We start from the raw sequence: 55,926 nt of genomic DNA, 5'->3' as shown, positions 1-55,926 counted from the left end.
CCGTCCGGCCGGTCCGGCGGCCCTGACCGGGCACGTGTCGCCGCGCCTGCTGTCGTAGGGTGGGCGCAGCGTCGCGGTGCACCCGGCAAGCAGACCGCCGAGGGCATGGAGGCGCGGGACAGCATGGGACACACATGCCCCCCATCACGCCGCACGAGCGCCTGCGGGCCCTCGGCAACCACCTGGTCGAGATCCACCTCTGGCTCCGCGAGGAGTTGGCCCGCCTGCGCGAGGGGGTGGGTGACCCCGGCGTACGGCCGAGGGACCTGCGAGCCCACTGCCTGGCCTTCTGCGCGGCACTGACCCGGCACCACACCGGCGAGGACGCCGGGGCGTTCCGGGTGCTGGGCGAGCGGATGCCTGAGCTGGCCCCGGTGCTGCGCGAGCTGGAGGCCGACCACCACATCGTGGCCGAGGCCCTGCGCCGGGTCGAGGAACTGGTCGGTGGGGCCGCGCCGCCCGACGAGATGCGGGCCGAACTGGACACTCTCGCCGCCCTGCTCGAGACGCACTTCGTCTATGAGGAGAAGAAGCTCGTGCGCGCGCTCAACGGGCTGACCGAGGGCAGCCCCGAGGGCCTCCTCGGGGTTCCGCTCCCGCCGCTCGACCGTGACCCTGGACCGGTCCGCTGACCCGCACCCGGGCGAGAGCGCCGGCGGCACCACGGGGGTCGACTCGGCGTTCGACCCGGCCCGGGGTCTGCCGGTAGCAGAATCGCGGTCGTCGGGCTTGGCCGGTAGGCAGCGCCCGGGCAGGGTGGGCGCATGGCGATCTTCTCCCTCCAGGCGGTCCCGTCCGACGGCCCGGGCTGGCTGGACCTGGCCCGGCGGGCCGAGGCGGCCGGCTTCGACACCCTGTTCACCGCCGACCATCCGGGTTCGGCGGCGTCCCCCTTCGTCTCGCTGGCCGCCGCCGCGGCGGTGACCGAGCGGATCGGCCTCGGCTCGTACGTCTCCAACGCCGGGGTCCGCGAACCGATGCTGCTCGCCTCGGACGTGGCCTCCCTCGACCTGCTCTCCGGCGGGCGGGCCAGGTTCGGCCTCGGCGCCGGCCACACCCCGGCCGAGTGGCGCGCGATCGGGCGGGAGCGCCCCGACGTCGCCGGGCGGGTGCGTCGCTGCCTGGCCGTCGCCGAGGCCGTCCGCGCCCTGCTCGACGGCGAGGAGGTCACCGTCGACTCCCCCGACCTGGTCATGCGGGCCGCACGGCTGGAGACCCCCCGACCGGTGCAGCGGCGGATCCCGTTCACCCTCGGCACGGCGAACTCCACCATGCTGCGCTGGGCCGGCGCGCACGCCGACGTCGTCGGGCTGTCCGGGCTCGGCCGTACTCTGCCCGACGGCCACGCGCACACGGTGCGCTGGCGCGAGGCCGACATCGAGCAGCAGCTCGACTGCGTCGCGGCCGGGGCGGCCGGGCGGGCCGAGCCGCCGGTGCTGGAGGCGCTCGTGCAGCACGTCGCCGTCACCGACGACGCCGAGGCCGCCGCCGCGTCCACGGCGGCCGACGTCGGGCTGACCGTGCCGGAGCTGCTCGCGACACCGTTCGTGCTCGTCGGCACCGAGGACGAGATCGTCGCGGCGGTCGCCGCGCACCGGCGCCGCTGGGGCGTCACCCACTTCGTCGTACGCAAGGACGCGCTCGACCCGCTCACGCCGGTACTGGCCCGCCTCGCCGCCTGAGCAGCGCACGGAACGACGACCAGTACGGCGCGTTCCGGCTCTCCCTGCGAACCCCGCGCGAGGCCCCCTCGACGCCGCACACGGCAATCGCTCTGCCTGCCTACCCATGATCGTTGACAGCTCAGCAACGGCCACCCCGGCGGGTCGAGTCGTTCAGCTGCCAACGATCAGGAACTGCCCCTGATGCGGCGTCTCGATGTTCGGCATGGACAGCAGCGCTGAGCAGCAGGGCAGCGGAGCATGGAACTCCGGTTCCCAGCCAGTGACCCCTATGAATCAGTTCCGACCTTCCGGTCATCGAAACCTTCTGACATCATCCGACGAAAGATCGAAGGTTATGACCGTGGAGGTTAGGATGCTTTCCCGCCTGACGAGTTCCCTCAGCATCGCCGTGCTGGCGACCGCCGCGTTCCTGGTTCCGGCGTCGCCCGCCGCCGCCGCACCGTCGTTCCGGGTGCCGTTCCCGTGCAACCAGACGTGGTCCGGTCAGACCCGCAGCGACCACAGCCCGCAGTACGCGATCGACTTCAACCGGGCCAACGACCACGGCGACCCGGTCAAGGCCAGCGCCCCGGGCACGGTGGACCGGGTCACCAACCTCGGTGACACCAGCTACGGCCGGTACGTGCGGATCAACCACGGCAACGGGTACACCACCTACTACGCCCACCTCAGCGGGTTCAACGTCTCGGTCGGCCAAACCGTCGGCTACGGCACGACCATCGGGTACGTGGGCACCAGCGGCGGCTCCACCGGCTCGCACCTGCACTACGAGCAGCGCCTTAACGGCGCCGACATCAAGGTGCGCTTCAGCGGCAACCTGGCCCTCTACTACGGGACGAAGAACTACGTGCGGCTCGCCGGCTGCTGATCCAGCTGTCGACCGCCCCGGGGTTCCGGGCGTGGCGGCGACGGCGATCCGGCCGTCGCCGCCACGCGGCCGGGGAGTGCAGGTGACCGGATCCGACCGTCGCCGCCCCCGACCGCAGGAGCGCAGGTGACCGGCCGCAGGACGGGTGGCCGCCCGTACCTGATGATGTGGGTATGCGGATCCTCATGGCCGGCGCGTCCGGCTTCCTCGGCACCCGGCTGATCGACCGGCTCACGGCGGACGGACACCAGGTCACCCGGCTGGTGCGCCGGCCGCCGCGTACCCCCGACGAGCGGCAGTGGAACCCGGCCGCCGCGCAGCTCGACCCGGCCGTGGTGGCCGAGGCGGACGCGGTGGTCAACCTGGCCGGCGCGGGCGTGGGCGACAAGCGGTGGAACGACGGGTACCGGCAGCTGATCCGCTCCAGCCGGGTCGACACCACCACCACGCTGGCGATCACCATCGCCGGCCTGACGCAGGGCGACCGGCCCCGGACCCTGCTGAATTCCTCGGCGGTCGGCTGGTACGGCAACACCGGCGACCGGACCGTCGAGGAGGACGCCCCGGCGGGCGAGGGCTTCCTGGCCGACGTGTGCCGGGTCTGGGAGGCCGCGACCCGACCGGCCGAGGACGCGGGCGTACGCGTCGTGCGGATGCGCACCGGGCTGCCGCTGCACCGCGACGGCGGCCTGCTGAAGCCGCAGCTCCTGCCGTTCAAGCTGGGGATCGCCGGCCGGCTCGGCAGCGGCCGGCAGTGGCTGCCGTGGATCTCGATGGCGGACTGGCTGGACGCCGTCCGGTTCCTGCTGGACCGCGACGACGTCGCGGGGCCGGTCAACCTGGTGGGACCGGCCCCGGTGACCAACGCCGAGTTCACCCGCGAGCTGGCCCGGCAGCTGCACCGGCCGGCGATCATCCCGATCCCGGCGCTGGCGCTGAAGGTGGCGCTCGGCGGCTTCGCCCACGAGGCGCTGACCAGCACCCGCGTCCTCCCCGCGGTGCTCACCAAGGCCGGATTCACCTACCGCCACCCCACCCTGTCCACGGCCCTGCAAGCCGCCCTGACCACCCCCTGACCCCCCACCCCGCCTGCCCGACCCCGGTTGATCATGAAGTTGTTGTCATGACACGCCACGCGGGACGACAACAACTTCATGATCAACGCGTCGGGAGAGGGACCGGGCGGAGCGGGAGCGGGGTGGTCAGCAGCCGATCACCCAGTGGTTGGGGGCGGTCTGCTTGAGGGTGCTGGTGTAGAAGGTGTTGTAGAGGCCCATCCGCTCGTTCGAGCCGTTGGCGTAGGCGTAGCCGCCGGAGTGGTACGCACGGCCCGCGACGACGTGGGCGTAGTTGCTGGCCGTCACGCAGGTAGGGGCCGTGGTCGGGCTGGCCGTCGGGGAGGCGGTCGGGCTGGCGGTGGGGCTCGCCGTGGGGCTCACGGTCGGGCTCGCCGTCGGGGTGGGGCTGGGGGGCGTCGCGCCGTTCAGGCCGAAGAAGACCGCGTCGTGGTACGCCGAGCAGATGGTGTCCAGCAGGTAGGCGCCGGCGGTGCCGCACTGCTCCGCCCCCGAGCCCGGGTCGACCGGGGTGCCGTGGCCCATGCCGGAGACCCGGTAGACGCGTACGTCGTCGTTGCCGTACACCTCGAGGGCCGTGTTGGCGGGCAGCGACGCGGTGCTGGTGGGGGTCTGCGACACGCCCCGGACGTTGGTCCACTGGTCGCGCAGCTCGGTGGCGTTGGCCGGCACGACGGTGGTGTCCGACGTGCCGTGCCAGACGGCGACCCGGGGACGCGGGCCGGTGTGTCCCGGGTACGCGGCCCGGACCAGGTTGCCCCACTCCTGCGGGGTCTTGTTCACCCCGCTGTACTGGCAGGTGCTGGTGGAGGCGGGCGGCGAGCAGCGGTACGGCAGGCCGGCGATGACCGAGCCGGCGGCGAAGACGTCCGGGTAGGTGGCGAGCATGACCGCGCTCATCCCGCCACCGGCGGAGAGGCCGCTGACGAAGACCCGGGAGGCGTCGGTGCCGAAGTTGTTCCGGGCGTGGTCGACCATCTGCTTGATCGACAGCGCCTCGCCCGAGCCTCGGGTGATGTCCTGCTCGACGAACCAGTTGAAGCAGCTCAGCGCCTGGTTGGCGCTGGACTGCTGCGGCACGATGAGGGTGAACTTCCACTGGTCGGCGAACTTCTGCCAGCCGGAGTTGGCGAAGTAGCCGGCCGCGTTCTGGGTGCAGCCGTGCAGCAGCACGACGGCCGGGGCGCCCGCCGGCAGGTTGTCCGGCCGGTACGCGTACATGGCGAGGTTGCCGGGGTTGGAGCCGAAGTTGGTGACCTGGGTCAGGGTGGCAGCCTGGGCTGGGGCGGCGACGGTGGTCACCGCGGCGGCGGCGAGGACCACCCCGGCGACCACGCCGGTCAGCCGGGCGAGCAGGGACGGGGAGCGGCGCACGGGGCCTCCTGGGGACGGGGTGTGAACTGGGTCACCCGCGAATTGCCGCGAGGTTACGTCGATACGTCGATGCTGTGACATGGGGCACGGTCACACATTCACGGCCGGAAGGATGTGCGTCCTGACCGGCCTGCCCCGGTGCGGTTGGTAACGTCCGCTGCGTGCCGTCCTCCCCGTCCCTGGCGCCTTCGCCGGCCTCGCCGCCCCGCGTCGTCCGCCATCGGCGGGCCGACCTGATCGTGGCGCTGGTCGCGCTGGCGCTCGCCGTCTGGGTGACCAGCGGGCTGTGGCGGGACCCGAACACCCGCGCCATCACGGTCAACTCCAGCGACCAGGCGCTCTTCGAGTGGCTGCTGGCCTTCGGCGGTCACGCGGTGACCCACGGGGACAACCCGCTCTTCACCTACCTGGTCAACGTCCCGGACGGGGTGAACCTCGCGGTCAACACCTCGATCACCGTGTACGCGGTCGTCTTCGCGCCGCTGACGTACCTGATCGGGCCACCCGCCACGTTCCTGGTGATCCTCACCCTCAACCTGGCCGCCACCGCGCTCGCCTGGTACTGGCTGCTCTCCCGGCACCTGGTCCGCAGCCCGCTCGCCGCCGCCGTCGGCGGACTGTTCATTGGCTTCTCCCCCGGCATGGTCTCGCACGCCAACGCCCACCTGAACTGGACCGCGGGCTGGCTGGTGCCGCTGCTGATCTGGCGGACCTTCGCGCTGCGCCGCTCCCGGCACGCGCTGCGCGACGGCGCGATCCTCGGCCTGCTCGTGGCGGTCGCCTTCTCCATCGCCGCCGAGGGGCTCTTCTTCACCGCGCTGGCGCTCGGCGTCTTCGTCGCCGTCTGGGCGCTGCACCCGGCCCACCGCGCCGAGGCCCGCGCGGCGCTGCCGACCTTCCTACGCGGCCTCGGGGTGACCGCCGTCGTGGCGGGGGTCCTGCTGGCGTACCCGCTGTGGCTGCACTTCGCCGGCCCGCAGCGCTTCCACGGCACCGGCTTCGACGCCGTCATCCACTCCGAGGACGTCGTCGCGTACGGGGCGTACCCGCGCCGGTCGCTCGCCGGGGAGGCGGGACTGGGCACCCAGCTGGCGCCCAACCCGACCGAGGAGAACTCGTTCTTCGGCATCGGGCTGCCACTGCTCGCCGTCGCCTGCTTCGTGACGCTGTGGCGCCACGCCGACGCGGGCCGCCGGGCGACGCTCTGGGCGCTGGGCGTGACCGCCGCCGTCTTCACCGTGCTGTCGTTCGGTCCCGTGGCCAAGATCGACGGGCGGCGCGTCGACCTGCCGATGCCGTTCGACCTGCTCGGGAACCTGCCGGTGGTGAACGCCGCCCTGCCCGCCCGGCTGGCGCTGATCGTGGCGCCGGTGATCGGGGTGCTGCTCGCGTACACCGTCGACCAGCTGCGCGCCGACCCGCCGCGGCAGCGCCGGACGCGCCTGGCGTGGTGGGCGGGATTCGTGCTGGCGCTGCTGCCGCTGGTGCCGACCCCGCTGCTGACCATCGAGCGCGAGCCGATCCCACGCTTCATCACCGCCGGGACGTGGCGGGAACATGTCTCTCCCGGCGGGGTGCTCACCCCGGTGCCGCTGACCCTCGACGTCTACCCCGACGGTCAGCGCTGGCAGGCGTACGCGTTGGCGCACCGGCAGGGCGAGTTCGCCATCCCCTCCGGCTTCTTCCTCGGCCCCGGCGGCCCGGACGGGCGGGGGCGGATCGGCCCGCCGCCGCGCCTGTTCAGCGCACTGGTGGACCAGGCCGGCCGGACCGGGACCGTACCGATCGTCACCGAGGGCAGCATCGAGGAGGTCCGCGCCGACCTGCGGCACTGGCGGATCGAGACGATCGTGCTGGCCGACGAGGTGCACGGGGCGAAGTGGCCGGTCGACGAGGAGGCGATCCGGCGTACGGTGACCGCGCTGCTCGGCCCGCCCGAGCGGGTGGACGACGTGTGGCTGTGGCGGGTCGCGCAGGGCTGAACCGCCCCGGCCGATCCGTCCCCTCGTGAGCCGCGTCACCGCAGGTGACCCGCCGGTACGGGGCTAGGCTTGGCGGCGTGACCACGACGACCCCCGGCCTCACGGCCGTCCGCGCCGGTGTCCTCGACTACCTGGCCGCCTGGGACGAGCAGCGCCGGCTGCACGAGTCGGTGGTCGCCGGGGAGCGCGGCGACACCGTGCTGCTGCTGGAGCACCCGAGCGTCTACACCGCCGGCAAGCGCACGGAGCCGTGGGACCGCCCCATGGACGGCACCCCGGTCGTCGACGTGGACCGGGGCGGCAAGATCACCTGGCACGGCCCTGGGCAGCTGGTCGGCTACCCCATCGTGCGGCTGCCCGACCCGGTCGACGTGGTCGCCTACGTACGCCGCACCGAGCAGTTGCTGATCGACGTCTGCGCCGAGTTCGGGCTGACCGCCGGCCGGGTCGAGGGACGTAGCGGGGTCTGGGTGCCCGAGGACGACCGGGGGCCGGCCCGCAAGGTGGCGGCCATCGGCATCCGGGTCGCCCGCGGGGTGACCCTGCACGGCTTCTCCATCAACTGCGACTGCGACCTGGGGTACTTCGACCGGATCGTGCCCTGCGGCATCCGCGACGCCGGGGTCACCTCGCTCACCGCCGAGCTGGGCCGCCCGGTCGCCGTGGCCGACGTGCTGCCGGTCGTCGAGCGCCACCTGCCGACGCTGTTGGCGTGACCGTCGGCGGGCCGCGTCCGCTCCACCGCCGGCCCGTCGGACGAGGAGCCCCGTGGAATCCCACGCCGGTTCCGGCGCCGCGTCGGGCCCCGGCCCGCCCCTATCCTCACGGGCATGCAGATCGATCTGGTCACCGTCGTCGTGGCCGAGTACGACCCGGCCATCGACTTCTTCACCGACGTGCTCGGCTTCGAGCTGGTCGAGGACTCCCCCTCGCTGACCAACGACGGCCGCCCGAAGCGCTGGGTCGTCGTCCGCCCGCCCGGCGCGCGGACCGGACTGCTGCTGGCCCGCGCCGACGGTGACCGGCAGGCGCAGGCTGTGGGTGACCAGGTCGCCGGCCGGGTCGGCTTCTTCCTCCGGGTCGACGACTTCGACGCCGCCCACCGGCGGATGGTCGAGGCGGGTGTCGAGTTCGTGAAGCCCCCGCGCACCGAGCCGCACGGCCGGGTCGCCGTCTTCCGCGACATCGCCGGCAACCTCTGGGACCTCCTCGGTTCCGCCTGACCACCCGCCCGACGGGGAGTCCTCGACTTCGAAACCGGCCCATTGAGCGATCGCTCAAAGCGCGGTACGCTCCGTCTTGAGCAACTGCTCAAAACGGAGGATGCCGATGCGGGCCGTCTACGTCGAGACGCTCATCGCCGCGCCGATGGAACGGGTCTGGCGGGTGACGCAGGACCCCGGCACACACCCGCGCTGGGACGTCCGGTTCAGCGCCATCGACCCCGTGCCGGGCACGACGCCCGCCCGGTTCCGCTACGTCACCCGGGTGCTGCCGGCCGTCCGGATCGGCGGGTACGGCGTGCACGCCGGCGAGCGGACCCGGCCGGACGGCACGCGTACCTCGGCGCTGCGCTTCGGCTCCGACGATCCGCGCTCCCTGATCGCGTCGGGCTCGGGCTACTGGCGTTACGTGCCCGGCCCCGCCGGGGTGCGGTTCCTGACGGGTTACACGTACGCCCCCCGCTGGGGAGCCTGGGGGCGGCTCGCCGACCTCGCGTTCCGCCCGGTGTTCGGCTGGGCCACGGCGTGGTCGTTCGACCGGCTGCGGCTGTGGCTGGAGCAGGACGTACCGCCGGAGCGGGCCCTGGGGAACGCGGCGCGCGAGGTGGCCCTCCGGGCGCTCGCGGTCGCGGGCGTCGGTGCCCTGGTCGCGTGGCTCGACGGCGCCCCCGCCGGGGCGCTCGCGGCGCTCGCCGCCTCGGTGGTCGCGGTGGCGCTGCCACCCCACCCGCACACCCCCGCCGCCCGCCGCTGCCGACGTCGGCCGCCCGACCGTCTCGCCGCCCGGGCCCCGTCGCTGTTGGAGAAGCTGTGACCTCCGTCTTCCAGCGCGCCCTGGGCGCCGACTTCGACCGACTGCATCCGCGACTGCGGCGCCGCTTCGGCGTCGACGGCGGCACCGACCTGGGCTGCGTCGGCACCGGCGTCATGGAGCGCGTCTGGCGGGGCCCCGCCTTCACGACGCCGTTCCTGCACCTGGGCACCCTGCGGCACATCCTGTTCCCGGAGACCGGCGTCGACGTCCCGTTCACCATCGAGAACTACGCCTACGCCGACTCGTACCGCCGGCCCACGCTGACGTTCGTGCGGACCTTCCAGGTGGCGACGCACCGCCGGCGCCGCTTCGACGCCACCATGGTCTACAGCCCGCGGCGCGGTGTCCTGGTCGACTACCTGGGCACCCACCAGCATCTCGCCGTCGACCTGCACCTGGGCGTCGATCCCACCGGCGCGCTGACCGTCCGCAGCGGCGCCCAGCGCTTCCGCGGCGGGCTGCCCTGCCCGGCGGCGCTCACCGGCCAGGCGCACCTGCGGGAGTGGTACGACGAGCGCAGCGGGCGCTTCCGCATCCAGGTACGGGTGACCAACCCGCTCGTCGGGCCGCTGTTCGGATACACGGGCAGCTTCACCGTCGAGTACGTCCGGCCCGGCCGGGCACCGGTGCCGGCGGCGGTGCGCCCCCTGCGGGAGAATCCCGGGGACTGACGGAAAGGACCCCCATGGCCGCCACCCGCCAGAAGCTGATCGACGGCGCGCTCGCGGCAATCCGCAGCCACGGCATCGCCGGCACCTCGGCCCGCACCATCGCCGCCGCCGCCGGGGTGAACCAGGCCCTGGTCTTCTACCACTTCGGCAGCGTCGACGCCCTGCTCGCCGAGGCCTGCCGGGACGCGACGGCGGCCCGCGTCGCGGTCTACCGCGCCCGCTTCGCACAGGTACGGTCGCTGGGCGAACTGCTCGACCTGGGTCGCGTCCTGCACGAGCAGGAACGGGCCGAGGGCAACGTGGCCGTCCTGGCCCAGCTGCTCGCGGGCGCCCAGACCGACGAGCGGCTCGCCGAGCCGACGGCCGCCGCGCTGCGGCTGTGGACGGCCGAGATCGAGACCGTGCTGCACCGGCTGCTGCGCGACTCGCCGGTCGCCGCGATCGCCGACCCGGCGGGGCTGGCCCGCGCGATCTCGGCCGCGTTCGTCGGCCTGGAACTCTTCGAGGGCGTCGACCCGGCCGGCGGGCGCGACGCCCTCGACGCGCTGGAACGCCTCGCGGTCCTGGTGGAGGTGCTCGACGACCTGGGCCCCCTGGCCCGCCGCGCCCTACGCACCCGCCTACGCCCCCGCCCCCGCTCCTAACCCACCCACCCCACCCCGCCCCGGCACGGCCGCGTTGATCATGAAGTTATCGACGCGACACGCCGATGCCGACGACAACAACTTCATGATCAACGGGGGGCCAGCGGGGGAGGGCAGGGGGCAGCGGGGTTAGGGGGTCAGGCGGTGGAGGTCGCGGGGGAAGGCGGTGACCTCTCGGATGTTGGTCGCGCCCGTGAGACGGGCCACGAAGCGTTCCAGGCCGATGGCGAAGCCGCCGTGCGGCGGCATGCCGTGCCGGAACGCGTCGACATAGCCGGCGTACGGCTCGACGGGCTCGCCCCGGGCGGCGAGCACCGCCAGGTAGTCGGCGTGCCGGTGCAGCCGCTGCCCGCCCGTCACCAGCTCCAGGCCCCGGAAGAGCAGGTCGAACCCGTTCGAGTACGCGGGCCGCGCCGGGTCGGGGTGGGTGTAGAAGGGCCGCTTCGCCATCGGGTACCCGGTGACGAAGAGGAACTCCGAGCCGTGCTCCCGCCGCGCCCACTCGCCCAGCGCCCGCTCGTGCGCCGGGGCGAGGTCCGGCTCGTCGGCCGGCGCGCCGGCGATCCTGAGCGCCTCGGTGAAGTGCACGGCGGGGATCTCGTCCGGCACGTCCGGGGCCGACACCCCGAGGGTGGCCAGCGCGGCCCCGGCCCGCTCGGTGACAGTGCCCAGCATCCCGGCCAGCGTGTCGCGCAGCACGGACATCACGTCCCGATGGTCGGCGACGAAGCCCAGCTCGGCGTCGAGCGAGGTGTACTGCGCCAGGTGGCGGACGGTGTCGTGCGGCTCGGCCCGGAACACCGGCCCGACCTCGTAGACGCGCTCGAACACGCCGACCATGAGCTGCTTGTAGAACTGCGGCGACTGGGCCAGGTACGCCGGCCGGCCGAACCAGTCCAGCGCGAAGACGTTCGCCCCGCTCTCGGTGGACGAGCCGACCACCTTCGGGGTGTGGATCTCCACGAAGTCGCGGGCGTCGAGCGTGGCCCGGAAGCCGGACACCGCCGCCGCCGAGACGCGCAGCGCCGCCGACCGGGTCGGGTGGCGCAGCGCGACGGGCGCATGGTCGAGCTGGGTGGGCAGGTTCGCGGTGAGCGCCGGCCGGTACAGGTCGAACGGCGGCGGTACGGCGGGCGGGCCGAGCGGTCGTACCGTCGGCGCGGTCAGCTCGACCCCGGCGGGGGCCGTCGGGTTCGCGACCACCGTGCCGGCGACCTCGACGACCGTCTCCTCGGTGAGTTTCTCCACCTCGGCACGGACGGCCGGGTCGGTGACCACCACCTGCGCGAGGCCGGCGGCGTCCCGGACGATCAGGAAGGCCACCGACTTGAGCGGGCGACGGCGGTGCACCCAGCCGGCGATCCGGACGGGCGCGCCGACGTGGGCGCGGAGTTGGCGGGACAGGACACGTCGCATGGCAGGGCTGCCTCTCGGTCGATCGCGACGCCTACCAGCTCCGGTGGCGGGCGTCGCCCCAACCCCGTCAGGTGCGGGCGAGCGGGAAACCTCGCGGTGCCACCACACCTTCGCCCCCGCGGAACGGGGGCCTCTTTCGTCGCCTTTTCACCGGGGCCAGCCGGGCGGGCTCTACTGGGCGGTGCGGCCTGCCCGCGCAGGCGCGCGGCGCGCCGGCCATCCGCCGTTCTTCCCGCAGCTCGGGAGGGTCTTCGCGGGCCCGGTGCCAGACCGCCTCGCAGCAACCGGCGGCTCTCTTCAACTGGCGGGTCGGGGCGCTACTCGGCTCCGTCACAGCTCTGGCGGCACGCTAGCACCCCCGCCGGGGCTCCTGTGACGGGTTTTCCGCCGACCCTCGTGTTGAGCGTCACGCGTTTCAGGGGTGACGCCGGTCGCCCGAACTACATCGACGGCGGCCGTCGGGCGTAGGCTCGGTTTCGTGACGATCGAGCACTCCGCGCCGACGACCGGCCAGGCAGCGCGCACGGCGACGCCCGCCCCCGAGGGGCGGCGTCTCCTGCGGATCGAGGCACGCAACGCCGAGACGCCGATCGAGCGCAAACCGCCGTGGATCAAGGTCAAGGCCAAGATGGGCCCGGAGTACACCCAGCTGCGCGGGCTCGTCTCGCGCGAGGGGCTGCACACCGTCTGCCAGGAGGCCGGCTGTCCCAACATCTACGAGTGCTGGGAGGACCGGGAGGCCACCTTCCTCATCGGTGGCGACCAGTGCACCCGGCGCTGCGACTTCTGCCAGATCGACACGGGCAAGCCGGCCGAGTTCGACGCCGACGAGCCGCGCCGGGTCGCCGAGTCGGTGGTCTCGATGGGCCTGCGCTACGCGACCATCACCGGCGTGGCCCGCGACGACCTGCCCGACGGCGGCGCCTGGCTCTACGCCGAGACCGTCCGGCAGATCCACACCCTCCAGCCCGGCTGCGGCGTGGAGCTGCTGATCCCCGACTTCAACGCGGTCCCCGAGCAGCTCGCCGAGGTCTTCGGCGCCCGGCCGGAGGTGCTGGCGCACAACGTGGAGACCGTGCCGCGGATCTTCAAGCGGATCCGGCCGGCGTTCCGCTACGAGCGGTCGCTGGACGTGATCCGGCAGGCCCGCGCCGACGGACTGGTCACCAAGTCCAACCTGATCCTGGGCATGGGCGAGGAGCGCGCCGAGGTCTCCCAGGCGCTGCGCGACCTGCACGACGCCGGGTGCGAGCTGATCACCATCACGCAGTACCTGCGCCCCACCCCCCGGCACCACCCGGTCACCCGCTGGGTCAAGCCGGAGGAGTTCGTCGAGCTGCGCGAGGAGGCCGAGGAGATCGGCTTCGCGGGCGTGATGAGCGGGCCGCTGGTGCGCTCGTCGTACCGGGCCGGGCGGCTCTACCGGCAGGCGCTGGAGGCCCGCGAGGCCCTTCCGGTCACCGCCGGCTGACCCGTCCCGGCGACGCGCCGGCCTCGTTCGACCACGGGCCGGCGGCCGACTGCCATGATCGGCTCATGACGGTCGGAGTACGCCACCGCCACCCGCGTCCCGCGACTCCGACCGCCCGCCGGCGGCTCCCGACTGTCCTCGCCGTACTCGCCGTCGTGGCGGGGATCGCCTACCGCCTCGGGCTGCTGCTGCACCACGCGCCGCCGACCAACAGCGACGAGGCCACCATGGGGCTGGCCGCGCTGCACATCGCGCGGGGACAGGAGTTCCCCGTCTGGTTCTACGGCCAGGCGTACATGGGGACGTTGGAGGCGTACCTGGCCGCACCGGTGTTCGCGCTGGCCGGCCCGTCGACGCTCGGGCTGCGCCTGCCCGTCCTCGCCCTGTACGCGGCCTTCGTCGTGCTCGCCTGGCGGCTGACGCTGCGGCTGACCGGGGACCGCTGGTTCGCCCTGCTCGTCGTGGCGCTGCTGGCGCTGGGCTCGGACCGGGTGGTGAAGAACCAGCTCATCGCCGGGGGCGGGTACCCGGAGATGAACGCGGCCGGGGTGGCGCTCGCCGTGCTGGCGTACGACCTGGCGGCCGGACGACCGGGACGCCGGCTGCCGCGCTGGGCGGCGTGGGGCTTCCTGGCCGGGCTGATGGTCTGGGTCGACCCGCTGGTGCTGCCGTACGTGGCGGCGACCGGCGCGGTGCTGCTCGCGTACCGGCGGCGGGAGCTGCGGGGCCGGGCCGGGGTGCTGCTCGGTGCCGCCGCGCTCCTCGGGGCCGCGCCGCTGCTGGTACAGAGCCTCGCCACGGGGCGCGACCCGCTCGCCGCGGTGCTGGCCGCCGGCGGCTCCGGGCAGGCCGCCGGCTGGGCGGACCGGCTGCACGGCGGGCTGGTGCTCGGCCCGCCGCTGGGCATGGGCTTCTGCTCCCCCGGTCACTGCGCCGGCTGGCAGTTGTGGTGGGCCGCAGCCCTTCCCATCCTCCTGCTCCTGGCCACCGTCACGGCCCTCCGCCTGCTCCGCCGACCGCCCGCCCCCGCCGATCTTGGACACCTGCCGTCGGCACCGGACGGCAACTGTCCAAGATCTGGGGACGCCGTGGCGCGGGTCCGGGCGGCCCTGTCGCTCGCCCTGGTCGGGGCAGCCGTCGCGACGCTGGCCGCCTACACGCTGAGCAGCGCGGCCGGGCGTACACCGGTCGAAAGCTCCCGGTACCTGTCCTGCCTGCTCATCTCGGTGCCCGCGCTGCTGTGGCCGCTGTGGGCCGCCGCCCGGCGGCGGACGGCCCACCTGCCCCGCGTCGCGGCGGGCGGGGCGGTCGCCCACCTGCCCCGCGTCGCAGTGGGCGGGGCGCTCGCAGCCACCCTCGGCACCGCCGCCGTGGCGACCGCCGGCGCGGTGGGCGCCGCGCCGACCGCCCGCGCCGCCGAGGCCCGGCACGCCGAACTGGTGGCCGCGCTACGCCAGCGGGGCGTCCGGCACGTGTACGGCGGCTACTGGACCTGCAACCGGCTCACCTTCGCCGCCCGGGAGGACGTGCTCTGCGCGGTGGTCGACGACGACCTGCGCCCGGGGCACGACCGGTACCTGCCGTACCGCCGGGCGGTGTGGGGATCGGCGGCGCCGGCGTGGGTCGCGCCGGCCGGGTCGCCGCTGGCCACCCGTCTGGACGAGCGCCTGCGCACCGATCCGGCCGCGCTCGACCTGGTCGTGGTCCCCGGCTGGCGGATCTACCTGCCCGGCCGGTGACCGCCGGACCACGCCCGGCCGCGGACCACCTGGACTGAGCCCGGCCGCGGACAGTGCGACGTGCGGCGACCACTAGACTCTGTGGCATGGCAAAGCCCCAGGAGAAGGTCTCGTTCGGCCAGCGGCTGAAGCAGATCGGGATGGTGTTCAAGTTCACCGCCAAGCAGGACCGGTGGTTCGCGCCGTTGGCCGCCGGCGCGGTGCTGATCCCGCTCGCGCTCACCGTGGTCGCGGTCCTGATCTGGGGCTGGATCTGGCTGCCGCTGGGCATCCTGTTCGCCCTGCTCTGCCTGCTGATCGTGCTCAACCTGCGGTCCAACCGGGCGATGATGAACGCCGCCGAGGGGCAGCCCGGCGCGGCGGCCCAGATCATGGAGAGCATGCGCGGCGACTGGCGGGTCACCCCGGCCGTCAGCTCCACCACCCAGATGGACATGGTCCACCTGGTCATCGGCCGGCCGGGCGTGATCCTGCTGGCGGAGGGCAACCCGCAGCGGGTGCGCGGCCTGCTCGGCCAGGAGAAGCGGCGGCTGGCGAAGGTGATCGGCTCCGCCCCGCTCTTCGACTACGTGATCGGTCAGGAGGAGGGCGAGCTGCCGATCCGCAAGCTGCGGATGACGTTGATGCGGCTGCCGCGCAACCTCAGCGGCAAGGACGTCAACTCGCTCGACAAGCGGCTCAAGGCGCTCACCGCCCGCCCGCAGATGCCCAAGGGCGCGATCCCGAAGAACATGCGGCCCCCGCGCGGCGCGTTCCGCCAGACGCGCGGTCGCTGACCCGCGACGCGTACGCGAGCAGGAGCCGGGCCCGTGCGAAGGGCCCGGCTCCTGCTGCGTCTCAGGGGGCGTGCCGGGTCAGGGGCGCGGGGCGTCGGTGACGACGGAGCCCGCCAGGCGGTCGTGCAGGCCACGACGGTGGTTGTCCATCAGCAGGGCCGGCACGACCAGGGCGAGCAGCAGACCGCGCAGCAGGGCCCGCAGCAGCCCGATACGGCCGCCGTCGGCCCAGGCGACGCAGCGGATCTTCGTGATGAACATGCCGGGCGTCTGGGCGAAGAGGCCGAGGAAGAAGCCGTACTCGACGATGAGCACCAGCACGGGCGCCCACCCGTCGCGGACCGGGTCGGAGAAGAACCCGGCGACCAGGAGGCAGAGCACCCAGTCGATCACCAGTGCGCCGAACCGGCGGCCCAGGCTGGGCGGGGTGAAGGTGGGATCCGACGCGGGGGGTACGGGGCGATCATGCGGGTTGGTCACAGCGGTCAAGGGTATCCAGGTCGGAGAGACGGATCGGGGACGACCACCCGCACCACGAGTGCGACGGGCTGACGCCGGCCTGCTCCGCCAGCAACCGCACGACAAAAAGGGGCGAAAGCGAGCAGACATCAATAGAATTACCCAGCCGATGACGTCCCGCTGCCCGGTCGCACCCCGCCCGAGCGGCGCGGATGACGCTCCGCGAGGGACGTAACACGGCAGAAACACTCAAGACACGGCCGGGCAACCGCACGGCCATAGCGTCGTCAGGAGCCTAGCCACCCGTGGACGTGCCAGGAGGACGTGTGTTCGCCAATCCCGAGGAACTCCTGCGATACCTCAAGAACGAGGACGTGAAGTTCGTCGACGTACGTTTTTGTGACCTGCCCGGTGTGATGCAGCACTTCAACCTGCCGGTCGAGTCGGTCGACGATGCCTTCTTCACCGAGGGCCTGGCCTTCGACGGCTCGTCGATCCGCGGTTTCCAGGCGATCCACGAGTCGGACATGCTCCTGCTCCCGGACGTCGCCACCGCCTTCATCGACCCCTTCCGGGCCCAGAAGACCCTCGCGCTCAACTTCTTCATCCACGACCCGTTCACCCGCGAGGCCTACAGCCGGGACCCGCGCAACGTGGCGAAGAAGGCCGAGGCCTACCTGGCCGCCAGCGGCATCGCCGACACCGCGTACTTCGGCGCGGAGGCGGAGTTCTACATCTTCGACTCGATCCGCCACGAGACCTCGGCGCACCAGTCGTTCTACTACATCGACTCGGTCGAGGGCGCCTGGAACACCGGCCGCGAGGAGCCGGGCGGCAACCGCGGCTACAAGACCGCCTACAAGGGCGGCTACTTCCCGGTGCCGCCGGTCGACCACTACGCCGACCTGCGCGACAGCATCGTGCGCCGGCTCGTCGACAGCGGGTTCACCGTGGAGCGCTCGCACCACGAGGTGGGCACCGCCGGCCAGTCCGAGATCAACTACCGGTTCTCGACGCTGCTGCACGCCGCCGACCAGCTCCAGCTCTTCAAGTACATCGTGAAGAACGAGACCTGGGCCAACGGCAAGACCGCGACGTTCATGCCGAAGCCGCTCTTCGGTGACAACGGCTCCGGCATGCACACCCACCAGAGCCTCTGGCTGAACGGCGAGCCGCTGTTCTACGACGAGACCGGCTACGCCGGCCTCTCGGACATGGCCCGCTGGTACATCGGCGGCCTGCTGCACCACGCCCCGTCGCTGCTGGCCTTCACCAACCCGACGGTCAACTCGTACCGCCGGTTGGTGCCGGGCTTCGAGGCGCCGGTGAACCTGGTCTACTCGCAGCGCAACCGGTCCGCCTGCACCCGCATCCCGGTCACCGGCAACAACCCGAAGGCCAAGCGGGTCGAGTTCCGCGTGCCGGACCCGTCGGCCAACGTCTACCTGGCCTTCTCGGCGATGATGATGGCCGGCCTGGACGGCATCAAGAGCAAGATCGAGCCGCCGGCCCCGATCGACAAGGACCTCTACGACCTCCCGCCGGAGGAGTGGGGCGACGTCAAGCAGGTGCCGGGCTCGCTGTCGGCGGTGCTCGACTCCCTCGAGGCCGACCACGACTACCTGCTCGACGGCGGCGTCTTCACCCCCGACCTGATCTCCACCTGGATCGAGTGGAAGCGCACCAACGAGGTCGACCCGGTGCGCCTGCGCCCGACCCCGCACGAGTTCGCCATGTACTTCGACTGCTGATTCGAATATCCGCAGGAAGGCCCCGGGTCCGCCCGGGGCCTTCCTTCTTCTCGTCCGATGGCTTTCCTTCTCCGTCCCGGAGCCCTGCGTTCTTCGTGGACCAGGCGATGCCACTCTTCGGCAAGTGCGCCACGACCTCCAACTGCCGACCCGCGCGCAGCCGACCGGTCGACACCGCCCGAGCCGCACGACCGGTGGAACACCATGGGTGTCTCCGGCGGGTTTTGACAGCCATGGTGTTCCACCGGTGCCGCCGGCCCACGTTGGGGCTCGTGTTGCAGCCGCGCGGGGTGGCAGCGGTGCAGGCAATCGCAACGTGGAGCGACGCAGCCGAAAGGGCCGCCCCATACCTTCGCGTCCGTTATATTGCGGGCGTGGACACACCGCTGCGCGAACCCACCTTCCTGATCCTCACCGCGCTGGCCGGCGAGCCGCTGCACGGCTACGGCCTGATCGGCGAGGTCGCCGCCCTCTCCGACGGGCGCGTGTCGCTGCGCCCCGGCACCCTCTACGGCGCGCTCGACCGGCTGACCGACGCCGGCCTGGTGGAGGTCGACCGCGAGGAGGTGGTGGACGGCCGGCTACGCCGCTACTACCGCCTCTCCCCCGCCGGCGACGCCACGCTGAGCGCCGAGACCGAGCGCCTGCGCCGCAACGTCGAGGCGGCCACCGCCCGGCTGCGCGCCCGCGCGTCCCGGCCGCTCGCCGCGCGTACCGCCGGAGGGTTGGCATGAGCGACCTGGAGCGGCGCTACCACCGCCTGCTGCGGGCCTACCCGGCCGAATACCGGCGGGCCCGCGGCGCGGAGATCGTCGGCACGTACCTCGACCTGGCCGCCCCGGACCGACGCTGGCCCTCTCCCGCGGACGCCGCGGACCTGCTGCGCGGCGGCCTGCGTCAGCGGCTGCGGGCCGCCGGAGCCGCCGACCTGGTTCCGGGCGTACGCCTCGCCGCCGTCCTCGCCTTCGTCACCGCGACCGCGCTGGCGGGGGCCTGGTCGGTGCTGGAGCTGCACCCGCCGACGGCGCCGTGGGACGTGCCGCACGCCGGACCGTTCGTCTCGCTCGGGATCGGGGTGTGGGCGGCCTGGCTGCTCGCCGCGGCCGTGCACGCGGCGGCCCCGGGTCGGTGGACCCGTCGCGCCGTGGCCCTCGCCCTGCTGCTCACGGTGGCGGTCGTACCGGTTGCGGCCCTCGCCGGCCTGCCCCGACCACCGCTGTTCGTGCTGCTGCCACAGGTCGGGCTGGGGCTGGTGGCGCTGGCCCTGCCCGAACGGCTGCCGGCGCTGATCCGGACGGCGCCCCTGCTCGCGGTGGCCGCCGCCGGCCTCACGAGTGTCAACCTGCTGCCCCGCAACGACTTCTACGTCAGCTACTACGGCTGGACGGCGAGCGGGGTGCTGCCCGGCGCCGCCGTGACACTGCTCGTCGTGGTGCTGTTGCTCGGGACCGGGTTGGCCCTGCGGGCCGACCACCGGGGCGGCTGGGCGCTGCTGGTGCTGCTGCCCCCGGTCGGCTTGCTCTTCCTTCAGCCGCTGGCCGGCGCGCTCGACGGCAACATGCGCGGCGCGCCCAACCCCGGCTGGGACGCCCTCGCCGCGACGGCCGTCCTGGTCGGCGTCGCCGGCCCCGCGCTGCTGCCGCTGGCGCTCGCCCTGCGCAGGCGCCTACGCGGACCCGGGCCGGTCGGCACCGGCGACCGCTGCCCGTCCTGCGGCCGTACCACCGAGCGGGTCCCGTAGACCAGGGGCAGCGGCACCCGGGCGGCGAGTGGAACACCACGGCTGTCACCCGAGGTTCTGACAGCCACAGCGTTCCACTCGCCGCAGCTACGACCGCGAGTGGCGGGGCCCCGCCTCGGCGTCAGGTGACGACGCCCGGCCCCGGCGGTGAGGGGCGGGGCGGCCCTCGCCGAGAGGTTCGCCCGCGGTGGCGGGAGGGCGGTCAGCGCAGGGCCGCCTCCCATTCCCGCGTGTGGGCGGCGAGGTGGTCGGCGGTGGCCAGCCAGTACGGGCCGTCCTCGGTCCAGATCCGGGCCCACGGCTCGCGCCGCTGCTCCGCGCCCTCGCGCAGCAGTTCGTACATCGCCCGGGCGCGGGGGCCGAGCATCCCGGCCAGGGCCGGGCGGGACGCCTCGTCGAGACGGTAGCCGTCGGCGAAGGCGCGCAGCCGGGCCGCCGACTCGGCCACCGGCCGGTCCGGACGCAGGCCGGCCATGCTCTGCGCGGCGTACGCGACGTCCCACAGCCGGGAGCCCGGCGCGGCGGCGTCCCAGTCGATCAGCACCCAGCCCCGGTCCGCCCTGATCAGGTTCCAGGGGGCCACGTCGTTGTGGCAGACGAGTTCCTCCCGGTCGGGCGGGATGAGCCGCTGCCACGCCGCGCCGGCCGGCGGGGTGAAGCCGGCCAGCGCCTCGTGCAGCTCGGCCAGCATCCGGCCGATCGCGAACAGGTCCGCCACCGGGTACGTGCCCGACGCCGCGCCGACCTCGCCGGGGACGTACTCCAGCACCTGCCGGCCCTGTGCGTCCCGGCCGAGGGGTCGGGGCGCGCCGGAGAATCCCACCGCGTGCAGGTGCTCCAGCAGGGCGTCCACCGCGTCGGTCCAGGGGCCGGCCGGGCGGCGCACGGTGTCGCCGACGCGCACCACACCGGCGGTGGCGTTGCTCGGCAACGGTTCCTCGGCTGCGCTCATCCCACGATCATGGACCCGCCAGCCGCGGCGCGCCACGGACCTCGGCCGGGCGCGCGGCACGGGCGCGACGCGCCCCGAGGACGCGGCGCGAACCCCGCCGGCCGGAACGCGCGGCACGGCCCCTCAGTCCGGGGGCGCGGGCCGGGCCCGGCGGAGTCGGAGCAGGCCCCACACCGCCAGCCCGGCCGCCAGCGCCGTCATCGCCAGCGCGCCCGGGGCCTTGCTGAACCGGGCCAGGTTGGTGCCGTCGGGCAGGGCGAGGAAGGCCGCCGCCGCGCAGGGCGCCACGAACCAGGTCGTACGCGTCGCGGCGACCGCGAGCAGCGCCAGGGGCCAGGTGGCGTACCAGGGGTGGAAGACCGGGGCCAGCGCGACCGTGGCGGTCAGCGCCAGCCCGGCCCCGAGCAGCGCGGCCTGGGGGCGGGCGGCGTCCGGGCGGGCCACCCGCTGCCCGACGCCGCTCGCCCGGCGCAGCCCCGTCCACGCCCGCCACCACAGCGCCGTCACCAGCACGGCGAGCAGCAGCAGGGCCGCCGCGCGGACGACCGGCACCGCGCCCGGCTCCCGGCCGACGAGCCCGCCCGCGTAGTCGACGACGAAGCCGACCGCCGTGGGCGGCGACGTCCACTGCTCCGAGTCGCCGCTGCGGGTCAGCCCGCCCACCCAGCCGAGGCCGAGCCCGGAGAGCAGGGATGTGACGGCCACCCCGCCGAGCATCCCGCCGGCCAGCCAGCCGCCGTCGCGCAGCAGCGCCCGTACGGTGTGGCGGCCGTGCACGGCGGCCAGCGCCGCGAACGGGAGCACCACCACGGCGGTCGCCTTCACCGTCACCGCCAGCCCGAGCAGCGCCCCGGCCAGCAGCAGCGGCCCCGGCCGGCCGGGCCGGCGGAGGAGCACCAGCAGCCCCAGCGTCAGCAGGCCGAGCATCACCGCGTCGTTGTGCGCGCCGGCGATCAGGTGCACCCCGACCAGCGGGCTGGCCAGCGCCAGCCAGGCCGCCCGGCGGGCGGGTACGCCGGCGGCCCGGGCCAGCTTCGGCAGGCAGACGGCGGCCAGCAGCACTCCGGCGACCGCGAGCAGCCGGAACGCCACGATCGCACCCACCAGGCCGCCGCCGAGGGTCACGGCGAGCGCGGCGAGCAGCACGAAGACCGGCCCGTACGGCGCCGGCGTGTCCCGCCAGATCGGCGCCACCGAGTCCACCCAGGGACAGCCGGCCTCGGCGACACCGTTCACGTACGGGTCGACGCCGTGCGCGTACGCCCAGCCCTGGCAGGCGTACGAGTAGACGTCCCGGCTGCCCAGCGGCGGCGCGGCCAGCAGCGGCAGCGCCCACAGCCCGGCGGTCCGGTACGCCCACCGCGTCGACGGCGCGCCCCGGCGCAGCGCCCACCAGGCGCCGACCAGCAGCCCGGTGCCGACGAGCCACAGCGCGACGGTCCACGGCTCGCCGCCGAGGCCGGCAGCAGGGGTGGCCGCCCGGGGCAGCGCGCCGCCGAGCCAGCCGGCGACGGTCAGCAGCACCGCCCCGACCAGGCCGGCCCACCGGGCGAGCCCGGCGGCACCGGGCGACGGCGGAGCAGGCCCGGACGACGGGGGTCCGGGCGACGGCGGAGGCCCGGGTGGCGGGTCCTGGGACGGCGGCGGACCGGGCGGTGCCGGGCCCTGGGACGGCGGCGGGCCCTGGATGGGCTGCGGACCGGGCGGTCGCGGGGTGCCGGGCGTGGCCGGCGGGGTGCCGGGAGTGGTCACCGGCGGCCCTCTCCTCAGTCCACGGCGGCCGGTCGACGGGCCGCTCGGGCCGACCGTACCAAGCGGACCACCACCACGATCACGAACAGCGTCATCAGCGGCGCCCCGACCGTCTTGGTGTACCGGGCCAGGCCGGTGCCGTCGGCGAGCACCAGGAACGACGAGACGATCGTGACCACCGCGAACCAGCCGGTACGCCGCGCCGTGGCCGCGAGCACCGCCAGCGGCCAGGTCCAGTACCAGGGGTGGAACAGCGGGGCGAGCGCGACGGTGGCGGCCAGCGCGAGGCCGGCGTGCCAGATCGGCTCCCGGGTGCGCGCCCGCCACCACAGCCAGAGCAGCACCAGCGCCAGCGCCGCCATGCCGATCCCCCGGGTGACCGGCAGCGGGTCGCCGTGCCAGCCGAACGGCGCGGCGAGGTAGGCGACGGTCTGCCCCACCGCCGTCGGCGGCGAGGTCCAGGCGATCACCAGGCCGCCCTGCTCCAGCCCGGTCACCCAGCCGAAGCCCAGGCCGGTGGCGAGGGTCGCGCCGACCACGGCGGCGACCGCCCCGCCGACCACCCAGCCGCCGTCGCGCAGCAGCGCCCTGATCGAGTACGCCCCGACGATCGCGGCCAGCGCGGCGAACGGCACCACGACCAGCGCGGTCACCTTGATGGCGGCGGCGAGCCCGAGCAGCACTCCCCCGCCGAGCAGCGGCCCGGGGCGGCCCGGCCGGGACACCACCACGGCCAGCCCGGCGACGAGCAGCCCCACCATCAGCGCGTCGTTGTGCGCGCCCGAGACCAGGTGCACCCCGATCAGCGGCGAACCGAGCGCCAGCCAGACCGCCCGCCCGGCCGGTACGCCGCAGCGGCGGGCCAGCGTCGGCAGGGTGGCCGCCGTCAGCCCGACGCCGACGACGGCGAGCAGCCGGAACAGCACGATGCTGCCGTACAGGGAGCCGGTCGCCTCGACCACCGCCCCGGCGAGCAGCACGAACAGCGGCCCGTACGGCGCGGCGGTGTCCCGCCAGATGTACGAGATGGTGTCCAGCCACGGGCACGGCAACGCGGAGACGCCCTGCTCGTACGGGTTGAGCCCGGCGGCGTAGCTGGCGCCCTGGCAGGCGTACGCGTAGACGTCCCGGCTGCCCAGCGGCGGCGTGACCAGCAGCGGCAGCAGCCACAGCCCGACGGTGACCAGCGCCCAGCGGGTCGAGGGCACGCGGTCGCGCAGCGACCACCAGGCGTACGCCATCGCGCCGGTGCCGACCGCCCAGGTGGCGATGATCAGCGGGCCGTACGGGCCCTGCCAGATGCTGACCGGGGTGGGACGCAGGTCGCCGTCGGGGAACGCGCCGCCGAGGAACGCGGCCACGGCGAGCAGCGTCGAGCCGGCGAGACCGATCCAGCGCGCGAGGTGGTGAGGCACGCCGGTCATGCTGCCAGTACGGTGGTCGCGGTACGGAGGTGGGCATGCGGCGCAGTCGGGTGGTGGCGGTGTCCGCCGCGTCCGCCGCGCTCCTCGGCGTGGCCTACCTCATCCTCCCGCCGACCGGCTCCGACCTCGCCGCGCAGGTCGCGCGGGCCGACTTCTTCGCCGCCCACAGCTTCGCGCCGGTGGATCTGCGCTGGTACGGCGGCGTGCAGCAGTTCGGCTACAGCCTGGTCTCGCAGCCGGTGATGGCGCTGCTCGGGGTGCGGGTCACCGGCGCGCTGGCCCTGGTGGCGGCGGCCACCGCGTTCGCGGCGCTGCTGGTGCGTACCGGGGTGCCCCGTCCGCTGCTCGGCAGCCTGGTCGGGGTGCTCACCATCACCGGGAACCTGGTCTCGGGACGGGTGACGTACGGCCTCGGGGTGGCCTTCGGCCTCGGGGCACTGCTCGCCCTCACCCTCCCCCGTGTGCCGGCCGGCGCCGGGCCCGACCGGCGGGCGGGGCACCGGCGGTTCGTCCGGTTGGGGCTGGCGGCGGCCGGGGCGCTGCTGGCCTCGGCGACGAGTCCGGTGGCGGGTCTCTTCGTCGGCCTGGCCGGCGCGGCGCTGCTGCTGACCCGCCGGTACGCCGACGGCCTGGTGCTCGGCGTCGCCGCTGCGCTGCCGCTCGGGCTGACCGCCCTGCTCTTCGGCGATGGCGGCTGGATGAACATCAGCCGCACCGACACGGTCCGCGCCGTGCTGACCAGCCTGCTCGTCGCCGCGCTGGTGGGCTACCGGCCGGTGCGGGTGGGGGCGTTACTCTCGGCGGTCGGGGTGCTGGCGGCGGCCCTGGTGCACACCCCGGTGGGGCTGAACGCCACCCGGCTGGCGGTCATGTTCGCCCTGCCCCTGCTGGCCGCCGCCGCCCGCCCCCCGGCCCGGCTGACGCGGTGGCTCGCCCGCACCGGCCGGACCGCAGCGGGGCGGCAGGCCGACGCCGCGGTCGAAACCCGGGGCGACGACGACCGGGCCGGGGCGCGCGGCGACGACGACCGGGCCGGGGCGCGCGGCACCGGGCTGGCCCGACTGCGGGGCGGCGTCGGGCTGGCCGCGCTGCTGGCGGCGGTGTGCTGGTGGCAGCCGCCGGTGCCCCCGGCCGACCTGCGCAGCGTCGACGACCCGACCAGCCGGGCGGCCTACTTCGCGCCGCTGCGCGCGTTCCTCGACGGGCAACGGCTCACCGGCCGGGTGGAGATTCCGCCGACCCGCAACTACTGGGAGGCGGCGAGGCTGGGCGAGTTGCCGCTGGCCCGGGGCTGGCTGCGGCAGGCCGACATCGACCGCAACCCGCTCTTCTTCACCACCGTGCCGGGGGCGGCCGGCACCGGGGTGCCGCTGACCGCCGCGAGCTACCGGGACTGGCTCGGCGACAACGCGGTGCAGTTCGTCGCGGTGCCGGACGCCCCGCTGTCCTGGGTCGGCCGGGCCGAGGCGGAACTGATCGGGGACGGGCTGCCCTACCTGACGCCCGTCTGGTCCGGCCCGCACTGGCGGGTCTGGGCGGTGACCGACCCGACCCCGATCGTCGGGGCACCGGCCGAACTGGTCGCGCAGGACGGCGCGTCGGTGACGTTCCGGGCCCCGGCCGCCGGCAGGGTGCTGGTCCGGGTACGACACAGTCGCTGGCTGGCCGCCTCGGACGGGGCCACGGTCGCCGCCGACGGCGGCTGGACGGCGGTGACGGTGCCCCGGGCCGGGCAGTACCGGCTCGGTAGCTGACCAACCTTTTGCCGGTCCGGCAACGTTTCTTGCTCCCTCCGCCGACGGGCGCGCACGATCGACGCGGCAGGTCACGCAGGCGAGGAGGACGAGACGTGCACCACGACACGACGGCCGGGCAGCACCGGCACGACCACACCCCGGTGGCCACCGGCCACGACGGGCGGCACCCGGACGTGGACGAGGAGACCGCGCGGTTCTGGGAGGAGCACTACGGGCGGCACGAGCGGGTCTGGAGCGGCCGGGCGAACCCGATCCTGGTCGACGTCGCCGGCTCGCTGCCGGCCGGCACCGTGCTGGACCTCGGCTGCGGGGAGGGCGGCGACGCGATCTGGCTGGCCGGGCAGGGCTGGCGGGTGACCGCCGTCGACGTCTCCGAGACCGCCCTCGCCCGCGCGGCCGAGGAGGCGACCGCCGCCGGGGTCGCGTCCCGCATCGAGTTCCGCCGGCACGACCTCACCCGCACCTTCCCCCCGGGCGAGTACGACCTGGTCTCCGCGCAGTTCCTCCAGTCGCCGCTGGAGTTCCCCCGGGCGGAGCTGCTGCGCTCGGCGGCCCGGGCCGTGGCCCCCGGCGGCCGGCTGCTGATCGTCGAGCACGGCGAGGTCCCGCCGTGGGGACGGCACGACCACCCGCACGCGCGCTTCGCCACGCCGCAGGAGACCCTGGCCACGCTCGACCTCGCCCCCGACCGGTGGGACACCGAGCGGCTCGGCGCGCCGCGCCGGCAGGCCACCGGCCCGGCCGGCGAGATCGGCGAGCTGGTCGACCACGTGGTGCTGGTCCACCGCCGCCCCTGAGACCCGCGCCGGCGCGGGTCTCAGGAGTCGAGCACCCGCTCCATCGCCGCCCGGGAGCGGCGGCACGTGCGCAGGTACTCGTCGAGGAACTCGCCGGGGTCGTCGCGGCCCAGCAGCCGGACCACCCCGGCGAGCTCGACGCCGTGCCGGGGCAGTTGGTCGCCCTCCCGGCCCCGGACCAGCATCAGCGCGTTGCGGACCTGGGCGGCCAGCGTCCAGCCGGCCGCCATCTCGGTGGCGTCCGTCGGGTCGACCAGGCCCGCGTCCCGCGCCGCCGCGAGGGTGTCGAGCGTACGCGTGCCGCGCAGCGCCGGGATCGCCCCGGCGTGCCGGAGCTGGAGCAACTGCACCGCCCACTCGACGTCGGCGAGGCCACCCCGCCCGAGCTTGGTGTGGGTGGCCGGGTCGGCGCCCCGGGGCAGCCGCTCGTGCTCCACCCGCGCCTTGATCCGGCGGATCTCCACCACCTGCTCGCGGCTCAGCCCGTCGGCCGGGTGGCGCACCGGGTCGATCATCGCCTCGAACTCGGCGCCTAGGTCGGCGTCGCCGCAGACGAACCGGGCACGCAGCAGCGCCTGCGCCTCCCACACCTTCGACCAGCGGGCGTAGTACTGCGCGTACGCGGCGAGGCTGCGCACCAACGGGCCCTGCCGGCCCTCGGGGCGCAGGTCGGCGTCGACGCCGAGCGGCGGATCGGGCGCGGGCATCCCGAGCAGCCGGCGCAACTCCTCGGCGATCGCGCGGGCGGCGGAGCCGGCCGCGCCGTCACCCGCACCGGCCGGCGCGTCGTAGACGAAGAGCACGTCGGCGTCCGAGAGGTAGTTCGACTCGTACCCGCCGAGGCGGCCCATGCCGATCACCGCGAAGCGCAGCCCCGGCACGGGGGGCTGGGTCGCCCGGGCGGCCCGCAGCGCGGCGGACAGGGTGGCGTCGGTGACGTCCGCCAGTGCGGTGCCGACGGCGGTCACGTCGGCCAGGCCCAGCGCCGCCCGTGCGCCGTCAGGCCGGGGCGGCGACGGGGCCAACGAGCCGGCCCGGCTCAGCAGGTCGGCGCAGGCGATCCGGACCAGTTCCCGGCGACGCAGCGCGCGGATCGCCCGGGTCGCCTCGACCGGGTCGGCGTGCCGGGCCGCGGCGGCGGCGAAACCCTCGCAGAGGACCGCCCTGGGCCGGGGCGTCAGCTCGCTCTCCTCGGCCAGCAGCCGCAGCGCCTCGGGCTCGCGGGCCAGCAGGTCGGCGGCGTAGCGGGACGAGGAGAGCACCCGGGCCAGCCGGCGCGCCACCGGCCCGGAGTCGCGCAGCAGGCGCAGGTACCAGGGGGTGCTGCCGAGCTTGTCGGAGACCTGCCGGTAGTTGAGCAGGCCACGGTCCGGCTCGGGGGCGTCGGCGAACTCGCTGAGCAGCACCGGCAGCAGGGTGCGCTGGATGGCGGCGGTGCGGCTCACCCCGCCGGTGAGGGCCTGGAGATGCCGCAGCGCCCCGGCGGGGTCGGCGAAGCCGAGGATCTCCAGCCGGTGCCGGGCCGCCTCGGGGGTCAGCCGCAGCCCGTCGGCCGGCACCCGGGCCACCGACTCCAGCAGCGGCCGGTAGAGGAGTTTGGCGTGCAGGCGGCGTACCTCGGTGGCGTGGGTGACCCACTCGGCGCGGAACTCCTCGACGGCGCTGCGGCCCGGCGTGGCGGTGTGGCCCAGCGCGGCGGCCAGCCAGCGCAGCGCGGCCGGCTCGGTCGGCACGGTGTGGGTGCGGCGCAACCCCTGGAGCTGGAGGCGGTGCTCGACGCCGCGCAGGAAGCGGTAGCCGCGCAGCAGCCCCTCGCCGTCGGCCCGGCCGACGTAGCCGCCGGCGACCAGGGCGCGCAGGGCGGGGATGGTGCCGGGTACCCGCAGCGACTCGTCGCCCCGGCCGTGCACCAGTTGCAGCAGCTGCACGGCGAACTCGATGTCGCGCAGCCCACCCGGACCGCGCTTGATCTCGCGCTCCAGCTCCTTCGGCGGAATGTTGTCGATGATCTTGCGCCGCATGGCGCGTACGTCCTCGACCGCCTCGGGTCGCTCGGCGGCCCGCCACACCAGCGGGGCGAGCTGCTCGATCCACTCCCGGCCCAGCGCCAGGTCGCCGGCCGCCGGCCGCGCCTTGAGCAACGCCTGGAACTCCCAGGTGCGCGCCCAGCGCCGGTAGTAGGCGAGGTGGCTGGCCAGCGTCCGCACCAGCGGCCCCCGGTTGCCCTCGGGACGCAGGGCGGCGTCGACCGGCCAGGCGACCAGCCCGCAGACGTGGATCAGCCGGGTGGCGACCGTGGTGGCGGCGGCGAGGTCGTCGTCCTCGGCGGCCACGAAGATCACGTCGACGTCGGAGACGTAGTTCAGCTCGCCGCCGCCGCACTTGCCCATCGCCACCACGGCGAGCCGGGGCCGGGGGGTGCCCTCCGGCAGCTCGCCGACCGCGATCTCGTACGCCGCCGCCAGGGTCGCGTCGGCCAGCGCGGAGAGCGCGGCCATGGTCTGCTCCAGGCCCCGGCCGCCGGTCAGGTCGGCCGCCGCGATGCGCAGCAGCGCCAGCCGGTACGCCTTGCGCAGCACCGCCACCGGCCGCCCGTCGCCGGACAGGTCGAGTCGCCCCTCGGCGATCGGCGCCAGCCCGTCCGGGGCGGTGCTCAGGGCCGGCCACTGGTCGGGATTGGCGACCAGGTGGTCACCGAGCGCGGAGGACGCGCCGAGGACGGCGATCAGCCGGCGGCGCAGGCCGGGGTCGTCGGCGAGCGCCGCCAGCAGCGCCGGGTGCTCCTGTTCCGGCGTGGCCCGGCGCTCGGCCTCGACGATGCGGTGCAACTGGCGCAGCGCCAGATCCGGGTCGGCGGCCCGGGAGAGCGCGACGAGCAGCTCCGCCGCGCGCTCGTCGACGGGTTCCTGCACGTCCGGCCGCCACAGCCCGAGCCCGTCCGGGCCGAGCAGGTCGTCGGCGCGGGTGGCGCCGACGCCGCCCTCGGTGCCGAAGCCGTAGCGCGCGAGCCGTCCCACGGCCCTGGCCGGCCGGCTCATCACTGCCCGAGCAGGGGCAGGCTGCGGCGAGGCTCCGCGTCCTCCAGCTCACCGAGGGCCAGCGCGGCGAACCGGGCGGCGAACGGCTGCCAGACCTCCTCGACGTCGACCATCACGTCGTGGCAGGCCGCCACCACCAGGTCGGGGTCGTAACCCAGCTCGGCCAGCAGCCTCGAGTCGGTGGCCCAGTCGGCGATCATGGCGGTGTCGCACTCGATGTGGAACTGCAACCCCCAGGCCCGGTCACCGAGGCGGAACGCCTGGTGCGGGTAGCGGGTGGAGGCGGCCAGCAGGGTGGCGCCCCGGGGCAGTTCGGAGATCTCGTCGGCGTGCCACTGGAACACGTCGGGCATCAGCGGGACGTAACGGAACAGCGGGTCGGCGTCGGCGGCGTCCCGCTTGCCGACCACCGTGGCGCCGGCCTCCGGGCCGCTCGGGCTCCGCACGACCTCGCCGGCGTGCGCGGTGGCCAGCAGCTGCGCGCCGAGGCAGATGCCGAGCGTCGGCACCCGGTGCCGGACGGCCTTGCGCAGCAGCCCCTCCAACGCCGGGAGCCAGGGCGCGGCGGGCGACCCGTCCGGCAGCGGGTACGGCGGCAGCCCGCCGCCGAGCACCACCAGCGCCGAATAGCCCGTCAGGTCGGCGGGGATCTCCTCACCGGCGTGGGCGCGAACCACCCACAGGTCGAGGCCGGCCTCGGTCAACCACTCACCGAGCCGGCGGACGTCGTCGGTCGGGTCATTCTCGATCACCAACGCGGTAGCCACGACGTCGAGGCTATCCGGTGACCCCGACGGACCCCAGAACGCCTCCACCGGCACGGCGCCGGGCGCGCCCGACGACCGGTACGTGCCCGGAGCCCGCGCGTACGCGACTAGGCTCTGCCGCTGTGCCCGACCGCGCCCGTACGACCCCCGCCACCGCCGTACGACCGCCGGTGCTGCGCCCCGGCGACACCGTCATGCTGGTGTCGCCGTCCGGCCCGACCCGACCGGAACGGGTGGCCCGGGGCGTCGAACTGCTCACCGGCTGGGGGCTGCGGCCGGTGCTCGCGCCGAACGCGTACGCCCGGCAGGGCTACCTCGCCGGCGCGGACGAGCTGCGCGCCGCCGACCTCAACGCGGCGTTCGCCGACCCCGGGGTGCGCGGGGTGATCTGCACCCGGGGCGGCTACGGCGCGCAGCGGATCGTCGACGCGATCGACATGGCCGCCGTACGCCGGGACCCGAAGGTGGTCGCCGGCTTCTCCGACATCACGGCGCTCCAGTTCGCGCTCTGGCGGGGCGCCCGGCTGGCCGGGGTGCACGGCCCGGGAGCCGCCTGGCTGGACGAGCGCACGCCGCTGCGTTCGGCCGAGTCGCTGCACGCCGCCCTGATGACCACCGAGCCGGTCACGGTGAGCGCGGTGGCCGAGGAGGAGACCTTCGCGGTACGCGTGCCCGGCCGGGCCACCGGCCCGCTGCTGGGCGGCAACCTCTGCCTGATCGTGGCGTCGCTGGGCACCCCGGACATGCCGGACCTGACCGGGGCGGTCCTGCTCGTCGAGGACGTGCAGGAGCCGCCCTACAAGGTGGATCGGATGCTCACCCAGCTCCGCCGCGCCGGCGCCCTGGACGGGCTGGCCGGGGTGGCGGTGGGCCAGTTCACCGACTGCGCGGACGGCTGGTCGGTCGGCGTCGCGGACGTGCTCTCCGAGCGCCTCGGCGACCTCGGCGTCCCCGTCCTCGGCGGCCTCCCGATCGGTCACGGCCGCAACCAGCTCACCGTTCCGGTCGGCACCGAGGCCACCCTCGACACGCAGGCCGGCACCCTCACGGTCGCCCCCGCCGTCCGCTGACCGGCCGCGCGGCCCTCGTTCAGGGGGTCAGGTGGGCCAGGGCACCCGTTTCCAGGGCGGCCCAGACCGTGGCGTCCGGGGCGACCGTGAGGCCGTGGGGCTCGCAGGCCGGGGTCGGCAGGTCGTGGGTGGTGATCGCGCCGTCGGGGGTCACGTGGCCGATCCGGTTGCCGCCCCACTCGGTGTACCAGCAGCCGCCGGCCGGGTCGGCGACGATCGCGTGCGGCCGGGCGGACCGGTCCGGCAGCGGGAACTCCGTGATCCGCCCGTCCGGGGTGATCCGGCCGAGCTGACCGGCGCCGATCTCGACGAACCAGAGCGCCCCGTCGACGCCGGCGGTGATGCCGACCGGCGCGGCCCCCTCGGTCGGCAGCGGGTGCAGGGTCACCACGCCGTCCATGCCGATCCGCCCCACCGCGTCCGCCTGGTTGAGCGTGAACCAGACGGCCTCGTCCGGCCCGGCGGCGACCATCGAGGCGAAGCCGCCGCGCACCGGCAGCGGGAACCGCGTCTGCTCCCCGTCGACGGTGACCCGGCCGATCGCGTCGGCGCTCATGGCCGCGTACCAGAGGGCGCCGTCGGGACCGGCGGCGATGCCGCAGGGGCCGGTGCCGGCCGGCAGCTCGACGGCGCTCAGGTCGCCGTCGGTGGTGATCCGGCCGATCCGGTCGTCGCCGGAGCGGGTGAACCACAGGGCGCCGTCGGGGCCCGGGGTGATGATCAGCGGTCGGCTGTCGGCCGCCACCGGCCAGGTGCGCAGCTCGCCGTCCGCGCCCAGCCGGGCGATCTCACCGGCGTGGACCAGCGTCAGCCACAGCGCGCCGTCGGGGCCGACCGTGATGGCGTACGGGCCGGCGCCGGCCCCGGTCAGCGGAACTTCCCGGATCTTCGCGGACGTCGTCAAGACGATCACCTTCCGTCACCTGCTCGACCCGGGCGGGGGCCGTGCCGACCGCACACCCTTACCGCCCCCGCGCGCCGGTGCAACCCGTTTGTCCGGTCGCACCGCCAGATTGCCAGCTGGCTGACAGGGTCGCCACGGCTCACCCCCAGCCCGGCTGGTCACTGTCGGTGACGTCATCGCACCATCCAACGACGAGCTGGAGGACGACGTGTCCCGCACCATGAGGAAGAAGCACCTGCTGGCCGGGCTGGCCGCAGCCGGCGTACTCGGCGTGGGCCTCACCGCCCCGGCGGTCGCATCCGCCGCGGACAGCGCCACCCCGACGCCGAGCGCCAGTGCCACGGAGAACGGCGAGCGCCAGCAGCAGCGGACCGACCGGCAGGCGGAGTTCGCCGAGAAGCTGGCCGAGGAGCTGGGCGTCGACACCGACAAGGTGACGGCCGCGCTGGAGAAGCTGCGCGCGGAGCACAAGCCGGCCGACCGGGCCGGGAAGGGCGACAAGGGCGACCGGCCCGAACGCGGCGACAAGGGCGACCGGCCCGAACGCGGCGAGCGGGGCGACTCCGCGGACCGGCAGGCCGCGCTGAAGGAGCGCCTGGCGCAGGCCGTCGAGGACGGCAAGCTCACCCAGGAGCAGGCCGACGCCGTCACCGCCGCCGCCGAGGCGGGCGTCCTGCCCGGCCCGGGCGGTCGGGGCGGCCACGGCGCACCGGCCGGAAAGTGACGGCCGGCTGACCGATCCCGTCCCGCCGGTGTGGCGAGTGCCGAAAGGCTCGGCACCGCCACACCGGTGGAGGGACGGCGATGCCCGCAACCGCCGGCGCCACCACACCCCGTGGAGGGACGGCGGTGCCGGCGGGCGCCCGTACCATCACGCCGGGTGGAGTGACGGCGGTGCCCGCAAGCGCCCGCACCACCACGCCGGGCGGCGGGCAGCGCGGCGGCGGTGGTCCGCCGGGGGACGGGACCGCTGGCCGGTCAGGAGTCGGCGGGCGGCGGGGCGTAGACGCCGAAGTGGTTGCCGGCCGGGTCGAGCAGATGGGCGAGGGTCAGCCCGTTGTCGTTCTCCGTGCGCGGCACCAGCACCTTGCCGCCGGCCGCCTCCGCCCGCCGCACCGTCTCCGCCACGTCGGCCACCTGCACGTAGAAGACCGCGTAGTTCGGGCTCGCCCCGCCGGTCCCCCGGACCGCCCCGCCGATGCCCGCACCGGTGCCGCCCCCCGTCGTCCGGTACGACGCTCCCGCGGTGCCCTCCTCGGTGAAGCTCCAGCCGAACAGGTCGCCGTAGAAGCGCTCGGCCTCGTCCGGCCGCTCGGTGCCGATCTCGAACCAGGTCACGGCGTTGCCGATGGTCATGGGTGCCTCCCGTCTCCGCGCGCCGGCCGGTCGGCCGGCGCCGTCAGGAGAGAGCCTCGACCCCGCCCGCGACACCGTCCTGTCGGTGTTTCTCCGCCGACACCGGCCCGTGGCCGCGCTGTCCCGGCTCAGACCAGGCTGAGCCGGCGGATCCGCTCCTGGGGAATGTCGATGTCGTCGGCGGACAGTTCGCGCTCCGGCACCCGCTCGGCGAGGGTCGTGACCGAGGTGATCCGGTCGACGCGGAAGGCGCGGATGCCGGCCCGCAGCCGGCACCAGCCCAGCAGGTACCAGTGTCGGGGATTGCCGAGGTAGCCCAGCGGCTCCACGTCGCGCAGCGAGCCGGCACCGGAGCGGTCGGCGTAGCGCAGGCGCAGCACGCGTCGCGCGCGCACCGCGTCGGCGACGGCGGCCGGGACGGGCGTCACCGGGCCGTCGCCGATCAGGTGCACCCGGGCGGCGAGCCGGTGCGCCTCGGCGGCATCGGCGGCCGGCATCACGGAGATCAGCTTGCGCAGGGCGGTGCCGGCCGCGGCGGCGAACGGCGTGCCGCGCATCCGGTGCAACGCCACCGCCATGGCGACCGCCTCGACGGGGGTGAGGTTGACCGGCGGCAGGGTGCGGGCCCGGTCAAGCGCGTAGCCGCCGGTGCGGCCCGGCTCGGCCCAGATCGGCACGCCCGACTCCTGGAGGGCGCCGATGTCGCGCTCGATGGTGCGGGTGCTCACCTCGAAGCGGTCGGCGAGCCAGCGGGCGCTGCGCGGCCGTGGCGACACGGCGCGCAGCTCCTCGACCAGGGCATAGAGACGGTCCGTCCGGTTCACCCCCGCAACCTACGGCGGGGGTGTGACGGGACAGGTCAGGCGATGCAGGCGCAGACGATCAGTGCCGCGCCGAAGTGGGTGGCGGCGCTGACCCGGGCCGCCGGGTGCGGCTCGTCGGAGCAGATGATCTCGCCGAGCCTGCCCGGGGTCAGCAGGTCCAGCACGAAGAACGCCAGCGCCATGATGGCCAGCCCGACCACGCCGAAGATGAGGGTCGAGAGGATCCCCTTGTCGAAGTCGCTGTAGCTGGTCAGGATCGCGGTGAACACGATCCCGGCGATGCCGAGCTGGTTGGCGGCGAGCAGCAGCGCGGCGTTGCCGTTGCGCCGCACCCAGATCAGCTCCCGCAGCCTGCCGGGAGTGAGCAGGTCGACCAGCCCGAACCCGGCCGCCATCAGGCCCACCCCGACGACTCCGAACACCAGGCTCTGCCATGCTCCGTTGAGCAGGTCTTCCAGCACCGACTGCCTCCCGAACTCTGCGCCCGGCGGGGGTGCCGGCGCGGTGACCGAGACGATAGCGGCACCGCGCCACCGGCGGGAGCCCCGTCCCAGCGCGGGAAGACAGCCCTACAGCGACAGGTAGCGCTGCCGTTCGTAGGGGGTGACCTCGCGGCGGTACTGCTCCCACTCGGCCCGCTTGTTGCGCAGGAAGAAGTCGAAGACGTGCTCGCCGAGCACCTCGGCGACCAGCTCGGAGCCGGCCATCACGTCGATCGCCTCGGAGAGGTTCTCCGGCAGCGGCTCGTAGCCCATCGCCCGGCGCTCGGCGCTGGTCAGCGACCACACGTCGTCCTCGGCGCCCGGCGGCAGCTCGTAGCCCTCCTCGATGCCCTTCATCCCGGCGCCGAGCAGCACCGCGAAGGCCAGGTAGGGGTTGGCCGCCGAGTCGGGCGAGCGGATCTCCACCCGGGCCGAGTTCGGCTTGCCGTAGGCGGGGACCCGGACCAGCGCGGACCGGTTCAGATGACCCCAGCAGACGTACGCGGGGCTCTCGGTGACGCGGTCCGGCAGCGCCTGCGGGAACAGCCGCTTGTAGGAGTTGACCCACTGGTTGGTGACGGCCGTGTACTCCCGGGCGTGCACCAGCAGCCCGGCGATGAACGCCCGCGCCACCTTGGACAGCTTCATCGGGTCGCTGGCGTCGTGGAACGCGTTGCGCTCCCCCTCGAACAGCGACAGGTGGGTGTGCATGCCGCTGCCCGGCTGGTCGGTGAACGGCTTCGGCATGAAAGTGGCCTGCACGCCGGTGGAGAGCGCCACCTCCTTCACCACGTGCCGGAACGTCATGATGTTGTCGGCCGTGGTGAGCGCGTCGGCGTAGCGCAGGTCGATCTCCTGCTGGCCGGGGGCCACCTCGTGGTGGCTGTACTCCACGGAGATGCCGATGCGCTCCAGCGCCAGGACGCCCTGCCGGCGGAAGTCGCGGGCCACGGCGTGGGTGGTGTGCTCGAAGTAGCCGCCCGTGTCGACCGGGACGGGCACCGAGCCGTCCATCGGGCCGTTCTCCAGCAGGAAGAACTCGATCTCGGGGTGGGTGTAGAAGGTGAAGCCCTTCTCGGCCGCCTTGGACAGCGCCCGGCGCAGCACGTGCCGCGGGTCGGCCCAGGACGGGCTGCCGTCGGGCAGCAGGACGTCGCAGAACATCCGGGCGCTCTCGCCGCTGACCCCGCCCTCGAACGGGAAGACCTGGAAGGTGGTCGGGTCGGGCATGGCCACCATGTCGGACTCGAAGACCCGGGCGAAGCCCTCGATCGCCGAGCCGTCGAACCCGATGCCCTCGTCGAAGGCCGCCTCCAGCTCGGCGGGGGCCACCGACACGCTCTTGAGCGTGCCCAGCACGTCGGTGAACCACAGCCGGACGAACCGGATGTCCCGCTCTTCCAGCGTACGGAGGACGAACTCCTGCTGACGGTCCACTTCCACCCCTCGCGACACCTTGCACACCTGCGACCGGGGTTCGCCCGGCCTGACCGACCAGTCTCCACCCGCCTCGTTACGCCGACGTTACGCGACCGGCCGGCGGGCGTCCCGCCGGTCCCGCAGCCGACTCCGTCGCCCACCGCCCGCGGTGTCGGACCCGACCGGCTGGGGCAAGATGAGGACATGCCCACCCTGCGTCTCGCCCTGTGCCAGGTCAACCCGACCGTCGGCGACCTCGCCGGCAACTCCGGCCTGGTCCGTGACTGGACCCGTCGAGCCGCCGACGCCGGCGCCCAGATCGTCGCGTTCCCGGAGATGATGCTGACCGGCTATCCGGTCGAGGACCTGGTCTTCCGCCGGTCGTTCGTCGCCGCGTCGAAGGCCGCGCTGCACCGCCTCGCCGCCGACCTCGACGCCGACGGGCTGGGCGCCCTGCCGGTGCTGGTCGGCTACCTGGACGCCGACGGCCCGCCGCAGGTCAGCGGCGACGCCGAGCCCGGTCGTGGCGCCCGCAACGCGGCTGCCCTGCTGCACCGGGGGGCGGTCGTCGCCACCTACTTCAAGCACCACCTGCCCAACTACGGCGTCTTCGACGAGGACCGCTACTTCATCCCCGGCGACGCGCTGAGCGTCGTCCGCGTCGGCGGGGTGGACGTGGCGCTGACCATCTGCGAGGACCTGTGGCAGGCGGGCGGCCCGTTCGCCGCCGCCCGCCAGGCCGGCGTCGGCCTGGTCCTGACCATCAACGGCTCGCCGTACGAGCTGAACAAGGACGACGTCCGGCTGCCGCTGGTCCGCCGCCGGGCCGCCGAGGCCGGCGCGACCGTGGCGTACGTCAACATGGTCGGCGGGCAGGACGAGCTGGTCTTCGAGGGCGACTCGATGATCGTGGCCGCCGACGGCGAGCTGCTCGCCCGGGCGCCGCAGTTCGTCGAGCACCTGCTGGTGCACGACGTGCAGCTGCCCCCGGCCGCCGAGCAGGCCGCCCCCGAGGAGGTGCTGGCGGACGGGCTGCGCGTGGTACGCACGCAAGCCGGTGACATCCCGCCGCCGCCCGACGGCCCCGTCGCCACCGGCGGGATCATCGCACCGGTGGCCGACGAGGCCGAGGTGTGGCAGGCGCTCGTGCTGGGGCTGCGCGACTACGTCAACAAGAACCGCTTCCCCTCGGTGGTGCTGGGCCTCTCGGGCGGCATCGACTCTGCGGTGGTGGCCGCGCTGGCCGTGGACGCGCTCGGGCCGGACCGCGTGGTCGGCGTGTCACTGCCCAGCCAGCACTCCTCCGAGCACAGCCGGGAGGACGCGGCCGAGCTGGCGAAGCGGACGGGGCTGGACTACCGGGTCGAGCCGATCCAGCCGATGGTGGACACCTTCCTGGCGAACATGTCGCTCTCCGGGGTCTCCGTGGAGAACCTCCAGGCGCGGGTACGCGGGGTGATCCTCATGGCGCTGTCGAACCAGGAGGGACACCTGGTGCTGACCACCGGCAACAAGAGCGAGCTGGCGGTCGGCTACTCCACCCTCTACGGCGACTCAGTCGGCGGCTTCAACCCCGTCAAGGACGTCTGGAAGACGCTCGTCTGGCGGTTGGCGAAGTGGCGCAACGCCGACGCCACCCGCCGGGGCGAGACCCCGCCCATCCCCGAGAACTCGATCGGCAAGCCGCCGAGCGCCGAGCTGAGCCCGGGCCAGCTGGACAGCGACACGCTGCCCGACTACGACGTGCTGGACCCGATCCTGATCGGCTACGTCGACGGCGACCTGGGCCGCGACGGGCTGGTCGCGTCCGGCCACGACCCGGCCATCGTCGACCGGGTGCTGCGGATGGTGGATACCGCCGAGTACAAGCGCCGCCAGTCCGCGCCGGGCGCGAAGATCTCGATGAAGGCCTTCGGGCGGGACCGGCGGTTGCCGATCACGAACCGGTGGCGCGAGGACGGCTGAGCCGGGTCACTCCCGGGCCGGTGGCGGCCCGGGAGTGACATCCTCCACTGCGCTCTGCCGCCGGCCGGTCGTCTGGTGCGACGATCGGGCGGAACCCGGGGACCGCGCACGCGGCCTCGAGGAAGGAGAGAGTCATGGTGGAGTCCACCCCGTCCGAGGTGACCGCCCTCTACGGCGGCCCGGCGACCCGGCGGGTCCGCACCCGCGACCTGATCGCCGCCAAGGAGCGCGGCGAGCGGTGGCCGATGCTCACCTCGTACGACCAGTACACGGCCTCGATCTTCGACCAGGCCGGCATCCCCGTGCTGCTGGTCGGCGACTCGGCCGCGAACAACGTCTTCGGCTACGAGACGACGGTTCCGGTGACCACCGAGGAACTGCTCCCGCTGGTACGCGCGGTGGTCCGGGCGACCCGGCACGCGCTGGTCGTCGGCGACCTGCCGTTCGGCTCCTACGAGGAGGGCCCCGCGCAGGCGCTGCGTACCGCCGTGCGGTTCATGAAGGAGGGCGGCTGCCACGCGGTGAAGCTGGAGGGCGGCCGGCGCTGCGCGGCGCAGATCGCCGCCATCACCGGCGCCGGCATCCCGGTGATGGCGCACATCGGTTTCACCCCGCAGAGCGAGCACGCCATCGGCGGCTACCGGGTGCAGGGGCGCGGCGACGCGGCCGACGACGTGATCGCCGACGCCCGGGCGGTGGCCGAGGCGGGCGCGTTCGCCGTGGTGCTGGAGATGGTGCCCGGCGAGGTGGCCAAGCGGGTCACGGCGGAGCTGCCGATCCCGACCGTGGGCATCGGCGCCGGCGCGGACACCGACGCCCAGGTGCTGGTCTGGCAGGACATGGCCGGCCTGCGTACCGGCAGGGCGCCGCGCTTCGTGAAGCGCTACGCCGACCTGGCGGGTGCCCTGACGGACGCGACGCGACGCTTCGCCGACGAGGTCCGTGGCGGCGAGTTCCCCGCCGAGGAACACACCTTCTGATCCGTTCGACGGGCGGTGCGCCCCTGCGGGCCGCACCGCCCGTCGCGATCTCACACCGCACGGAACCGCTACCGACAGGATCGGCGAGCCGCCCGGGGTGGTAGGCCCAGCTCGCAGAGATCTTGGTAGGAAACGGGCCTTCGAGGGGCCGTTCCGTACCAGGATCTCGGGCGACGCCGGGCAGGCGGGTCAGCCGGGCGGGGCGGGTGTTGTCAGAGGTCGGTGACGCGGATGCCGGCGTGCGCCTTGTAGCGCTTGTTGATGGCGATCAGGTTGGCGGTGAACGCCTCGATCTGGTGGGCGTTGCGCAGCCGGCCGGCGTAGATGCCGCGCATGCCGGGGATCCGGGCGGCGAGCGCGGCCACCACGCCGACCAGCTCGCGGTCCTCGGTGCAGATCAGCACGTCGAGGTCGATCCGGTCGATCTCCGGGTCGGCCAGCAGCGGCGCGCTGACGTGGTTGAACGCGGCGCAGACGCGGGAGTCGGGCAGCAGCCCGGCGGCCTGCTGCACGGCGCTGCCCTCGGCGACCGGGAGGGCGTACGGGCCCTGCTTGTCGAAGCCGAGCGGGTTGACGCAGTCGACGACGATCTTGCCGGCGAGCGGCTCGGCGAGCGCGGCGACGGTGGCCGCGTGCCCGTCCCACGGCACCGCGATGATCACCACGTCGCTGCCCCGGGCCACCTCCTCGTTGCCGCCGCCGGTCACCCGCGCCCGGGCGGGCACGCCCGGCAGGGCCGCGATCTCCTCGGCGGACTGCGCGGCCCGCTGGGCCGAGCGGGATCCGATCAGCACGGTCTGACCGGCCCGGGCGAACCGGTAGGCGAGACCCCGCCCCTGGTCGCCGGTGCCGCCGATGATGCCGACGGTCAGCCCGGACACGTCGGGCAGCGTGCTCGCGTCGTAAGCCATGCCGACATCCTCGCAAACCTGCGCGCCCCGCAGCAGTCGTGGACGCTGTGACAATCCCCGCTGGCGTCGGGAGAGCCCCGTGCCGGCCGGCGGGTCAGGGACAGGCGGGATCAGGCCAGCTCGAACGCCACCGCGCGGGTGACCGGGTCGGCGGTGACCAGCCGGACCCGGACCCGCTCGCCGAGCGGCAGTTCGCCGAGGCAGCGGGCGCGCACCGGCGGGTCGTCCAGCGCGACGGTGCCGCCGGGGCGGCGGCCCGGTCGGGCCTTACCGTCCGGCGGCGCGTCGACGTCCAGCACCGCCGCGTCGAAGGTCTCCCCCACCCGGTGCTCCAGCAGCACCGCCTCGGCCAGCTCGATCGCGCCCCGGGTGGCCGCCGAGGCGGTCCGGTCGGTCGTGGTCATCACCTCCGGCAGCCGGGGCAGCGCCGCGCGGGCCCAGTCGGGCACCTCCCGGCCCTCGTGCAGCGCCAGGCAGACCTCCGTGGCGTACCGGTCGGCCAGTCGCCGCAGCGGCGCGGTGACATGGGCGTACGCGGTCGCGACCCCGCCGTGCTCCCGCTGCTCGGGCGGCGCGCCGTCGAAGGCCGTGTACGCGGCGCCCCGCATCAGCTCGGCGGCCTGGTCGATGAAGGCGGCGGCGCGGGGCTGCGAGGGGTCCAGCCCGGCGATCACCTCGCCGGGGCCGGCCCCGTCCGGCCAGTGCACGCCCAGCGGGGCGGCGGCGGCCCGCAGCCGCGCCACCGCCTCGGGCTTCGGTGCCGGCATCGTACGCAGCAGGCCGATCCCGCCCGCCAGCATGATGTCGGCGGCGGCCATCCCGGTCAGCAGCGAGATCTGGGCGTTGTGCTCCTCCATCGGCGCCGGCCCGCGCAGCACCAGCCGCCAGCCGTCGCCGTCGGCCTCGACGTCCTGCTCGGGCAGCGGCAGGTTGATCGCGCCCCGGCGCAGGCCGCGGGCGGTGAGCAGGGCCCCGATCTCGGGCAGCAGGGCGATCGGCTCGGGCAGCCGGCCGGCGTCGGCGGACGCCTGCACGCCGACGTAGTCCAGCTTGGCGCGACTGCGGACCAGTGCGCGCTCCAGGGCGACCCCGAGGGTGCCGCCGTCGGCGTCCAGGTCGATCGTCCACACCACGGCGGCCCGGTCGACGTCCGGCAGGAGGCTCGCCACGCCCTCGCTGAGGATCTCGGGGTGCAACGGCACGGTGCCGTCGGGCAGGTAGACGGTCTGCCCGCGCCGCCAGGTCTCCTCCTCCAGCGGACCGCCGGGACGCACGTGCGCGGCGACGTCGGCGATCGCGTACGACACCCGGTAGCCGCCGTCGGGACGGCGGGCGAGGTGCATCGCCTGGTCGAGATCGCGGGAGCCGGCGGGGTCGACGGTGACGAACGGGACGTCGGTGCGGTCGGCGGCGGGCCGGGGCGGCGAGGCCGCCGCGCCCTCGGCCTCGCGCTGCGCCGCGGCCGGGAAACCCTCGGGCAGTCCCAGTTCACGGCGCAGCGCGCCGAAGTCGATGCGGGGTGCGAGTACGCGTCGGATCACCACGGGGTCAATCCTGACAGTGTGGCGGATGATCCGCTTCCCGGCGAGGTGCCGGTCACCCCGCGTGGCGGTTCAGCCGGTGGCCCGGCGTGCGCTGGCCCGTACGCCCCGGGGAGCGGTGGCCCGGGCGGCGGCCGTGGTGGCGGGGGCCTTGCGGGCGGTGACCTTCCTGGCCGGAGCCTTGGCGACCGTCGTCTTCTTCGCGGGGGCCTTCTTCGCCGCCGCCTTGGTGGCCGACGAGGTCGCCGTGGCCTTCCTGGCGGGGGCCTTCGCCGCGGTGGCCTTGCGGGCGCCGCCGCTGGGCCGGGTCGCGGTGGTCTTCCTGGCCGGCGTCGTCTTCTTGGCGGTGGCCTTCTTCGCCACGGCCGCCGTCTTCCTCGCGGGGGCCTTCGCCGCCGTGGTCGTCTTCTTCACGGGGGCCTTCGCCGCCGTCGCGGCCTTCCTCGCGGGAGCCTTCGCCGCCGAGGTGGTCTTGCGGGCGGTGGCGGTCGTCCTGGCGGGGGCCTTCTTCGCCGGCGCGGTGGCCTTTCTCGCCACGGTCGCGGCCTTCGTGGCCGCCTGCCGGGCGGGGGTCTTCGCCGAGGTCGTCTTCTTCGCCGCCGTGCTCCTGGCCGCCGCGGTCGTCCGCTTCGCCGCGGCGGGGGCCTTCTTCGCGGCGGTGGTGCCCGCCTTCTTCGCCGCGGCCGTCGTCTTCCTGGCCGTGCTGGCCGTCTTGGTCGCCGCCTTCTTCGCGGGAGCCTTCGCGGCGGTGGTCTTCTTCGCCGGGGCCCGCCCCGCGCCGCCCGTCGCCTTCTTCGCCGTCGCCTTCTTCGCCGGGGCCTTCTTCGCCGCCGTCGTGGCGGACGCGCGCGTGGTCCGCGTCGTACCCGCGGTCCGCTCAGCCGCGGCGGTCTTCCTGGCGGTCGTACGTCTGGCGGCCGGGCGGGTGGTGGCCTGCTGTGCTTCGGCCATCTCGGTTCCCTTTCTGGGGAGTGCTCTCGCCCTCGCGGAGCACCACGTGTCTCCGGCGCGGGCGGTCCCGCGCCGCCTATCTGTCCTCCCCGGCCCAGCGGGCGTCCTCGGCCTCCCACGCTTCGTTGCGCTCCCGCACCGTCTGCAGGGCGTTCTCCGCGTCGGCGGCTGAGGCGTAGGGCCCGAGAACGTGCCTGGCGGGGCACACGTCGGCATCGGTCTCGACCCGGTGGTGGCGGGTACACCAGTAGAAGTGCGTGCCGCTTCCGCTGTCGCTCATGGGATCACTGTGCACCGCGAACCACCCGGACGCCACCGGAACACCACAAGTCGCCGATGTTCTCCACAGTAGACGTGCCCCGGCCGTCAGGGGCCGGAACTGCGAAAACAGGCTTCCGGGTACGTCTTGCCCGCCGCCCGGAGCGCCGCCAACGGCCGCCCTGCCCGGAAGCCGGATCACCCTGCTCGGGCTAGGGTCGTCGGGTGGGCGTTCCGGACTACATCCTGCGGCTACGCGAGCGCATCGGTCACGACCTGCTCCCGCTGTCGAGCGTGAGCGCGGTCGTACGCAACGACGCTGGCGAGCTGCTGCTCGGTCAACGCGCCGACGACGGGCGCTGGTCGGTGGTCAGCGGCATCGTCGAGCCGGGGGAGCAGCCGGCCACTGCGGTGGTACGCGAGGTGCGGGAGGAGACGGGCCTGGAGGTCGAACCGCTCCGCCTGAGCAGCGTCGTGTCGCGCCCGCACACCTACCCCAACGGCGACCGGTGCGAGTTCCTCAACCTCGGCTTCCACTGCCGGTTGGTCGCCGGCACCGCCCGGGTCAACGACGACGAGTCGGTGGCCGTGGGCTGGTTCCCGCCGGACCGCCTGCCTGCGCTGGACCGGCACGCGCGGCTGGTCGTCACGCACGCCCTCGGCACCGAGGCGAGCGCCTGGTTCCTGCCCGCCGGGACGGCCTGGGCCGAGTCCGATGGCTGACCTCGATCCGGCGGTGCGCCGTTACCTCGGCGACCTCGTCGCCGCCGCCCGCGACGTCCTCGGCGACGACCTCGTCGGGGCGTACGCGGCCGGCTCGGTGGGGTTGGGCGCGTACCAGCCGGGGCGCAGTGACGTCGACGTCGCGCTGGTCTGCGCCGACGTCCTCGACCCCGCGCGCAGGCGGGAGCTGGTGGCGCGGCTGCGGCACGAGGCGCTGCCCTGCCCCGCGCGCGGACTGGAACTGGTCGTGTACCGCCTGGCGGTCGCCCGCTCCGGCACGCCGGAGCCCGGGTTCGAGGTCGAGCTGAACACCGGCGCACGGATGCCGTGGCGGGTGACGTGGAGCGCCGCCGACCGACCGGCCGGGGACGGTCTGTTCTGGTACGGCCTGGACCGCAGCATCCTGCACCAGTGCGGGTACACCCTGTTCGGGCCGCCGGCCGCCGAGGTCTTCACCGACCTCTCCCCCGCCGACCTGCGTCGTCTGCTGACCGACGCGCTGCGCTGGTGGCTGGCCCTGCCGACCCCGCCCGGCGACGGTCCCGCCCCGGGTGCGGAGGACGCGGTGCTCGGCGCCTGCCGCGCCCTGGTGAAGCTCCGCCACGGCGTCTGGCTGTCGAAGGTCGACGCCGGCCGCCGACTGGTCGCCGACGTACGGTCGGCCACGGGCGCTGGCGGCGCGACCGGCGACGGCGGGGCCGTCACCTGATCAGCCGGTCGATCGCGGCGCGGGCCGGCGGGCCGCCGCCGAGCGGCCCCGAGGCCCGCGCCTTCCAGCGCGGCGTGCTGGACGAGGTCGGTCGGTGACGGGCTCCACCGGGCTCCGGGGTCCGGCTGCGGTACGGGTTGGACGAACCCGGTGACCGGGTGGGAGAAAAGAGCACTCCGGGCACCGCGTGCGATGCCCGGAGTGTCTGCCGTAGCGATCAGATCCGCACGTGCGCCCTGCGGCGGATCCGGCTGGCTCCCAGCAGGAGACCGCCGGCGACCAGCAGGCCGCCGCCCAGGGAGACGGCCGTGGTGGCGCTGTCACCGGTGACGGGCAGTTCCTTGTCGTGCTTGCCGTCGTGCCGGGGGTCGTACTTGCCGCCCCGGATGCAGACGGTGACGGTCGCCGGGTCGGAGACCACGGACCTGCCGTCGAAGGTGCCGGTCGCCCGGGCCGTGTTGACGACCTTTCCGGCCTTGACGTCGGCCTTGGTCACCACGTGCGGCTCGACGGCGTGGCAGTCGGTGCTCGTCCCCCGCGCCAGCGTCGTGCTGTTGCAGACCACCTCGCCGGCCTTCGGGTCGTTGACGGCGACGTTGGTGATGGTGACGTTGCCGGTGTTCGTCACCCGGTAGGTGTAGAAGATCCGGTCGCCCTTGGCGGCGTAGCCGTCGTTCTCACACTTCTTGTGGCAGTCCGACTCGACCCGGGCCTTCTTGTCGATCGACAGGCTCGCCTGCTTCGGCGGGGCCGCCTTGGTGGTCACCCTGAAGGTCGCCTGGTTGGACGGCACCGTCTGCTGCAGGAACAGTCCGGTCGCCCGGGCGGTGTTGACGATCTCGCCGTTCTTCACGTCGCTGTTCTTGACCGTGTACGTGCCGGTGCAGGTGGTGCTCTCCCCCGGCGCGAGCGACGTGTCCTCGCAGGTGATGCCGGTGACGACGTTGTCGGTGACGGTGATGTTGGTGATCGGGTCGGTCGTGCCCGTGCTCTGGTTCGTCACCGTGTAGGTGTAGGTGACCACGTCGCCGGCCTTGAGACCCGTGGTCGGGGTGCCGGTCTTGGTCAGGTTCAGCCTCGGGTTCACCTGGGGGTTCGACGCCGCGCAGGTGTGGGTGAGCACGAAGAAGTCCGCGGTGCCGGAGATCACCGCGCTGGCGGCGATCAGCGTCCAGCCGGCCGGAACCCTGATCCACGCCTTGCTGGTGCCCGTGTCGTCGACGATGGCGCTGTTCGGGTCGGTGGGGATCGTCCTCGTGACGTTGCCGGTCGGCGTGCTGAACGTCACCGTGACCGTCTGGAAGACGCCGGTGGTGTCCGGGTTGCCGGGCAGGTTGAACACCCACACGTCCTCGTTGGCGAAGGGCCCGCCGCCGAGGTTGTCATCGCAGTTCTGGGTGAACTGGGCCGCTGTCGTCGGCACGTTCCCCGGGTTGATGTTGATCGTCGACGCGGCGGCGGCCGGGGAGCCGCCCGCGAGCAGGAGGGCACCGGCCAGCAGCGCGAACGCGGCCAAGCGCGCGTGGATGCCGCCGCGTCTGCGCGGCGCAGAGGTCATGCTCATGTATTCCCCCGTGTTATGGATGATCCGAACAACGGGGAAACGAAGGACAAAAGGGTACGTCACGTCGAGCGGTCTGGAATCCCCCGCCCGGGTGGTTTTGCCGGGTTTCTACCCTTTTGCCGGGCTGGCGGGAGCCCCCGGCATCACTCCATCGAGGATGCGGGATGGTGGCCGTCCTCGGGTACCGGCCGGTCCGGGCGGTGGCGGGCGAAGGCGTCGACCTCGCCCCAGCGGCCGGGAATGTCCAGCAGCGCGATCCGGTCGAAGGCGGGTGGCAACGCGGGGTTCACGGCGAGATGGTCCTCGTGCGGTTCCAGGCCGAGCATGGTCCGGATGAGCAGCGGGCACGCACCGCTGGACCAGGCCTGCGGACTGCCGGCGGTCGGATACCGCACCGGGTAGCGGGTGACGTGGCGCTCGAATCCGCCGAAGGCTTCGGGGAGCCGGCCCTGGAAGTAGGTGGCGGCGTCGACGATGCCCTCGACGATGCGGCCGGCCTCGGTGGCGAAGCCGTAACGGCGCAGGCCCCAGGCGATGAACGAGTTGTCGAACGGCCAGACCGTGCCGTTGTGGTAGCCGAGCGGGTTGTAGCGGCCCTGCCCCTCGGCGAGGGTCCGCACGCCCCAGCCGGAGAAGAGCGCCGGGCCCATCAGGTGCCCGGCGACCTGCGTGGCCCGGTCCGGCGGCACGATGCCGCTCCACAGCAGATGCCCGATGTTGGACGACAGGCTGTCGACGGGGGTGCCGTCGTGGTCGAGGGCGAGGGCGTAGTAGCCGCGGTCGTCGAGCCAGAAGTCCCGGTTGAAGCGCTCGTACAGTGCCGCCGCCTCGCGTTCCAACCGGTCGGCGTACGCGGGGTCGCCCCAGAACGTACGGGCCAGCCGGGCCGCGCGGATCTTGGCGTCGTACGCGTACCCCTGCACCTCACAGGTGGCCCGGGGGAAGCCCGGCAGCCTGCCGTCGGCGTACGAGATGCTGTCCCAGGAGTCCTTCCAGCACTGGTTCTCCAGGCCGGTGACCTGGTTGCGCCGCTTGTACCAGACGTAGCCGGTGGAGGTCAGGTCCGCGTAGTCGTCGATCCACGCGATGGCCGCCCGGGCCTCCTGCTCCAGTTCCCGCACCAGCGCCGCGTCGCCGCTCCACCGCTCGTACTCGTCGAGCAGCACCACGAACAGCGGCGACGCGTCCACGGTCCCGTAGTACGGGGAGTGCGGCTGCTCCTCGAACGCGGACGACTCGCCGTAGCGCAGCTCGTGCAGGATCCGGCCCGGGTCCTCCTCCAGCAGGTGGTCGGTCCGGGCGCCCTGGAGCGAGGCGAGGATCCGCAGTGTCGGCGGGGTCAACGACGGGGTGACAGGCAGGGTCTGCAGGCAGGTCAGCAGGCTGTCCCGGCCGAACAGGGTCATGAACCACGGCAACCCGGCCGCGGGCACGCTCGCCCCGCCGAGCGAGAGCGGAGCGAAGCGGAGCGCCGCCAGGTCCACCAGGCTGCGGTGGTACACCTCCCGTAGGGCGCCGTGCTCGGTGTCCAGCTTCGGCGCCGCCGCGACCCAGGTCCGTACGCTCTCCGGCAGGGTGCTGTCGTCCGGGCGCAGCGCCCGGATCGGGGCGCGGAAGTCGACGCCGTCGGGACGCAGCGCCCGCATGACCACCCGCAGATCCGTGGACCACCGGCCGCCGGACCGCAGCCGGGGGGTGAACCGGAGACCGCCCGGATCGAAGGCGGCCGGCTCGCTCGCCGAGACGGAGGCCTCCCGCCGGAACGTGCCGCGCCGGTAGCCCAGGCGCAGTTCGCCGGGACCGACGTGGGTGTAGTGACTGCCGGCCTTCTCGCGGACGTCGAACTTGATGTCGAAGATGTCGGCGAAGTCGGCCGCCACCTCCCACCGCACGTCGAGTTCGATCTCCTCGTCGCCGTAGTTGAAGATCGTCAGCGACTCGACCAGATCCGGCCCGATCCGCCGCCGCCGGATCGCCGACACGTCAGCCTGCACGTAGTCGACCTGCCCGCCCGGCACCACGAAGAAGGCCACCTCGTAGTACTGGCTGTCGTCGACCGACAGCGCGGTCAGCCGTTCCCCGTTGATGGTGAGCACCCACCGCGACAGGAAACGGGTGTCGGCGGCGAACAACCCGACCGGAGTGGCCGCCGACGCCGCCACGTCGCCGCTGGTGTCCGAGACGATGAAGGTGTTGCCGTCGATGCACGACACGGTGCCCGCGATGTCCTTCATCGATCACTTCCGCGCTCGGAGGGGACCCGCCGCACACCGGATGACGCCGGGAACAGCCGGCCGATCCGCAACGCCAGGGCAAGATCCCCGTCGACCAGGATCTCGCCCCGGGCGATCCCGGCCAGACCGTTCATCTCGCCCCGCGTCATCGCCTCCGCGACCTCGGAGGACACCGTGATCACCGTCCCCGCGGGTCCCTCGTCCCGCGTCACCCGCAGGCGTCCGTGATCGATGTCGAGCAACCACCGCTCCACGTGGTCGCCGTCGCGGACGTCGAACCGGACTCTGCCGCGTACCTTGCACAGCCGTGGATCGTGGCCCACGTCCGCCAACCGTTCGAAGAACGCACCGGTCGCCGTCATACGGCCTCCCAAGCCACTGATGGAGCGCCCCCGACTACCCACCGCAGGGAGGCCCTAACGTCCCCGGGGCGACTTCGACACCGCCGAACCCCACCAGGTGGGACAGCCGCTCACTCCTCGGTCGCGACCGCCGCGATGGCGGCGTGGGGTCGAAGCGTGCCTTCGCCGGGCCGCCGCAGCCGCTCGACCTCCGCGAAGCCGGCGCGCGCCAGTCGCGCGGAGAACTCGTCGACGGGCCAGCGATAGGCGGTCACGACCTTGTGGTCGAAGGCCGCGACCTCGGCACCGTCGAAGATGCCCAGCACCAGCGTTCCGCCCGGGGCCATCGCCCGCCGGAACCCGGCGAGCACGCCGTCGAGATCCTGCGGCGGTAGGTGGATCGTCGAGTACCAGGCCAGGATGCCGGCGATGGAGTGGTCGGCGACGCCGAGGTCCGTCATCGACCCGAGCCGGTATCTCCCGCCCGGGTGGGCCGCCTGCGCGTGGGCGATGAACTCGGGAACCAGCTCGATTCCCGTCGCGTCGACGCCCAGCGAGCGGAGGTGATCGGTGAGGTGGCCGGGCCCGCAGCCCAGATCGAGTACCGGGCCGGGCCGGGCCGCCAGATGCCGCCCGATGAAGGCCAGGTCGTCGGCGTGCACCTGCTCCCTCGTACCGAACAGCCCGATGTAGAGCTCCGCGACGGACCCGTACGCCTGCCGGACCTGCGCCAGATTCACCGCGCGACTGTATGAGCCGGCGGACAGACGGAACAACCCCGAGGCGTACGCGGGCAGCACGCCCGCTCCGCGCGGCGCCCGCGTCCGACTGTCCGCGTACGGGAAGGTGCCGGCCCTCCGGTCGGTCAGGCCGCCACCTGCGCGCCTACGGGTCGGACCGGGTGACGGGCGGCGGCGACTGGCCCGCGAGCCGGGCGCGGCGTCGCCACCGGTGGTGGCGCCAGGCGGCCACGGCCACCGCCACCGCCACGAGCAGCGCGGCGAGCCCTTTACAGGCACGCTCGAACCACGATCGGTTGTCGCCGAACGCCGCGTCGCCGGCCGCCATCAGCCACAAGCCCACCCAGGCCCACTGCCAGCCGCGTGGACGGGAGAACTCGCCGGGCGGGCTGGAGAGGGCGACGAGCACCGCGGCGGCGACTCCGACGACGACGACCAGCGGAAATCCGAAACGCCACCCGGCCTCCCACAGCGACACGAACCGATCATCGCACTCCGTACCCGTGAGCCACCAGATCCGTTCATCCGTCAGGGCGCGGCGGGCTGCGTGGCGTCGTCACGCTACGGATGCCGGCTCGGTGGGGCGTGGCGTGAAGAAGCGGACGATGTCGTCGGCCGCGGTGGGGGACAACATCATTGCCTGGACTCGTGCGGACATCTCGGCGACGGGGTGGATCCTGGCGAACATCGCCTCCTCGTACGCCCGGATCGCCGGGTCGGGGTCGGTGGGGTTGTCGGCGAGTTCGGCGGCGAGTTCGGCGGCGTCGAGCATGGCCTGGTTGGCGCCCTCACCGACCGGCGGCATGAGGTGCGCGGCGTCACCGAGGAGGGTGATGCCCGGTTGGTGGGTCCAGCGGGTACCGGTGGGCATCGCCTCGATCCTGCGTGGGGTCGGCGGGTTGTCGCCGGCTTCGACGAGTGCGGTGAGGCCAGGGTCCCAGCCGTCGAACATGTCCAGCAGAGCGCGCTTGCTGCGGTAGGTGTCCAGGTGGCGATCGTCCGCGCGTAGGGAGATCCCGACCCGGATGCTGCCGTCGCCGAGGCGTTGTGCCGCCAGGACCTGGTTCACGCCGATGCACCAGAGGTTTCCGGGGCCGACCAGCTCGGCGAGATCCGGATGGCGCCGGTCGGCGTCGCTGATGCTCAGCTCGACAAGAGTGGCCACGTGGGACAGTGGCGCGTCGGTCAGCAGCGATCGGACGACCGAGCGGGCGCCGTCCGCGCCGATGAGGACGTCGCAGTCGGCGCGGTGGCCACCATCGAACGTCAGCCCGAACCCTCCGTCGGGTCGTGGCGTCACCGCGACGAGCCGGTGCTGCCAGGCCACCGCGTCGCCGGGGAGCGAGTCGAGCAGAAGATCACGCAGTGCGGCACGGTCGATCTCGGGGCGTCCGGAGAACGAGCCGGGTTGTGGCTTGTGGTGCACGAGGGTGCGTCCGGCCGGGTCGAGGATGCGGTGTTCCTCGCCCTCCGGCCGCGCCTCGGAGCGGAATCGGCCGGCGAGGCCCGCATCGGCCAGGGCCCGTTGCCCGGACTCCGGGTGCAGGTCGAGCGATCCGCCCTGTGCTCGCGCGGATCGGCTCGCCTCGCGTTCGTACACCACCGCGCCGATGCCGTGCCGGTGCAGGATCCGGGCCAACGTCAGGCCGCCGAGGCCGCCGCCGGCTATCGCAATTCGCATCAATCAGCTCCGTTACCGTACGCTGTACCTCATGGATACGCCGTACGGTAGCGCGCCGCTGCCCGTCTGGGAACGGCCCGAGCCGCAGCCGCGGGCGGCACCGGTGCCGCTGAGCCGCGCGAAGATCGCCGCCGCCGCCATCCGGCTCGCCGACGCGCACGGCCTCGACGGGCTGTCGGTACGCAAGATCGCCAAAGAACTCGGGGTCGGCCCGATGCGGCTCTACGACTACGTGCTCAACAGATCAGAGCTGCTGGACCTGATGGTCGACGCCGTGTACGCCGAGATCGCCGAGGCCGGTCAGCACTCCGGGTGGCGAGCCACGGTGCTGGCCATCGTGCACCGGACCCGCGCCGCCGCCCTTGCTCACGAGTGGTTCGCCGACCTGCTCGGCGCAAGGCCACACCTGGGACCTCACGCGCTCGCCGTCGGCGAATCGACTGCGGCGGCGCTCAGCCAGGCCCCTGGCGTGCGAGGCATCGACGATCTCCAGCGGGCCCTGGGCGCCCTCAACGCGTTCATCGTCGGCGCACTCCGCAGGGAGATCACCGAGCGACGCACCGCCCGCTCGACCGGCACCGACATGTCCGCCTGGCAGGCCGCCCTCGGGCCCTACCTGACACGCATGCTCGACACAGGCCGCTACCCCACCGTCGCCCGGCTCGTCGTCGACGGCGCCCACCTCAACGCCGAGGAGACCTTCCACCACAACCTGATCACCATCCTGGACGGCATCACCAACCGCTCCGCGCGACAGGGGACGGCCTGACACCGGGCCGCCTGCGCCGTGCGCCGCGGGGCCGAGGGGTGACCTGGATCCGCTCGGCCGCCCAGGTCGGTCAGTCGACCACGCCCCGGCCCCGCACCAGCGGCAGGAATATCTCGTCGACGATCTCGACCAGGACCTCGTCGGGCACAGCCGGAACGCCGCGCAGGGCGTACTCGCCACGCAGCAGCATCATCGGCAACGCCGCCACCCGCGGATGCACCGCCTCCGGGGGTGCCTCGCCGCGGGCCACCGCCCGGCTCAGCAGGGTGAACCAGGCGGCGTTCATCGCGCCGCCGCCGGCCTTTTCGCGCAGCAGCGTCAGCAGCTCCGGCTCGTCGACGGCCGCCGCCAGGAGGTCGCGCAGGATCGCCCCGCGGGGTGAAGACCAGGTCGCGTTGGCCCGCCGCAGCAGTTCCAACGCGTCGCCCCGGAGGCTGCCGGTGTCCGGCGCCGGGATGCGGGCGTCGGCCAGGTGCTTGTAGGCGGCGATGCCGAGCGCGGCGCGCTGCGGCCAGCGCCGGTAGATCGCGTTCTTGTTCGTGCCCGCACGTCGGGCGACCTTGTCCATGGTCATGCCGGCGTAGCCGGAGGCGGTCAGTTCCTCGGCGGCCGCGCGCAGGATCGCCTGCTCCAGCTCCGCACCCCGCCGCCTCCCCACCGCCACGGTACGCATCGTACGCTCACTAGCGTAAGGTACTTCCCGTACCTTGAGGGAGGCAGCAATGCGCGCTTGGGGCGTCACCTACGACACCGGCTTCACCAACAGGGGGACCAGCACCCACGAACCCTTCGACCCCGACATCGTCGCGAAGGACATGCGGATCATCCGCGACGACCTGCACGCCGACGCTGTCCGGATCACCGGCGGGGTCGCCGACCGCCTGGAGATCGCCGCCCGGCACGCGGTCGCCGCCGGCCTGGAGGTCTGGTACTGCCCGTTCACGAACGACCTGACCACTGACCAGTTACTGGCATTCCTGCTGGACGCCGCCGAGCGCGCCGAGCGGATCCGCCGCGAAGGGGCGAACATCCGGTTCCTCACCGGCTCCGAGATCAGCATGATGACGATCGGGCTCATCCCCGGCGACACCCTCACCGAGCGGGCGGCGGTCCTCGCCGACCCGGCGCGGGTCCGCGAGGTCCTCCCGGGTGTGCAGCGGGAGACCAACGCGCTCCTGGCCCGGGCCGTCGCGGGCGCCCGCGAGCGGTTCGGCGGCCTCATAGGGTACGCATCGCTCCCTATGGAGGCCGTCGACTGGACGCCGTTCGACTTCATCGCGACCGACGCCGGCTACCGCGACGCCAGCAACGCCGCCGCCCTACCCGCGAACCTCGCCGCCATGACCTCCCAAGGCAAGCCGTTCGCCGTCACCGAGTTCGGCTGCGCGCCCTTCACCGGAGCCGCGGACCGGGGCAGCCGCAGCGACATCATCGGGTACGACGAGGACACCGCGCAGGCCGTCCGACTCACCGAGACCGTCGAACGCGACGAACCCGAACAGGCCGCCTACCTGCGCGATCTCCTCGACACCTACGACGCCGGCGGTGTGGACACCGCGTTCGTCTACACCTTCGCCACCCGGCACCTACCCACCTCCGCGGACCCCGCGCGGGACTTCGACCTGGGCAGCTTCGGGATCGTGAAAGTCCTCCCAGCCGGCCGCACCGGGACCACGTACCCAGGAATGCCGTGGGAGCCCAAGGCCGCCTTCCACGCTCTGGCCGAGTACGGCCGCGCCCGGGCGAGCGCGCCCGCGGCCTGACGCGTGCGAAGCTCGCGTCCCCTCTCACGACCGACCCGCAGCGGCGAGGACCACATGAGCAGCGACGGAACGACAGTGCTGTGGCACTCGATGGGGCAGCAGGAGTGCGACCTCGTCCGCGAGACAGGTTGGCGCAGATGGCCGCCGCCCCCGCCAGACCGCCTGTACTTCTTTCCGATCCTCAGGGAGGACTTCGCGATCAGGGCTGCCCGAGAATGGAACCTCGTCGGGTCGGTGCGCTACGTGGCTCGCTTCCACGTCGAAACGGGCTTCCTGGCCCGTTACACGACTCGATCCTTCGGCGGGTCCGCTGCTCCGATGCTGTGGGTCCCGGCCGAGGAAATCGACGAGCTCAACGCGCACATCGTCGGCCCGATCGAGGTAACCCACGAGTTCCAATAGCCGGGCTACCTTGAGCAAACGGTCTCCGTCGACGGCAAGCCGATGGCGATCTACGACGCGATGGGCAAGGTCGCGATCCTGTTCCCGTTCACGCCCAGCGACGAGGACACCAGCAATGACGCCCTCTACGTCGAGCAGGCCCGCGCCTGGTTCGACAGCATGTGGGGCACTATCGCGCGCGAGTACGCCTCGTGACCGCCCCCGGCCTCGCCAAGATGATCGACCGCGCACGGGTGATCCTGCTCGACTTCGACGGACCCGTGTGCAGCATCTTCGCCCAGCACTCCGCGTCGATCGTCGCCCACGAGTTGCGCCGGCTGCTCGTCGACCAGGCCGTCACACTGCCGCCCGAGATCCTGGCCGAACGCGACCCGCTCGCCGTGCTCCGCTTCACCGCCACCCTTGGGCGCCCTGCCGTCGTCCGCCTGGTCGACGAGGCCATGACCCGCGAGGAAGTCACCGCGGCCCGCACCGCCGAACCCACGCCGTACGGCAGGGAAGTCATCGTCGCCGCCCAGCAGACCGGCCGCCGGGTCGCCGTGGTGTCCAACAACTCGGCTGCTTCCGTTCACGCCTACCTGAGCGCCCGACACCTCACCTCGTACGTGCACCCAGTAATCGGCCGCCCCGAGGCAGCGCCCAAGCGGATGAAGCCGGACCCGTTCCCTGTGCTCGGAGCTGTACGGGAGCTAGGCGCGGAGCCGGCGGAATGCGTCCTGGTCGGTGACTCGGTCAGCGACATCGAGGCCGACCACGCCGCCGGAGTCGCCGCCATCGGATACGCGAACAAGCCCGGCAAGCGCGAGCGGTTCGCCGCCGCTGACGTCGTCATCGACAGCATGGCCGAACTGGTGACCGCCTTCGCCGTCGACGAGCTGTAGCACCGCTCCGCACACGAGCGCCCCGGGAGATCATCACCGGGGCGTTTCTCGTGTCGTCAGTTCACCCCGGACCGGGGGGGGCCTGGTGCAGCCGCCCTGGAGCTAGTCCAGGTCCCCACGCTTGGCCGCGATCCACGCCTCAACGTCTTCGGCAAGCCAGACGTTGCCCATCTGGAGCGTGGCTACGGGCTCAGGGAAGTCGCGCCGGTTGGTGATCTGGTAGACGCGCTGACGCGAGACGCCACCGAGCATGGTCCGGATCTCCCCCGAACCCACCAACCGCAGCTTCCTACCCATGACACTGACGCTAGGCACACGCCGACTAGGCACGAGTCAAGTTGATTGACACCTAGTTAGCGACGGCGCTAGTCGCTTACTCTTTACGCATGACTAGGTTCAAGTGGTTCCAACGCCCCGACCAACCTGTCGACTTCGTAGCCGGTGAACCAGCCCCATCCAAGTACGGCCGGGAGCCGCAGAGATGGACTGGTCGCGCCGCCGTCCCCGCACCAGAGCCACCCCTGATGACCAAGGCAGGACTATGGCGCTCCAAGAGCGCCGCGACGCGCCTCAACCAGAGGTAGGCCGTGCCGATCCCGCAGCGGCAACCAGAGCCTCCGTTCCTCGTCCTGATGGCCGGCAACGTGGTCGACTTCCACAACCGCGCCGCCTGTTCGCAGTGCGCGGACGATGGATGCCCACGCCTGGCGGCGGCCGGCGAGACCCTACGCGCCTGGCGAGACAGGAAGAGCCGACGTGAAGGCCGGTGATGTCCTGCATCTGACCCGCGCAGCAAGCCCTCAGTTCGTGCGGCCCATCTTCTTCCGTCTCATCAAGGTCCGCACAGAGCTCCACACCTACGACGGCTGGACGTGGCTGGACGGTTACCAGTTGGACGGCAAAGGCGACGCCGTGGCTCGCAGAGAGCTGTACGTGTTCAAGGCAGGCGCGCGAGTGCTACCCACGCTCAAAGGCAAAGGGCTTCACGGCCAGCAAGGCCGCCTTCCGGTCCCTCACGGCCGAAGGTTGGTCGGGAAATGAAAGCGACACGCAGCCTCCTCGACTCATTTGATGAGCCCAGCGCCCTTTACTGCCAAGACAGCATCGACGCAATGCATGCGTCAGGCAGCCGACACAACGGATGCTTGATGCTAAGGCTCTAGCTAGAGTCAGCGCTCAAGCCATATCAAGGAACCCTCGCGGAGGAAATGTGCGGCAAATCCGCCAATTTACAGTAGAGGGCCTTTTCGACAGCGCACTCACTCACAAGATTGATTTCTC

Annotated in this window: 56 protein-coding genes (2 of these 56 cut by a window edge); 33 read left to right on the top strand and 23 right to left on the bottom strand. The window is 73.7% G+C overall.

Annotated elements, in window-relative coordinates:
• The 5 genes from ACGFIR_RS22485 to ACGFIR_RS22465 form a co-directional block, all read left to right on the top strand.
• A protein-coding gene (locus ACGFIR_RS22485; RefSeq protein WP_393001985.1) for a type II toxin-antitoxin system VapC family toxin crosses the window boundary here: on the top strand, nt 1–26 show its final stretch. It extends 391 nt beyond the left edge of the window; only the last 26 of its 417 coding nucleotides appear in the window; the start codon falls outside the window, past its left edge; the stop codon is at nt 24–26.
• A 108-nt stretch (nt 27–134) separates the two neighbouring features.
• On the top strand, nt 135–632 hold the full coding sequence (locus ACGFIR_RS22480; RefSeq protein ID WP_393001983.1) for a hemerythrin domain-containing protein: 498 nt from the start codon (nt 135–137) through the stop codon (nt 630–632).
• A 132-nt stretch (nt 633–764) separates the two neighbouring features.
• On the top strand, nt 765–1,682 hold the full coding sequence (locus ACGFIR_RS22475) for an LLM class flavin-dependent oxidoreductase (protein ID WP_393001981.1): 918 nt from the start codon (nt 765–767) through the stop codon (nt 1,680–1,682).
• Between the two features lie 355 nt (nt 1,683–2,037).
• Complete coding sequence (locus tag ACGFIR_RS22470) at nt 2,038–2,553, top strand: M23 family metallopeptidase (RefSeq protein ID WP_393001979.1); 516 nt, start codon at nt 2,038–2,040, stop codon at nt 2,551–2,553.
• Between the two features lie 173 nt (nt 2,554–2,726).
• Nucleotides 2,727–3,629: a TIGR01777 family oxidoreductase gene (locus ACGFIR_RS22465; RefSeq protein WP_393001977.1), complete on the top strand. Its 903-nt coding sequence runs from the start codon at nt 2,727–2,729 to the stop codon at nt 3,627–3,629.
• A 126-nt stretch (nt 3,630–3,755) separates the two neighbouring features.
• On the opposite strand, the gene ACGFIR_RS22460 is transcribed toward ACGFIR_RS22465, so the two are convergent.
• Nucleotides 3,756–5,003 (bottom strand): PHB depolymerase family esterase, encoded by a 1,248-nt coding sequence (locus ACGFIR_RS22460; protein ID WP_393001975.1) that lies wholly within the window; start codon nt 5,001–5,003, stop codon nt 3,756–3,758.
• A gap of 161 nt (nt 5,004–5,164) precedes the next feature.
• Between ACGFIR_RS22460 and ACGFIR_RS22455 the strand changes: the two genes are divergently transcribed.
• The 6 genes from ACGFIR_RS22455 to ACGFIR_RS22430 all read left to right on the top strand — a co-directional run bounded on the left by ACGFIR_RS22455 (nt 5,165) and on the right by ACGFIR_RS22430 (nt 10,337).
• Nucleotides 5,165–6,985, top strand: a complete 1,821-nt coding sequence (locus ACGFIR_RS22455; protein WP_393001973.1) for a DUF3488 domain-containing protein — start codon at nt 5,165–5,167, stop codon at nt 6,983–6,985.
• Between the two features lie 77 nt (nt 6,986–7,062).
• A complete protein-coding gene (gene lipB / locus ACGFIR_RS22450) occupies nt 7,063–7,701 on the top strand; it encodes a lipoyl(octanoyl) transferase LipB (protein ID WP_393001971.1) in 639 nt (212 codons plus the stop codon).
• A gap of 114 nt (nt 7,702–7,815) precedes the next feature.
• The gene (locus ACGFIR_RS22445) at nt 7,816–8,208 is read left to right on the top strand and encodes a VOC family protein (protein WP_393146935.1); all 393 of its coding nucleotides are present in this window, start codon (nt 7,816–7,818) and stop codon (nt 8,206–8,208) included.
• Nucleotides 8,209–8,314: 106 nt separating this feature from the next.
• Nucleotides 8,315–9,022, top strand: a complete 708-nt coding sequence (locus ACGFIR_RS22440; protein ID WP_393146933.1) for an SRPBCC family protein — start codon at nt 8,315–8,317, stop codon at nt 9,020–9,022.
• The gene (locus ACGFIR_RS22435) at nt 9,019–9,693 is read left to right on the top strand and encodes a DUF4166 domain-containing protein (RefSeq protein WP_393001965.1); all 675 of its coding nucleotides are present in this window, start codon (nt 9,019–9,021) and stop codon (nt 9,691–9,693) included. Before ACGFIR_RS22440 ends, ACGFIR_RS22435 begins: the two co-directional genes overlap by 4 nt.
• A gap of 14 nt (nt 9,694–9,707) precedes the next feature.
• Nucleotides 9,708–10,337, top strand: coding sequence for a TetR/AcrR family transcriptional regulator (locus tag ACGFIR_RS22430; RefSeq protein ID WP_393146931.1), 630 nt, complete (start codon nt 9,708–9,710; stop codon nt 10,335–10,337).
• A gap of 129 nt (nt 10,338–10,466) precedes the next feature.
• Here ACGFIR_RS22430 and aspS read toward each other — a convergent pair whose 3' ends face one another.
• Nucleotides 10,467–11,753, bottom strand: a complete 1,287-nt coding sequence (gene aspS, locus ACGFIR_RS22425) for an aspartate--tRNA(Asn) ligase (protein WP_393146929.1) — start codon at nt 11,751–11,753, stop codon at nt 10,467–10,469.
• 421 nt (nt 11,754–12,174) lie between these two features.
• Between aspS and lipA the strand changes: the two genes are divergently transcribed.
• From lipA to ACGFIR_RS22410, 3 genes are all read left to right on the top strand, one after another.
• The gene (lipA, locus tag ACGFIR_RS22420) at nt 12,175–13,224 is read left to right on the top strand and encodes a lipoyl synthase (RefSeq protein WP_393001959.1); all 1,050 of its coding nucleotides are present in this window, start codon (nt 12,175–12,177) and stop codon (nt 13,222–13,224) included.
• A gap of 65 nt (nt 13,225–13,289) precedes the next feature.
• On the top strand, nt 13,290–14,963 hold the full coding sequence (locus ACGFIR_RS22415) for a hypothetical protein (protein WP_393146927.1): 1,674 nt from the start codon (nt 13,290–13,292) through the stop codon (nt 14,961–14,963).
• Between the two features lie 86 nt (nt 14,964–15,049).
• On the top strand, nt 15,050–15,739 hold the full coding sequence (locus ACGFIR_RS22410; protein WP_393001955.1) for a DUF4191 domain-containing protein: 690 nt from the start codon (nt 15,050–15,052) through the stop codon (nt 15,737–15,739).
• A 78-nt stretch (nt 15,740–15,817) separates the two neighbouring features.
• Here ACGFIR_RS22410 and ACGFIR_RS22405 read toward each other — a convergent pair whose 3' ends face one another.
• Complete coding sequence (locus ACGFIR_RS22405) at nt 15,818–16,219, bottom strand: RDD family protein (protein ID WP_393146925.1); 402 nt, start codon at nt 16,217–16,219, stop codon at nt 15,818–15,820.
• Between the two features lie 305 nt (nt 16,220–16,524).
• On the opposite strand from ACGFIR_RS22405, the gene glnA (ACGFIR_RS22400) reads away from it, so the two are divergent.
• From glnA (ACGFIR_RS22400) to ACGFIR_RS22390, 3 genes are all read left to right on the top strand, one after another.
• A complete protein-coding gene (glnA, locus tag ACGFIR_RS22400) occupies nt 16,525–17,949 on the top strand; it encodes a type I glutamate--ammonia ligase (RefSeq protein ID WP_393001951.1) in 1,425 nt (474 codons plus the stop codon).
• Nucleotides 17,950–18,323: 374 nt separating this feature from the next.
• A complete protein-coding gene (locus ACGFIR_RS22395; RefSeq protein ID WP_393001949.1) occupies nt 18,324–18,683 on the top strand; it encodes a PadR family transcriptional regulator in 360 nt (119 codons plus the stop codon).
• The gene (locus tag ACGFIR_RS22390) at nt 18,680–19,690 is read left to right on the top strand and encodes a hypothetical protein (protein ID WP_393146923.1); all 1,011 of its coding nucleotides are present in this window, start codon (nt 18,680–18,682) and stop codon (nt 19,688–19,690) included. Before ACGFIR_RS22395 ends, ACGFIR_RS22390 begins: the two co-directional genes overlap by 4 nt.
• A gap of 202 nt (nt 19,691–19,892) precedes the next feature.
• On the opposite strand, the gene ACGFIR_RS22385 is transcribed toward ACGFIR_RS22390, so the two are convergent.
• The 3 genes from ACGFIR_RS22385 to mptB (ACGFIR_RS22375) form a co-directional block, all read right to left on the bottom strand.
• Nucleotides 19,893–20,642 (bottom strand): phosphotransferase, encoded by a 750-nt coding sequence (locus ACGFIR_RS22385; protein ID WP_393146921.1) that lies wholly within the window; start codon nt 20,640–20,642, stop codon nt 19,893–19,895.
• 123 nt (nt 20,643–20,765) lie between these two features.
• A complete protein-coding gene (gene mptB, locus ACGFIR_RS22380; RefSeq protein ID WP_393146919.1) occupies nt 20,766–22,394 on the bottom strand; it encodes a polyprenol phosphomannose-dependent alpha 1,6 mannosyltransferase MptB in 1,629 nt (542 codons plus the stop codon).
• A gap of 14 nt (nt 22,395–22,408) precedes the next feature.
• Nucleotides 22,409–23,809: a polyprenol phosphomannose-dependent alpha 1,6 mannosyltransferase MptB gene (gene mptB, locus ACGFIR_RS22375; protein ID WP_393147282.1), complete on the bottom strand. Its 1,401-nt coding sequence runs from the start codon at nt 23,807–23,809 to the stop codon at nt 22,409–22,411.
• A 44-nt stretch (nt 23,810–23,853) separates the two neighbouring features.
• Between mptB (ACGFIR_RS22375) and ACGFIR_RS22370 the strand changes: the two genes are divergently transcribed.
• Together ACGFIR_RS22370 and ACGFIR_RS22365 are read left to right on the top strand one after the other, a co-directional pair.
• Nucleotides 23,854–25,572: a hypothetical protein gene (locus ACGFIR_RS22370; RefSeq protein ID WP_393146917.1), complete on the top strand. Its 1,719-nt coding sequence runs from the start codon at nt 23,854–23,856 to the stop codon at nt 25,570–25,572.
• A 95-nt stretch (nt 25,573–25,667) separates the two neighbouring features.
• Nucleotides 25,668–26,372: an SAM-dependent methyltransferase gene (locus ACGFIR_RS22365; protein WP_393146915.1), complete on the top strand. Its 705-nt coding sequence runs from the start codon at nt 25,668–25,670 to the stop codon at nt 26,370–26,372.
• A 20-nt stretch (nt 26,373–26,392) separates the two neighbouring features.
• On the opposite strand, the gene ACGFIR_RS22360 is transcribed toward ACGFIR_RS22365, so the two are convergent.
• Entirely contained in the window at nt 26,393–29,410 is a 3,018-nt protein-coding gene (locus ACGFIR_RS22360; RefSeq protein WP_393147280.1) for a bifunctional [glutamine synthetase] adenylyltransferase/[glutamine synthetase]-adenylyl-L-tyrosine phosphorylase, read from the bottom strand.
• Nucleotides 29,410–30,177 carry a type 1 glutamine amidotransferase gene (locus ACGFIR_RS22355; protein WP_393001937.1) on the bottom strand — a complete coding sequence of 256 codons (768 nt, stop codon included), beginning with the start codon at nt 30,175–30,177 and terminating at the stop codon, nt 29,410–29,412. Before ACGFIR_RS22355 ends, ACGFIR_RS22360 begins: the two co-directional genes overlap by 1 nt.
• Nucleotides 30,178–30,371: 194 nt before the next feature.
• On the opposite strand from ACGFIR_RS22355, the gene ACGFIR_RS22350 reads away from it, so the two are divergent.
• The gene (locus ACGFIR_RS22350; protein WP_393147278.1) at nt 30,372–31,247 is read left to right on the top strand and encodes an LD-carboxypeptidase; all 876 of its coding nucleotides are present in this window, start codon (nt 30,372–30,374) and stop codon (nt 31,245–31,247) included.
• 19 nt (nt 31,248–31,266) lie between these two features.
• Here ACGFIR_RS22350 and ACGFIR_RS22345 read toward each other — a convergent pair whose 3' ends face one another.
• Complete coding sequence (locus tag ACGFIR_RS22345; RefSeq protein WP_393146913.1) at nt 31,267–32,151, bottom strand: virginiamycin B lyase; 885 nt, start codon at nt 32,149–32,151, stop codon at nt 31,267–31,269.
• 208 nt (nt 32,152–32,359) lie between these two features.
• Here ACGFIR_RS22345 and ACGFIR_RS22340 point away from each other — a divergent pair, with 208 nt between their 5' ends.
• Complete coding sequence (locus ACGFIR_RS22340; protein WP_393146911.1) at nt 32,360–32,875, top strand: hypothetical protein; 516 nt, start codon at nt 32,360–32,362, stop codon at nt 32,873–32,875.
• A gap of 254 nt (nt 32,876–33,129) precedes the next feature.
• Here the strand turns inward: ACGFIR_RS22340 and ACGFIR_RS22335 are convergent, their stop codons facing one another.
• The 4 genes from ACGFIR_RS22335 to glnA (ACGFIR_RS22320) all read right to left on the bottom strand — a co-directional run bounded on the left by ACGFIR_RS22335 (nt 33,130) and on the right by glnA (ACGFIR_RS22320) (nt 36,250).
• Nucleotides 33,130–33,507, bottom strand: coding sequence for a VOC family protein (locus ACGFIR_RS22335; protein WP_393001931.1), 378 nt, complete (start codon nt 33,505–33,507; stop codon nt 33,130–33,132).
• Nucleotides 33,508–33,635: 128 nt separating this feature from the next.
• Nucleotides 33,636–34,331, bottom strand: a complete 696-nt coding sequence (locus tag ACGFIR_RS22330; protein ID WP_393001929.1) for a helix-turn-helix transcriptional regulator — start codon at nt 34,329–34,331, stop codon at nt 33,636–33,638.
• A 35-nt stretch (nt 34,332–34,366) separates the two neighbouring features.
• Nucleotides 34,367–34,792, bottom strand: coding sequence for a DUF350 domain-containing protein (locus ACGFIR_RS22325; RefSeq protein WP_393001927.1), 426 nt, complete (start codon nt 34,790–34,792; stop codon nt 34,367–34,369).
• Between the two features lie 108 nt (nt 34,793–34,900).
• Entirely contained in the window at nt 34,901–36,250 is a 1,350-nt protein-coding gene (gene glnA / locus ACGFIR_RS22320; protein WP_393002891.1) for a type I glutamate--ammonia ligase, read from the bottom strand.
• 186 nt (nt 36,251–36,436) lie between these two features.
• On the opposite strand from glnA (ACGFIR_RS22320), the gene ACGFIR_RS22315 reads away from it, so the two are divergent.
• Both ACGFIR_RS22315 and panB read left to right on the top strand, forming a co-directional pair.
• The gene (locus tag ACGFIR_RS22315; protein ID WP_393001925.1) at nt 36,437–38,197 is read left to right on the top strand and encodes an NAD+ synthase; all 1,761 of its coding nucleotides are present in this window, start codon (nt 36,437–36,439) and stop codon (nt 38,195–38,197) included.
• 134 nt (nt 38,198–38,331) lie between these two features.
• Nucleotides 38,332–39,177: a 3-methyl-2-oxobutanoate hydroxymethyltransferase gene (panB, locus tag ACGFIR_RS22310; RefSeq protein ID WP_393146909.1), complete on the top strand. Its 846-nt coding sequence runs from the start codon at nt 38,332–38,334 to the stop codon at nt 39,175–39,177.
• Between the two features lie 212 nt (nt 39,178–39,389).
• Here the strand turns inward: panB and npdG are convergent, their stop codons facing one another.
• Both npdG and ACGFIR_RS22300 read right to left on the bottom strand, forming a co-directional pair.
• On the bottom strand, nt 39,390–40,088 hold the full coding sequence (gene npdG / locus ACGFIR_RS22305) for an NADPH-dependent F420 reductase (RefSeq protein ID WP_393146907.1): 699 nt from the start codon (nt 40,086–40,088) through the stop codon (nt 39,390–39,392).
• Between the two features lie 110 nt (nt 40,089–40,198).
• Entirely contained in the window at nt 40,199–41,632 is a 1,434-nt protein-coding gene (locus ACGFIR_RS22300) for an RNB domain-containing ribonuclease (protein WP_393146905.1), read from the bottom strand.
• Between the two features lie 61 nt (nt 41,633–41,693).
• Here ACGFIR_RS22300 and ACGFIR_RS22295 point away from each other — a divergent pair, with 61 nt between their 5' ends.
• The 3 genes from ACGFIR_RS22295 (at nt 41,694) to ACGFIR_RS22285 (ending at nt 44,270) form a co-directional block, all read left to right on the top strand.
• Nucleotides 41,694–42,752 (top strand): hypothetical protein, encoded by a 1,059-nt coding sequence (locus ACGFIR_RS22295; protein ID WP_393146903.1) that lies wholly within the window; start codon nt 41,694–41,696, stop codon nt 42,750–42,752.
• Nucleotides 42,753–43,063: 311 nt separating this feature from the next.
• Nucleotides 43,064–43,561 carry an NUDIX domain-containing protein gene (locus tag ACGFIR_RS22290; RefSeq protein WP_393146901.1) on the top strand — a complete coding sequence of 166 codons (498 nt, stop codon included), beginning with the start codon at nt 43,064–43,066 and terminating at the stop codon, nt 43,559–43,561.
• Nucleotides 43,554–44,270: a nucleotidyltransferase domain-containing protein gene (locus ACGFIR_RS22285; RefSeq protein WP_393146899.1), complete on the top strand. Its 717-nt coding sequence runs from the start codon at nt 43,554–43,556 to the stop codon at nt 44,268–44,270. Before ACGFIR_RS22290 ends, ACGFIR_RS22285 begins: the two co-directional genes overlap by 8 nt.
• A 217-nt stretch (nt 44,271–44,487) precedes the next feature.
• On the opposite strand, the gene ACGFIR_RS22280 is transcribed toward ACGFIR_RS22285, so the two are convergent.
• The 6 genes from ACGFIR_RS22280 to ACGFIR_RS22255 form a co-directional block, all read right to left on the bottom strand.
• Nucleotides 44,488–45,834: an LPXTG cell wall anchor domain-containing protein gene (locus ACGFIR_RS22280; RefSeq protein ID WP_393146897.1), complete on the bottom strand. Its 1,347-nt coding sequence runs from the start codon at nt 45,832–45,834 to the stop codon at nt 44,488–44,490.
• A gap of 143 nt (nt 45,835–45,977) precedes the next feature.
• Complete coding sequence (locus tag ACGFIR_RS22275) at nt 45,978–48,068, bottom strand: glycogen debranching N-terminal domain-containing protein (protein WP_393146895.1); 2,091 nt, start codon at nt 48,066–48,068, stop codon at nt 45,978–45,980.
• Entirely contained in the window at nt 48,065–48,430 is a 366-nt protein-coding gene (locus ACGFIR_RS22270) for an SCP2 sterol-binding domain-containing protein (RefSeq protein WP_393001910.1), read from the bottom strand. The genes ACGFIR_RS22275 and ACGFIR_RS22270 overlap by 4 nt, the downstream gene beginning before the upstream one ends.
• Before the next feature lie 110 nt (nt 48,431–48,540).
• On the bottom strand, nt 48,541–49,149 hold the full coding sequence (locus ACGFIR_RS22265; RefSeq protein ID WP_393146893.1) for a class I SAM-dependent methyltransferase: 609 nt from the start codon (nt 49,147–49,149) through the stop codon (nt 48,541–48,543).
• A 145-nt stretch (nt 49,150–49,294) separates the two neighbouring features.
• Nucleotides 49,295–49,627, bottom strand: a complete 333-nt coding sequence (locus ACGFIR_RS22260) for a hypothetical protein (RefSeq protein ID WP_393001906.1) — start codon at nt 49,625–49,627, stop codon at nt 49,295–49,297.
• A gap of 78 nt (nt 49,628–49,705) precedes the next feature.
• Entirely contained in the window at nt 49,706–50,830 is a 1,125-nt protein-coding gene (locus ACGFIR_RS22255) for an FAD-dependent oxidoreductase (RefSeq protein ID WP_393146891.1), read from the bottom strand.
• A gap of 31 nt (nt 50,831–50,861) precedes the next feature.
• On the opposite strand from ACGFIR_RS22255, the gene ACGFIR_RS22250 reads away from it, so the two are divergent.
• Entirely contained in the window at nt 50,862–51,599 is a 738-nt protein-coding gene (locus ACGFIR_RS22250; RefSeq protein ID WP_393146889.1) for a TetR/AcrR family transcriptional regulator C-terminal domain-containing protein, read from the top strand.
• A gap of 70 nt (nt 51,600–51,669) precedes the next feature.
• Here the strand turns inward: ACGFIR_RS22250 and ACGFIR_RS22245 are convergent, their stop codons facing one another.
• Nucleotides 51,670–52,263, bottom strand: coding sequence for a TetR/AcrR family transcriptional regulator (locus ACGFIR_RS22245; protein ID WP_393146887.1), 594 nt, complete (start codon nt 52,261–52,263; stop codon nt 51,670–51,672).
• A gap of 58 nt (nt 52,264–52,321) precedes the next feature.
• On the opposite strand from ACGFIR_RS22245, the gene ACGFIR_RS22240 reads away from it, so the two are divergent.
• From ACGFIR_RS22240 to ACGFIR_RS22225, 4 genes are read left to right on the top strand one after another with little or no spacing between them, the layout of a single operon-like run.
• Nucleotides 52,322–53,362 (top strand): hypothetical protein, encoded by a 1,041-nt coding sequence (locus ACGFIR_RS22240; RefSeq protein WP_393146885.1) that lies wholly within the window; start codon nt 52,322–52,324, stop codon nt 53,360–53,362.
• A gap of 54 nt (nt 53,363–53,416) precedes the next feature.
• A complete protein-coding gene (locus ACGFIR_RS22235) occupies nt 53,417–53,764 on the top strand; it encodes an ADP-ribosylation/crystallin J1 (RefSeq protein WP_393146883.1) in 348 nt (115 codons plus the stop codon).
• 42 nt (nt 53,765–53,806) lie between these two features.
• On the top strand, nt 53,807–53,959 hold the full coding sequence (locus ACGFIR_RS22230) for a hypothetical protein (protein ID WP_393146881.1): 153 nt from the start codon (nt 53,807–53,809) through the stop codon (nt 53,957–53,959).
• Nucleotides 53,956–54,645 (top strand): HAD family hydrolase, encoded by a 690-nt coding sequence (locus tag ACGFIR_RS22225; protein ID WP_393146879.1) that lies wholly within the window; start codon nt 53,956–53,958, stop codon nt 54,643–54,645. Before ACGFIR_RS22230 ends, ACGFIR_RS22225 begins: the two co-directional genes overlap by 4 nt.
• Nucleotides 54,646–54,747: 102 nt before the next feature.
• On the opposite strand, the gene ACGFIR_RS22220 is transcribed toward ACGFIR_RS22225, so the two are convergent.
• Nucleotides 54,748–54,942, bottom strand: coding sequence for an AlpA family phage regulatory protein (locus ACGFIR_RS22220; RefSeq protein ID WP_244164556.1), 195 nt, complete (start codon nt 54,940–54,942; stop codon nt 54,748–54,750).
• Between the two features lie 459 nt (nt 54,943–55,401).
• Here ACGFIR_RS22220 and ACGFIR_RS22215 point away from each other — a divergent pair, with 459 nt between their 5' ends.
• Nucleotides 55,402–55,686 (top strand): hypothetical protein, encoded by a 285-nt coding sequence (locus tag ACGFIR_RS22215; protein ID WP_393146877.1) that lies wholly within the window; start codon nt 55,402–55,404, stop codon nt 55,684–55,686.
• Nucleotides 55,687–55,855: 169 nt separating this feature from the next.
• Nucleotides 55,856–55,926, top strand: partial view of an AAA family ATPase gene (locus ACGFIR_RS22210; RefSeq protein ID WP_393146875.1) — the 5' portion only. 1,273 nt of this gene lie beyond the right edge of the window; only the first 71 of its 1,344 coding nucleotides appear in the window; its start codon is at nt 55,856–55,858; its stop codon lies beyond the right edge, outside the window.

Source organism: Micromonospora sp. NPDC049051, from assembly GCF_043197575.1.
Lineage (GTDB): Bacteria > Actinomycetota > Actinomycetes > Mycobacteriales > Micromonosporaceae > Micromonospora.
Note: the sequence above shows the minus strand (reverse complement) of the source record. Positions and strands in the feature narration are given on the sequence as shown.

Bases quoted from the DNA above. Each gene is read 5' to 3' on its own strand.
- ACGFIR_RS22470 (WP_393001979.1), top strand. From the start codon at position 2,038: ATGCTTTCCCGCCTGACGAGTTCCCTCAGCATCGCCGTGCTGGCGACC.
- ACGFIR_RS22235 (WP_393146883.1), top strand. From the start codon at position 53,417: ATGAGCAGCGACGGAACGACAGTGCTGTGGCACTCGATGGGGCAGCAG.
- ACGFIR_RS22475 (WP_393001981.1), top strand. From the start codon at position 765: ATGGCGATCTTCTCCCTCCAGGCGGTCCCGTCCGACGGCCCGGGCTGG.
- ACGFIR_RS22220 (WP_244164556.1), bottom strand. From the start codon at position 54,942: ATGGGTAGGAAGCTGCGGTTGGTGGGTTCGGGGGAGATCCGGACCATG.
- npdG (WP_393146907.1), bottom strand. From the start codon at position 40,088: ATGGCTTACGACGCGAGCACGCTGCCCGACGTGTCCGGGCTGACCGTC.
- ACGFIR_RS22270 (WP_393001910.1), bottom strand. From the start codon at position 48,430: ATGACGGCGACCGGTGCGTTCTTCGAACGGTTGGCGGACGTGGGCCAC.
- ACGFIR_RS22280 (WP_393146897.1), bottom strand. From the start codon at position 45,834: ATGAGCATGACCTCTGCGCCGCGCAGACGCGGCGGCATCCACGCGCGC.
- ACGFIR_RS22315 (WP_393001925.1), top strand. From the start codon at position 36,437: ATGCCCACCCTGCGTCTCGCCCTGTGCCAGGTCAACCCGACCGTCGGC.
- ACGFIR_RS22350 (WP_393147278.1), top strand. From the start codon at position 30,372: ATGCTGGTGTCGCCGTCCGGCCCGACCCGACCGGAACGGGTGGCCCGG.
- ACGFIR_RS22385 (WP_393146921.1), bottom strand. From the start codon at position 20,642: ATGAGCGCAGCCGAGGAACCGTTGCCGAGCAACGCCACCGCCGGTGTG.
- ACGFIR_RS22445 (WP_393146935.1), top strand. From the start codon at position 7,816: ATGCAGATCGATCTGGTCACCGTCGTCGTGGCCGAGTACGACCCGGCC.
- ACGFIR_RS22410 (WP_393001955.1), top strand. From the start codon at position 15,050: ATGGCAAAGCCCCAGGAGAAGGTCTCGTTCGGCCAGCGGCTGAAGCAG.
- ACGFIR_RS22255 (WP_393146891.1), bottom strand. From the start codon at position 50,830: ATGCGAATTGCGATAGCCGGCGGCGGCCTCGGCGGCCTGACGTTGGCC.
- panB (WP_393146909.1), top strand. From the start codon at position 38,332: ATGGTGGAGTCCACCCCGTCCGAGGTGACCGCCCTCTACGGCGGCCCG.
- ACGFIR_RS22275 (WP_393146895.1), bottom strand. From the start codon at position 48,068: ATGAAGGACATCGCGGGCACCGTGTCGTGCATCGACGGCAACACCTTC.
- ACGFIR_RS22335 (WP_393001931.1), bottom strand. From the start codon at position 33,507: ATGACCATCGGCAACGCCGTGACCTGGTTCGAGATCGGCACCGAGCGG.
- ACGFIR_RS22480 (WP_393001983.1), top strand. From the start codon at position 135: ATGCCCCCCATCACGCCGCACGAGCGCCTGCGGGCCCTCGGCAACCAC.
- ACGFIR_RS22230 (WP_393146881.1), top strand. From the start codon at position 53,807: ATGGCGATCTACGACGCGATGGGCAAGGTCGCGATCCTGTTCCCGTTC.
- ACGFIR_RS22250 (WP_393146889.1), top strand. From the start codon at position 50,862: ATGGATACGCCGTACGGTAGCGCGCCGCTGCCCGTCTGGGAACGGCCC.
- ACGFIR_RS22415 (WP_393146927.1), top strand. From the start codon at position 13,290: ATGACGGTCGGAGTACGCCACCGCCACCCGCGTCCCGCGACTCCGACC.
- ACGFIR_RS22360 (WP_393147280.1), bottom strand. From the start codon at position 29,410: ATGAGCCGGCCGGCCAGGGCCGTGGGACGGCTCGCGCGCTACGGCTTC.
- ACGFIR_RS22390 (WP_393146923.1), top strand. From the start codon at position 18,680: ATGAGCGACCTGGAGCGGCGCTACCACCGCCTGCTGCGGGCCTACCCG.
- ACGFIR_RS22240 (WP_393146885.1), top strand. From the start codon at position 52,322: ATGCGCGCTTGGGGCGTCACCTACGACACCGGCTTCACCAACAGGGGG.
- ACGFIR_RS22465 (WP_393001977.1), top strand. From the start codon at position 2,727: ATGCGGATCCTCATGGCCGGCGCGTCCGGCTTCCTCGGCACCCGGCTG.
- ACGFIR_RS22430 (WP_393146931.1), top strand. From the start codon at position 9,708: ATGGCCGCCACCCGCCAGAAGCTGATCGACGGCGCGCTCGCGGCAATC.
- ACGFIR_RS22440 (WP_393146933.1), top strand. From the start codon at position 8,315: ATGCGGGCCGTCTACGTCGAGACGCTCATCGCCGCGCCGATGGAACGG.
- ACGFIR_RS22370 (WP_393146917.1), top strand. From the start codon at position 23,854: ATGCGGCGCAGTCGGGTGGTGGCGGTGTCCGCCGCGTCCGCCGCGCTC.
- ACGFIR_RS22285 (WP_393146899.1), top strand. From the start codon at position 43,554: ATGGCTGACCTCGATCCGGCGGTGCGCCGTTACCTCGGCGACCTCGTC.
- aspS (WP_393146929.1), bottom strand. From the start codon at position 11,753: ATGCGACGTGTCCTGTCCCGCCAACTCCGCGCCCACGTCGGCGCGCCC.